This is a genomic window from Streptomyces sp. NPDC048434 (assembly GCF_043200375.1).
Taxonomy (GTDB): domain Bacteria; phylum Actinomycetota; class Actinomycetes; order Streptomycetales; family Streptomycetaceae; genus Streptomyces.
In genome coordinates, this window is record NZ_JBICXQ010000014.1 from 169,440 (window position 1) to 218,532 (window position 49,093).

Below are 49,093 nucleotides of genomic sequence, written 5' to 3' on the forward strand. Positions count from 1 at the left end.
CGCATCCCAGGCCTCCCCCAGTGCCAGCAGTTCGTCGCGGTACTCGATACGGGCGGCCCACTCCTCGGGCCAGGCGCCGGCCCCGAGGTGGGCGCCGGCGAACGCACCGGTGAGGCAGGCGATCGAGTCGGAGTCGCCGGAGGTGCAGGCGGCCCGGCGCAGCGCGGTGAGCGGCTCGTCGGGGAAGAGCAGGAAGCACAGCAGGCCGGTGGCCAGCGCCTCTTCGGCGATCCAGCCGGCGCCGGTGGCCAGGCAGGGGTCGGACTCCGGGTCCCGGGCGCCGAGCGCCGCGTCCAGCCGGTCCAGGACGCCGAGGCAGTCGTCCCAGCCGCGCGCGCTGAAGGCCGTCTTCGAGGGGTCCTGGCTCCGCCGCCACAGGTCGCCGAGCCAGTCCTCCCGGTAGACGGTGCGGTGGTCCTGGGCGTATGCGCGCAGCAGGCCGGGCAGTTCGGCGGGCGGTGCGCCGTCGGCGAGGGCGCGTACGGCGAAGGCGGTCAGGTCACTGGCGGCCAGCGCGGTGGGGTGCCCATGGGTCAGCGCGGACTGCAGCTGCGCGGCGCCGGAGCGTTGGTGCGGGCTCAAGCCCGGCGCGAGCCCGATCGGCGCGACCCGCATATTGGCGCCGCAGCCCTTCGACCCCATCTGGGCGGCTCCGGCCCAGGGCCGGTCCCGGTCGCTGAGCAGCTCACAGGCCCGCAGACAGGTGGCGCCCGGTGCCCGGTTGTTGTCGGGCGAGCGCCACCAGGCGACGTACTCCTCGCGTACGGGAGCCAGGAGGCCGTGCGGGGTGAGCGCACCGCGCCCCATGGCGGTGTGCAGCCCGCGGCCCAGCGCCAGCGTCATCTGGGTGTCGTCGGTGACAAAGGCGGGGTCGGGCAGCGCCATCTGCCGCCACGGGCCGCACTTGGCCAGGATCGAGGGCACATCGTTGAACTCGGTGGGAAAGCCGAGCGCGTCACCGAGCGCCAGCCCGATCAGCGAGCCGGTAGCGGCGGACCCCTTGGACACCATGAAAAAACCACCCCTTAATGTCAGCGTGACATTAAGGGGTGGTGGGGCGGCGCCGCAAGCCATTTCCCTGCCGTGCGGCCCCGCGGAGACCCTTGGGCTCCTAGAGCTCGACCTCACGCATCAGCATGCCGACCTCGGTGTTGGTCATCCGGCGCAGCCAGCCCGACTTCTGGTCGCCCAGCGCGATCGGGCCGAAGCTCGTACGGACGAGCTTGTCGACCGGGAAGCCGGCCTCGGACAGCATCCGGCGCACGATGTGCTTACGGCCCTCGTGGAGCGTGACCTCGACGAGGTAGTTCTTGCCGGTGTTCTCCACGACCCGGAAGTGGTCGGCGCGGGCGTAGCCGTCCTCCAGCTGGATGCCGTCCTTGAGCTGCTTGCCCAGGTCACGCGGGAGGGGGCCCTGGATCGCGGCCAGATAGGTCTTCTTGACGCCGTAGCGCGGGTGCGTCAGACGGTGTGCCAGCTCGCCGTGGTTGGTGAGCAGGATGATGCCCTCGGTCTCGGTGTCCAGCCGGCCGACGTGGAACAGCCGCGTCTCACGGTTGGTGACGTAGTCGCCCAGGCACTGGCGGCCGTCCGGGTCCTCCATCGTGGAGACCACACCGGCCGGCTTGTTCAGCGCGAAGAAGAGATACGACTGGGTGGCGACCGTCAGGCCGTCGACCTTGATCTCGTCCTTCTCCGGGTCGACGCGGACGCCCTGCTCCAGGACGATCTGGCCGTTGACCTCGACCCGCGACTGGTCGATCAGCTCCTCGCAGGCCCGCCGCGAGCCCATACCGGCCCTGGCCAGCACCTTCTGCAGCCGCTCGCCCTCCTGGTCGCCGAACGTCTTGGGCGTCTTGATCTGCGGCTTGTTGTGGCGGGCGCGGTTGCGCTCCTCCACCTGGGCGTCGTACTCACGGGGCCGTGCGGGCGCCTGGCCGCGGCCGCGCTGCGGGCCGCCCTTGGCACCGGGGCGGGCGCCCTTGGACGCGGCACCGGTACGCGGGCCGCCCTTGGCACCGCCACGGGCCGCCGCGCCCCGGCTACCGCCGCTCTTGGCACCGCCGCCCTTGGCACCGCCACTCTTGGCATCGCCGCCGCTCTTGGCACCGCCGCCGCGCTCGTCCTTGCGGTCCGAGGAGCCCCCGGGACCACCGGATCCGCCCACGTCGTAGCGGCGCTCCTCGGGACGGGGACGGCCCGCGCGCTGCGAGTCGTCCCTCTTCCCCCCGGCCTTCGGCCGCGGGGTGCCCCCGCCGGCGCCGCGGTGGTCGCCCCGGCCGCTGTCCCTGTTGTTCCTGCCGCTGCTTCGCATCAATGATCCGTCTGAGAGTCGCCGCTGTCGTCTACGTCGAACGACGGGATACCTTCCGGGGAGTCGCCCTCGACCGCCTCCGCCTCCGGGAGGAATGGTGCGAGCTCCGGGAGCTCGTCCAGGCCGCGCAGGCCCATTCGCTCCAGAAAGTAATTCGTCGTCCTGTACAGGATCGCACCTGTTTCAGGTTCCGTCCCCGCCTCCTCCACCAGTCCGCGCTGGAGGAGCGTGCGCATCACACCGTCACAGTTCACTCCGCGTACGGCCGAGACCCGGGAACGGCTGACCGGCTGACGGTACGCGACCACGGCCAGAGTCTCCAATGCGGCCTGGGTCAGCCGGGCCTGCTGCCCGTCCAGGACGAAGCTCTCCACCGCATCCGCGTACTCGGCACGGGAGTAGAACCGCCAGCCCCCGGCGACCAGGCGCAGATCGAAACCGCGCCCCTGGCGGGCGTAGTCGTCGGACAGCTCGCGCAGCGCCAGCGCGACCACGCGGCGGGGCCGCTGCAACACCCTGGCCAGGTGTTCCTCGGTCGCCGGCTCGTCGACGACCATGAGGACCGCCTCCAGCGCGGGCTTGAGCGCCAGCTCGGCGACGCCCAGCGCCCCGGCCGGTGCCTCCGGCCGCTCCCCCGGGGCGCCGTCCGCGCCGGTCTCCGTGATGTCGTACGCCCCGTCACCGGCCACGCCGCTCATTCCCGCTCCTCCGCTGTGTGCACTCCCTGCTCCGCCTCGGCGGCGCGCTGCCCCGGCTCCTGGTCGAACTCGTCCGTGACCACCGGCTCGGCGCCCTCCGCGCCCGTCCAGCGGACGCTCAGCGCCCCCAAGGCCTCCTCCTGCTCCAGGACCACCACCCGCTCCCGGTAGAGCTCCAGCAGCGCCAGGAAGCGCGCCACGACGGTGAGGGTGTCCGGTGCGTCCGCGCACAGCTCCTGGAAGTCGGCCTCGCCCGCCTCCCGCAGCCGCGCCATCAAGACCTCGGCCTGCTCCCGCACGCTCACCAGCGGCGCATGGATGTGGTCGACATAGACCTGCGGCCGGGCCTTGGGCTGCATCGCCTTCACCGCGAGCTTGGCGAAGCCCTCCGCCCCGGTGCTGATGACCACCTCGGGCAGCAGCTCGGCAAGGTACGGCTCCAGCCCGACCGTACGGGGATAGCGCCGGGCCTCGTCCGCCAGCCGGCCGCTGAAGATGTCCGCGATCCGCTTGTAGGCGCGGTACTGCAGCAGCCGGGCGAAGAGCAGATCACGGGCCTCCAGGAGCGCGAGATCCGCCTCGTCCTCCACTTCGGCCGCGGGCAGCAGCCGGGCCGCCTTGAGATCCAGCAGCGTCGCCGCGACGACCAGGAACTCCGTGGTCTGGTCCAGATCCCAGTCCGGCCCCATGGCCCGGATGTGCGCCATGAACTCGTCGGTCACCTTCGACAGCGCGACCTCGGTCACGTCCAGCTTGTGCTTGGAGATCAATTGCAGGAGGAGATCGAAGGGTCCCTCGAAGTTCTCCAGCCGGAGGGTGAACCTGCCGGCGCCGGTCCCCGGTGGCGTCCCGGCGGGATCGGGATCGGGATCGGGGCCGGCAGCGGGATCGGGGCCGGCAGCGGAGGCCTCCCCGGGGGCAGCTGCCCGTGACGCGTCGGAAACCTCCGGCGCCTCGTCAGCCGCGTCCGCCGCGGGCACCTCGGGATCTTCCGGCGCGGCGGGCTCTTCCGGCGCCACGGACCCGTCCAACACCTCGGGCTCGTCCAACACCCGAGGCCCATCGGACACCTCGGGCCCGGACACCTCGGGCGTCCCCGGCACACCCGCCGCCTCCGGCACCACGGACTCGTCCGGGGCCGCAGGCGCCTCCGGTCCCACCGGACCCGCGGCCGCCCCGCGCCCGAGCGCTCTACGGGCGCGGGGCGCAGGGGCATCGTCGTTGGTCGTCGGCATCGCGGTCCATGGTGCTGCGGTCCCGTGCCGGGGGCGACGGGCTGGTCACGGGCGGGACACCCCGCCGAGTGGGCAGGCTATCTCGCGGCGCCCGTGCCATGGCCGACCCGACGCGGCCGGTCCCGCGCGGCGTGACGTTTCAGCACCAGGGCGACCGTCACAGGAATCTCCGCCACAACGGCGAGCGGCCACGACGGAGGCACCCTGCGGTGCCGGACCGGCCGCGCCCCACGCGTGTGCGGGGGCCGGGCGTCAGCGCCCCCGCAGCCGCCGCACCAGGATGCTGGCGTCGCCGCGCGACTCCAGGTCGGCGAGGACGACGGCGACCGCCTCGCGGACGATCCGCCCGCGGTCGACGGCGAGGCCGTGTTCGCCGCGCAGCACCAGCCGCGCATGTTCGAGGTCCATGAGCTCCTCGGCGGAGACATAGACGGTGATCTTCTCGTCGTGCCGTTCCCGGCCGCTGGGGCGGCGGTTGGCGCCGCGGGAGCCGCCGCGCCGGCGGGCCTGGCCACCGGCCTGGGCGGCCGCGTCGGAACCTGCCTGGCCGCCCTGCCCCGCCTGAGCCCGGTGGCTCTTGGCGGGGTCGCCGTCGCTCTCGCGACCGCTGTGCTCGGCCGGGGGCCCGACGGAGGGCACCCGGGGCGGCGTGGCCGGTCCACCGTCACCGGCCGTCGCCGCCGGGGTGTCCCAGCCGCCCCCGGACCGCCGCTGCCGTACCGCGGTGGCCGTCTCCGGCCCGTCCTCCGCCGTATCGGGCTCGCCGGCCGGTGCGGGCACCCGGGGCGCCTCACCGTTGGCCGTGGAGCCGTTCGCCTGCCGGCGGGGGCTGGAGGGCTGCAGCCCCATTCCCCCGGTGGTACGGAACAGTTCGTCGGCTCCCGGCAGACTCACTCGGCGTGACACCGGGCGAGCACCTCCCTGGCGAGCTGACGATAGGCGGCGGCGCCGACGGAGTTGGAAGCGTAGGTGGTGATCGGCTCGCCCGCGACGGTGGTCTCGGGGAAGCGGACCGTACGGCCGATGACGGTGTGGTAGACGTGTTCGTCGAAGGCTTCGACGACACGTGCCAGAACCTCACGGCTGTGCACCGTGCGGGAGTCGTACATCGTCGCCAGGATGCCGTCCAGCTCCAGCTCGGGGTTGAGCCGTTCCTGGACCTTCTCGATCGTCTCGGTGAGCAGCGCGACACCACGCAGCGCGAAGAACTCGCACTCCAGCGGCACGATGACCTTGTGAGCCGCCGTCAGGGCGTTGACGGTGAGCAGACCGAGGGAGGGCTGGCAGTCGATGACGATGTAGTCGTAGTCGGCCAGCAGCGGCTTCAGCGCCCGCTGCAGGGTCGACTCGCGCGCGACCTCGCTGACCAACTGCACCTCTGCCGCTGACAAATCGATATTGCTGGGCAGCAGGTCCATGTTGGGAACCGCGGTCTTCAGGAGCACCTCGTCGGCCGACATCCCCCGCTCCATGAGCAGGTTGTAGACCGTCAGATCGAGCTCCATCGGGTTGACGCCGAGTCCGACCGACAGGGCGCCCTGCGGGTCGAAGTCGACGAGCAGCACCCGTCGTCCGTATTCGGCAAGTGCGGCGCCCAGGTTGATGGTCGAGGTGGTCTTGCCGACCCCGCCCTTCTGGTTGCACATGGCGATGATTTTGGCGGGGCCGTGGTCGGACAGCGGTCCCGGGATGGGGAAGTAAGGGAGCGGGCGTCCGGTCGGGCCGACGCGTTCGCGGCGCTGGCGCGCGGCGTCCGGCGCGAGCGTCGCGGCGTACTCGGGGTCCGGCTCGTACTCCGCGTCCGGATCGTAGAAGTGCCCCTGGGGCAGGTCGTCGTAGTCGGCGAGACGGGCGGGTTCTCCACTGCCCCGGTCGCCGGCCATGGCGTTCACGTGATGGCCGTCCATGCTCTGGTGGGCTGTCGTGGAAATGCTCTGGTGGGCTGCGAAGGTGTGGACCGCAACGGAGCCGACAGCCTCGAGCCCCGAGGGACCCTGGCCCCGTGCAACCACTCCTGGTTGACCACCTCCGGGAGAAAATGTCGACTCATTCACAAGTCGTCTTACCTCCTTGGATGTCACCAGGAAACTTTATCGATAGGTCAGCGTGGCACCATGCCGACGGTTGGCGACTCTATGGCGTGTCGGGCGTCCGCAGCAACACAATCCGCCGGACCCGGCACGATGTGTCGGTAACCGGACCCCCGATGTCAAGGGCGCAAGTGGCGTCGGACTGAAGTTTCAGGGGTGCGCGAAACGGCTAAAGGGTCACGTTCGCGGCGAGTTGGGGGCCGGCGTTCCGGAATAAGACGTTCCGCACTGCCCGCACGCAACCGGCCGGGCCTTGTCGACAAGGCCCGGCCGGATATGCAGCGTTGACGCGCTTCGTTGACGCCTCAGCCGAGGAGGGTGCGCAGTTCGACGTGTTCGAGGCCGAGGGCCTCGGCGACGGACTGGTAGACCACCTTGCCGTCGTGCGTGTTCAGGCCCTTGGCCAGCGCCGGGTCACGGCGCAGCGCCTCGACCCAGCCGCGGTTCGCCAGCTCCACGATGTAGGGCAGCGTGGCGTTGGTGAGCGCGTGGGTGGAGGTGTTCGGCACGGCGCCGGGCATGTTGGCGACGCAGTAGAAGACCGAGTTGTGGACCATGAAGGTCGGCTCGGCGTGCGTGGTGGGACGGGAGTCCTCGAAGCAGCCGCCCTGGTCGATCGCGATGTCGACAAGAACACTTCCGGGCTTCATCTTGGCGACGAGCTCGTTGGTGACCAGCTTGGGGGCCTTGGCGCCGGGGATCAGGACCGCACCGACGACGAGGTCGGCCTCGACGACGGCGTTCTCCAGCTCGTAGGCGTTGGAGACGATCGTCTGCACCTTGGTGCCGAAGATCTTGTCGGCCTCGCGGAGCTTGTTGATGTCCTTGTCGAGCAGGGTGACGTGGAAGCCGAGGCCCACGGCGATCTGCACGGCGTTCCAGCCGGAGACGCCACCGCCGATGACGACGGCCTTGCCCGCGTGGACACCGGGGACACCACCGGGCAGCACACCGCGGCCGCCGGCCTGGCGCATCAGGTGGTAGGCGCCGACCTGCGGGGCGATCCGGCCCGCGACCTCGGACATCGGGGCGAGCAGCGGCAGCTGGCGGCCGGCCGTCTCGACGGTCTCGTAGGCGATCGCGGTGGTGCCGGACTCCAGCAGCGCGTCCGTGCACTCCCGGGAGGCGGCCAGGTGCAGGTAGGTGAAGAGCGTCTGGTCCTTGCGGAGGCGGTGGTACTCCTCCGCAATCGGCTCCTTGACCTTCAGCAGCAGGTCAGCAGTGCCCCAGACCTCATCGGCGGTGTCCAGGATGGTGGCACCGGCGGAGACGTACTCCTCGTTCGTGATGGACGAGCCGACGCCGGCGTCCTTCTCGATGAAGACCTGGTGGCCGTGGCGGACGAGTTCGTTGACTCCGGCGGGCGTGATTGCCACGCGGAACTCGTTGTTCTTGACCTCGCGGGGGATGCCGACCTTCACGTCGATCACGGTCCTTGAAAGAGAGGGTGCAGGAGGAATTATCCCCTCATGCGATGCATGACGGAACTGACCGCGCCGAACGCGGCCCGGCCAGTCTATTGAAGGAGCTCTCGTTGTCTAGCCTTGCAAAGCATTAAATCTTGCGAGAAGCACTACCGATTTCGCAGGTCACTTGGAGTGATCTTCGAGGAGCCGCTCTCCCACGGCCCGATGGAGCCGTGCCGCTGCTGGGTCTCCGAGCCGGTCGAGGGTGTCCGCAATCCGTAGTTGCAGTGCCGCCTCCAGTCGTCCGTCGCCCGCTTTCCGGGCGATGTCGAGGGCTTCGAGACACGTCCGCAGCGCCTCCTCGGGCCGTCCCGCGTACTCCTGCACCCGGGCCAGCTCACCGGTCGCCCGCGCCTGGCCGGCCACATCGCCGGTCCTGCGATACGTCCCGACGGCCGCCCGCCACGCCTTGAGGGCCTCGCCCCACCGGCCCGCGTAGGTGTGCGCCCCGCCGATCCGGCCGTGCAGCCGCGCCGCGTCCCCGCCCTCGCCCCGGGCCAGCCGCAGCTCCAGCGCCCTCCCGTACCAGTCGGCGGCCCGCTGCCAGTCCCCCAGCGCGGTGTACGTGCCGCCCAGCGACTCCAGCGCCCGGCCGGTCGCCACCGGATCCTGCACCGAGCGGGCCGCCTCCAGCGCACCCCGGTAGCGGGCGAGCGCCTGATCGGTACGTCCCGCCTGCCCGTCCAGGTCCGCGAGGTTGAGCAGGGCGGCGGCCCTCTCCCGCGGCAGCTCGCGCCGCTCGGCGACCTGGAGGACCAGCCCGTGCAGCGCATAGAGGTCCGGCGCGGCGGCCTCGGGGCCCTCGTGCGCGAGCAGCGTCCGGGTCAGCGCGGCCATCAACCGCCGGTCCAGGGTGTCGAGTTCACCGTCCGCGACGGCGATCCGGGCGGCGTCGAGCAGCGCACCGCGGCGACTGCGCAGCCAGTGCGCGGCGGCGCCCTTCGAGGAGAAACGCAGCGAGCGCGGCAGCCCGGCGACCTTCTGCCGCGCGGGGGAATCGGCCGGTTCGCCCATCGCCCGGCAGGACTGCAGCAGCCGTACGGTCCGCTCCAGCATCCGGGCGCGGGCCAGCTGGACGTCTGCCGGGCGCTCGTGTTCCCGCAGCAGTTCACCCGCCGGCGGGCCGAGGCAGCCGGGCAGGCGGTACTGGGGGCGCAGGGCGAGGTCGGGCGTACCGCCGTCGGCGGCCCCGTCGTCCTCGGCGGCGACCGGCCGCAGCAGGCCGAGCGTGGCGAAGTCGCCCAGCGTCGTGGCGGCCGCCGCCACCGAGCAGCCGGCCAGCGCGGAGGCGATATGTGCGTCCACGAGGCCGGCCGGCGCCAGGGTGATCAGCCGCAGTATGCGGGCGGCGGGCGACGGCAGCGCGTCGTAGACGAGCCGGAAGGCGCGGAACAGCGGGCGGGCGCCGGTGGGCAGGTCCGGGGGCAGCGGGACGGCGTGCAGCGCCTGGCGCAGATCGGCGACCGAGGACTTGGGGCGGGCGGCGAGCCAGGCACCGGCCAGCACCAGCGCGGCGGGCTGGCCGCCGCAGTCCTCGGCGACGCTGTCGGCGGTTCGCGGATCGACGGTGATCCGGGTCGGCCCGGCGTACCGGCTGAGCATCTCGACACCGGCCGCGCTGTCCAGGCCGCCCAGGGCGCACGGCCGGACGTCCGGAATGCCGGTCAGCGGCCCCTGCGCGACCACCACGACCAGGCAGTCGGGGGCGTCCGGGAGCAGCGGTTCGACCTGTTCCGCGCCCGGTGCGTCGTCCAGGAAGAGCAGCGCACGACGCCCGGCGAGGGCCTGGCGCAGCTGCTCGGTCAGGTCGTCCTCGGCGGCGCCGGGCGGGGCGTCGACGCCGAGCGCGGCCAGCAGGTCACGCGCGGTGCGGGCGGTGTCGGCCGGTTCGCCGCCCGGCCCGGTCAGCGTGGCCCGCAGCACCCCGTCGGGATGTCCGTCGGCCAGCTCGCGCAGCAGCTCCTCGGCCAGGGCCGTACGGCCGGATCCTGGACGGCCGGCGATCAGCAGTACCCGGCTGCGGGCGCCCTTGTGGCCGGAGAGCGTGTCCAGGCCGGCCCGGGCGATATCGGCGTGCAGTGCCTTGAGTTCGCGGCGGCGGCCGGCGAACCCGGGGGCGGTGACGGCCGCGGGGGCGGCGGGGCGGCCGGCGGCACCGTCCCTGCGGGGCCCCGATGCCCACTGTCCGGGTGCCGCTGTGGCGGCCCCGTCCACCATCTCCGGCGGGAGGTACCCCCCGCCCACCGCCTGATCCGTCACCGGTCACGCTCCCGTCCACCTGCGCGTACGCGTCCGTCGCTGGGACGGAACGCTGCCGAGCGTAGTTCACGGGCCGTCACCTCCCCTGCAGAGCAGGGCGGTTGAGTCACCCGATCGGATCGGGGGATCATCCGACCGGCTCGCGGCGGGCCCGGCGGCTCAGGCCTCGAAGGGGCGGGCCGGCCACGAGGCATCGGCCGGCCGCAGCGCGTCCAGGCCCTCGCCGCCCTGGGCCGCGGTCAGCGCGAGCACCCCCACGACGAGGCAGTTGTTGTGCAGATCACCGGCGAGCACCCCACGGACCAGTTCGTCGTGCGGCACCCGCGCCAGCTCCATGTCGGCCTCCTCCTCGGAGACCTCGAACCGCTCCCCCTCGGCCTCGGACAGACCACGGGCGAGGAAGATCCGTACGGCCTCGTCGCAGCCGCCGGGCGTGGTGTAGACATCGGTCAGCACCCGCCAGTCCTCGGCCTTGACGTGCGCCTCCTCGTAGAGCTCGCGCTGCGCCGCGTGGAGCGGGTTCTCACCGGGGACGTCGAGCAGCCCGGCGGGGATCTCCCACAGCCGCTGGCGTACGGGGTGGCGGTACTGGCGCAGCACCAGCACCCGGCCCGTGTCGTCGAGGGCCAGGACGGCCACGGACCCGGGGTGGACCTGGTAGTCGCGCGTGACGGAGCTGCCGTCCGGCATGACGACCTCGTCGGTGCGCACGCTGGTCTTGTTTCCGGTGAACGGCGTCCTGGACGCGATGACCGTCCACTCCTCCGGGGCGTCCTTGATCGTCATGGCGCGTCCTCCTGTGTGTTGCCTGTACCAACGCAGAAACCGGGGCACGACCTCGGAAGAGGCCGTACCCCGGCAACCGTATCCGCCGTGGTGTGCCTTACTTCGCGGTGCCCGTCTTGCGCGCGACCGCGGCCTTCACCAGCCCGGCGAAGAGCGGGTGCGGGCGGGTCGGGCGGGAGCGCAGCTCCGGGTGGGCCTGGGTGGCGACGAGGTAGGGGTGCGTCTCGCGCGGGTACTCGACGTACTCGACGAGCTTGTTGTCCGGGGAGGTACCGGAGAACTGCAGCCCGGCCTTCTTCTCCAGCTCGGCGCGGTAGGCGTTGTTGACCTCGTAGCGGTGGCGGTGGCGCTCCTCGACGTACGGCTGGTCGTCGTAGACCTCGCGGACGATGGAGCCCTCGGCGAGCTTGGCCGGGTACATACCCAGCCGCATCGTGCCGCCCATGTCGCCCTCACCTGCGACGATGTCCATCTGCTCGGCCATCGTGGAGATCACCGGGTCGGCGGCGGCCGGGTCGAACTCGGTGGAGTTCGCGCCCGCGATGCCGGCCAGGTTGCGGGCCGCCTCGATGACCACGCACTGCAGGCCCAGGCACAGGCCGAGCAGCGGGAGCTTGTTCTCCCGGGCGTAGGTGATCGCGCCGACCTTGCCGTCCACACCGCGGTCGCCGAAGCCGCCGGGGATGCAGACGGCGTCGCAGTCGGCGAGCTGCTCGGCGGCGCCGTCCGGGGTCTTGCAGTCGTCGGAAGTGACCCACTTCAGCTTCACGCGGGTCTTGTTCGCGAAGCCGCCGGCCCGCAGTGCCTCGGTGACCGAGAGGTAGGCGTCCGGCAGATCGATGTACTTGCCGACCAGCGCGACCTTGACCTCGTGGTCGGGGTTGTGGACGCGCTGCAGCAGATCGGCCCACTCGGTCCAGTCCACGTCGCGGAACGGCAGGTCCAGCTTGCGCACGACATAGGCGTCCAGGCCCTCGGCGTGCACGACCTTCGGGATGTCGTAGATCGACGGCGCGTCCGGGCAGGCGATGACCGCGGCCTCGTCGACGTCGCACATCAGCGAGATCTTGCGCTTGATCGCGGTCGGGACCTCGCGGTCGGCGCGCAGCACGATCGCGTCGGGCTGGATACCGATGTTGCGCAGCGCCGCGACCGAGTGCTGGGTCGGCTTGGTCTTCAGCTCACCGGAGGGGCCGATGTAGGGGAGCAGCGAGATGTGCACGACGAAGACGTTGTCCCGGCCGACCTCGTGGCGGACCTGGCGGACCGTCTCCAGGAACGGCAGCGACTCGATGTCACCGACGGTGCCGCCGACCTCGGTGATGACGACATCGACGTCCTCGGTCGCCATCCGCCGGATGCGGTGCTTGATCTCGTTGGTGATGTGCGGGATGACCTGCACGGTGTCACCGAGGTACTCGCCGCGCCGCTCCTTGGCGATCACGGTGTTGTAGACCTGGCCGGTGGTCACGTTCGCGGAGCCGTCGAGATCGACGTCCAGGAACCGCTCGTAGTGGCCGATGTCCAGGTCGGTCTCGGCACCGTCGTTGGTGACGAAGACCTCGCCGTGCTGGAACGGGTTCATCGTTCCCGGGTCGACGTTCAGGTACGGGTCGAGCTTCTGCATCGTGACCCGCAGACCGCGCGCCTTGAGGAGAGCACCCAGGCTGGAGGCGGTGAGCCCCTTTCCCAGCGAGGAGGCGACGCCCCCGGTGACGAAGAGGTGCTTGGTCGTCGTGGATTTGGGCGGCATGGCCAAGAGGGAGCTCCCGTGGTCGCGAGGTGGAGAGGTGCGAAGCGGCGTGGGGCCTGGGATTCAGGGTGCCGTCGCTGCGGTTCGGGGGTGCCGTGACTTCTGCCGTGACATCTATCTGCGTCCCACCGGTCCACGGGGTACCAGGCTATCAGCGACCGGGCATGGTCGTGTCCGGCCACACATGGGAACCTGGCGGTGGCGGCCCGGATGACACTGTCACGTGACGGAGGCCACCCATTTGGACCGCTTCACTCGTCGCGAGGGTCGCGCGGATCACCCACGTGCGTCGTATCCTGCTCGGACACTCGCAACGAGCCGTCCGGAATGGCACCACCCCCGCCCGATTTCCGGTCCCGCTGCTCGGCGACGTTTCATGGGCAGGACGGACAGATCACAACGTCCCATGGGGGGCGTGACTCCAGTTCGACGGGAGATGCACGTGGCCGGGCGCATCGAGGACTATGCACTTATCGGCGATATGCAAACCGCCGCTCTAGTGTGCAGGGACGGCACGGTCGACTGGCTGTGCCTCCCCCGCTTCGACTCCCCGGCGGTCTTTGCAGGGCTGCTGGGCACGGAGGAGCACGGATTCTGGCGGATGGGGCCGGTCAACGGCCCCGGGGGACGGCCCGCACCGGCCGACCGCCGCCGCTATCGGGGCGATTCGCTCGTACTGGAATCGGAGTGGGACACCCCGCGCGGCACCGTCCGGGTGATCGACTTCATGCCGCCGCGTGATGGCGCGCCGCAGCTGATCCGCATCGTGGAGGGCGTCAGCGGCCGTGTGCCGATGCGCTCGCAGCTGCGGATGCGGTTCTCCTACGGCTGGGTCGTGCCGTGGGTGCACAAGATCGACGACCGTACGGTCGCGGTCGCGGGCCCCGATTCGGTGTGGCTGGACACGGCGGCGGAGACGTACGGCAAGGATCTGACGACGTTCTCCGACTTCACCGTCTCTCCGGGCGAGCGGATCGCGTTCACGATCAGCTGGGAGCCGTCGCACAAGCCGCCGCCGGCCGTCGCGGACCCCGAGGGCTCGCTGGAGGCCACCGAGGAGTTCTGGCGCGAGTGGGTCGAGCACTGCACGTACCACGGCCCCTACCGCGATGCGGTGGTGCGCTCGCTGATCACGCTGAAGGCGCTGACGTACGCGCCGACCGGCGGGATCGTGGCGGCACCGACGACCTCGCTGCCGGAGTGCATCGGCGGCGTACGCAACTGGGACTACCGCTTCACCTGGCTGCGGGACGCGGCGATCACCCTGTCCTCCCTGCTGCGCACCGGCTACCGCGAAGAGGCGCGGGCCTGGCGGGAGTGGCTGCTGCGGGCGGTGGCCGGCGATCCGGAGAACCTGCAGATCATGTACGGCATCGCGGGCGAGCGTGAATTGGGCGAGAACGACCTCAGCTGGCTTCCCGGATACGAGAATTCACGTCCGGTGCGGGTCGGCAACGGCGCCGCCGGGCAGCTCCAGCTCGATGTGTACGGCGAGGTCACCGAGGCGCTGCACCTGGCGCACATGACGGGTCTGGCGCGTAACGACTACGCCTCGCTGCTCCAGCTCAAGCTGATTCAGTGGGTGGAGAAGCACTGGGACGAGCCGGACGAGGGCATCTGGGAGGTCCGCGGCCCGCGCCGGCACTTCGTGCACTCCAAGGTCATGACCTGGGTCGCGGTCGACCGCACGGTCAAGCTGATCGAGTCCGGGGACGTCGACGGGCCGCTGGAGCGCTGGAAGGACCTGCGCGAGACGATCCACCGGGACGTCTGCGAGAACGGTTACGACAAGGAGCGCAACACCTTCACCCAGTCCTACGGCTCGCAGGAGCTGGACGCCTCGCTGCTGCTGATCCCGCAGATGGGGTTCCTGCCGCCGGACGACAAGCGCGTCATCGGCACGATCGAGGCGATCCAGCGGGAGCTGTCCACCGCGGACGGCTTCGTGCTGCGCTACCCGACGTCCGGTGCGGACGATCTCGGGGTGGACGGTCTGGAGGGTGAGGAGGGCGCCTTCCTGGCGTGCTCGTTCTGGCTCGCCGACGACCTCGCGATGATCGGCCGGGTGGACGAGGCCCGCAAGCTCTTCGAGAAGCTGCTCTCGCTCCGCAACGACCTGGGACTGCTCGCGGAGGAGTGGGACCCCAGGGCCCAGCGGCAGGTGGGGAACTTCCCGCAGGCGTTCAGCCATGTTCCGCTGATCGACACGGCGCTGCGGCTGACGGCCAGCGGGGCCTACGGAGGCTGACCCCCGGCGCGGACGGTGCCGCCCCGGTGGACCGGGGCGGCACCGTTTTTGCGTCAGAAGGGGGTCAGGGTGAGGGTGATCTCCTTCGGAGCGCCGTCCTCGATGTACGAGGCGAAGCCGGCCACGTCGTCGAAGGCGAAGCCGTACGCCTTGCCGTCCCGCGTCGCGGCGTGCATGGCCTGGGCGTAGTGGTTGGTCAGCCGCTGCTGGTAGAAGGCGGCCGGGTCGGTGGTGGGCTGGTGTGCCTGCGAGGTGAGGGTGGAGCGGTTGAGGGCGGCGCCCAGGATGGCGGCGACCGGGCCGAGGGTGCCGTCGTTGGGGGCCGCCAGGGTGCCGTCACAGAAGAGGACATCGCGGGTGGACGGCTTGTCGAAGGAGACCGTCTTGGGGCCGGTGAAGGTGAGCTTTCCGCCGCTGACCCGGCCGGTGAAGGTGCCCGCGTCGGTGGTGACCGACAGGTCCTTGCCCGCGTAGGCGGACCAGGCCTCGTCGACGGCCGGGGCGAAGTAGTCCTTGGCGAACAGTCCGCTGTCCAGGCCGTGGCCGGGGGCGATCACGCGCTTGTCGCCGATGACCAGGCGGTCGAAGCCCTCGGCGGCCTTGACGTCGGAGAAGACCTTGGCGCGGGCGCCGTCCTTGAGCGTGCCGGTGGTCTGCTCCTTGGCCCCGGTGAGCTTGATCGCGAGCGGGACGCTGAACATGTCGACCATCGTGGTGTTGCAGAACATCCCGCCGGAGTTGTACGTGAACTCGGCGCAGTCGTGGAGGACGTCGTAGTTGGGGTCGGCGGAGACCCAGCCGGCCGGGTAGGCGAGCGCGGCCTTGCCGTTGCCGTCCTCGACCGCCTTGAACTTGAGCTTGCCGCCCAGCGCGGTGTAGATCCGGCCGGACATCTGCGGCAGCTGCAGGGTCGTGGTGCCGCTCGCGGCGAGCGGTATGGCGTAGTCGGTGAAACCGTCCGAGCCGTTGTCGGCCATCGCGACGGGCTTGAGTTCGCCGTCCGGGGTGACATGCACCTGCTGGGTGCCGTCGTTGCCGACGATGTAGACCCATACCGACGCATTGGCGTACTCGCCGGAGTTGTTGACGAGGTGCAGCGGCATTCCGGCCGCGGCGCGGGCGGACGCGTGGGCCGGGGCACCGGCCGGGGCGGTGGCGCCGATCGCACGGCCGGCCACCGCGATACCGGAGGCGGTGGCGGCACCGGCGGCGAGGCCGCCGAGCAGGCTGCGGCGAGTGATCATGAGGTGGCTCCTTGCGGGGCGGGACGCCGGGACGGCCGGGCGGTACGGGCCTGTGCGGGCTGCTGGACGGAGACCGCGACATGGTCGACGAGGAGGGAACCGCCGGGCCGGGTGGCGTCGGTGGGGGTGGCGAAACCCGCGACACCGTCCGGGAACGCGCCGCCCATGGCGAGGTTGAGCAGCAGGAAGTGGCCGTGGTGGGTGGCCTTCGCCCAGGTGTCGGCATCCATCTCGGACGCGTGCACGGTGTGGAACTTCTGTCCGTCGACGTACCAGTTCAGCGATTCCGCGGCGCCGTTGGTGCGGTCGAGTTCCAGCGCGTAGGTGTGGAATCCGGCCTGGCAGGCGCTGCCCGGGCACTCGCGGGAATTGCTCTTGCCCTGGGTCTCGTTGCACGGCCCGCCGGGGTTGACGCCGCAGTGCAGCGTGCCCCAGACCTTGTTGAGGCCGTTGACGTTCTCCATGATGTCGAACTCGCCGATGCCCGGCCAGTTCTGGTAGTTGCCGCGGTAGTCGGCGCCCAGCGTCCAGAACGCCGGCCAGTAGCCGAGCGCGCCGTCACCGGCGACGTCGGGCATCCGGATGCTCGCCTCGATGCGGAGCGTGCCGCCGGCCGGGGCGGCAAAGTCGGTGCGCCGGGACTCGATGCGGCCCGAGGTCCAGGTGGCGCCGTCCTTGAGGGCCGTGATCTTGAGGTGGCCCGCGCCGTCGAGCTGGAGGTTCTCGGGGCGGTCGGTGTAGGTCTCGCGCTCGCCGGTGCCCCAGTTGGCGGGGCCGCCGGGGTAGCCGGTGCCGGTGTCGGTGATCCAGTCGTCGGCGGAGGGGCGTGATCCGGCGGCACCGTCGAAGTCCGTACGCCAGACTTCCTGGAAGGCGGTGGGGCCGGCTTTCGCGCCAGGGGCGGCGTGCGGAGCGGGGGCCGCCTCCTCGGCGGACGCCGTCGGGAGGGTGAGGGCACAGGTGGTGACGAGTGCGGTGCTCGCGGCGAAGAGCAGGGCTCCTGCCCGCTTTTGCCGCCGCTTCTGCACCCGGCTTCCGGGCCGATATCTCATGCTCATGACATTCTTTCGGGCGGTGGGGGGTGTGGAGTTCCGTGGGGCAATCCAGTGTGAGAGCGCTCTCATATCGTGCGCAGTGAACCCTGCCGACTCGACGGCATACCGTCAAGTCACCGTGTGGAAAAAGGAGTTGAATGGTGTCTGAGCCGAACGGTCCGCGCCCGACGCTGGAGGCGGTCGCGGCGCTCGCCGGGGTCTCCCGCGCCACGGTGTCCCGCGTGGTCAACGGCGGTGCGGGCGTACGGGCCGCGGTCCAGGAACGGGTCCGCGAGGCGGTGACCGAGCTGGGCTACGTACCGAACAGCGCGGCCCGCTCCCTGGTCACCCGCCGCACGGGAGCGGTCGCCGTGGTCATCGCGGAGCCGGAGACCCGGGTCTTCAGCGATCCGTTCTTCGGACGCCAGCTGCGCGGCATCAGCCGCGAACTGGCCGCAGCGGACACCCAGCTCCTGCTGATGTTCGTCGAGCACCGCGCCGACTACGACCGCATCGGCCGCTATCTGTCGGCCGGGCATGTCGACGGTGCGCTGATGTTCTCGCTGCACCGCGACGACCCCCTGCCCGCCATGGCCGAGCGCGCCGGACTGCCCACCGTCTACGGCGGCCGGCCCGACTGGGCGGGCGCCGACCGCGCGCCGCGGGCGCTGTACGTCGACACCGACAACCGCGACGGCGCCCGCCAGGCCGTACGCCATCTCCTCGGCCGCGGCCGCCGCCGGATCGCCGTGATCACCGGACCGCTCGACCAGACCTCCGCGGTGGACCGTCTCGACGGCTACCGCGATGCGCTCGGCACATCGGAGCCGGACCCACGGCTGATCGCGGACGGAGGCTTTACGGCGCAGGGCGGCGAGCGGGCCATGGCCGCGCTCCTCGATGCCTCACCGGACCTGGACGCCGTCTTCGCCTGCTCGGACCTGATGGCCAACGGCGCGCTGCGCACGCTCCGAGCCCGCGGGCGACGGGTGCCGGACGACGTGGCGGTGGTCGGCTACGACGATCTGGAGCCGGCGGCCTGGGCGGATCCGCCGCTGACCACGGTGCGGCAGGACGTGGAGGAGATGGGGCGGCTGATGGCCCGGTTGCTGCTGCGACTGCTGGATCCGCGGAAGGCCGAGGGGACGGAGGGAGCGCCGGGAGCGGAGCGTGCGCGGGGGACCGATCCGGCGGCGCTCGCGCCCGTGATCACGGGGGCACGGCTGGTGGTGCGGGAGTCGGCATGAGGGGGCGGCGGGGGCGGGCCGGGGTACCGCCGTACCCCCGCACCGCCCCGCCCCCGGGCGACGCGGGACCGCGATCCGGGCCACACAGCTCCGGATAGCGGACTACGGGTACCGTTCCACGCCATGGGGCCGGAAGCGAAGATCGAAGCCGAGATCACGGTACGCAGGGCGCTGGAGCTGCCCGCGCTGCGACGCGGTCTGCCGGAAGTCCTGGCCGGCGGGGACCGGCTGGACCGCCCGGTGCGCTGGGTGCACGCGGGCGAGGTCCCGCATATCGCCTCGCTGCTCAAGGGCGGCGAGCTGCTGCTGACCACCGGGCTCGGACTGGGTGCCCGGCCGTCCGAACAGCGCGCCTTCATCCGCAAGCTCGCGGACCGCGAGATCGCCGCGCTCGTCGTGGAGCTGGGCTCCCGTTTCGAATCCCTGCCGGCCGCGCTGGTCGACGCCGCACGGGACTGCGGACTGCCGCTGATCCAGCTGCACCGCGAGGTTCCGTACGTCACCGTCACCGAAGCGATCCACACCGAGATCATCAACAGCCACTACGCGCTGCTGCGGCGCGCCGACGAGATCCTGCGGCGCTGTACGGACGTGCTGCTGCGCGGCGGCGGCGCTCCCGAGGTGCTCCGGCTGCTGGCCGTCTTCACCGGCAACCCGCTCTGTCTGGAGGCCCCCGACGGCAGCCCGCTGTACGCGGCGGGCCCGGACGCCGACGACGGTCCGGCGGACGCCGATCCGCTGCTGGCCTGGGAGGGCCTGCGCGACACCGGCGTCCGCATCGACGTCCCGGGCGGCGGCCATGGCCCCGACGCGGTCCGCGCCCGCCTCGTCCTGCTGCCCGTGAACGCCCCCTTGGCGCCGGTGCACCGGATCGCCGCCGAGCGCGCGGCCGATCTCCTCGCCGTCGTCATGCTGCAGTCCCGCCAGGAGGAGGTGCTCGCCGCCCGGGGCCGCGGCGACTTCCTCGCCGACCTGGCGGAGGACCGGATCTCCGCGTCCGAGGCGCCCGGCCAGGCCCGTCTGCTGGGCTTCCGCCCCGGCACGGAACCCGTGCTCCCGGTGGTGATGCGACTGCCGGCCGGCCTTCCTTCCCCCGGCAGCTGGGCGCTCCTGGCCCAGGCCCTGCGCGAGGAACTCGCCGCCCCCGGGGTGCCCGTGCTCCTCGGCGTACGCCCCGTGGAGGGCCGGGTCCCGATGCTCATCGCACTGCGCGCCGGCCAGGACCGCGAGGCGCTCGCCGACCGGATCGCCGAGGCACTGCGCGCCGGAGTCGTCCGCGCGGGCCTGGACCGGCCGGCCGCGCACCGCCCGGTGGTCGTGGTCGGTACCCCGGGCGACTGGGCGGCGGCGGGCCCCGGCCTGCGGCATGCCGCGGAGGCGGCGGCCGCGGCCCAGGGACTGCCGGAACAGCCCTGGTACGACGCGCGCCGCCTGGACATCGAGCTGTTGCTGTGGCGGATGCGCGAACACGGCGAGCAGGGAGTACTCACCGACTTCGTGGAGCGCGCCATCGGGCCGCTGCTCGCCCATGACCGTGGTGCCCGTCAGCCGCTGCTGCCGACGCTGGAGGCCTATCTGGCCAGCGCGGGCCGCAAGGCCGAGACCGCCCGCGACCTGAATGTGAACCGGCAGACGCTGTACGACCGGCTGGCCCGCATCGCCCAGCTGCTGGGCACGGACCTGGACGATCCGCAGACGGTCCTGGGCCTGCGGCTGGCCCTGCGCGCCAGGCGCCATACGGACAAGCCGTGACGGGCGGCGGGTCGGGGGCGGCTGCCGCGGGAGGTGGCGACCCCTAGGGGTGGTCACGGGAGCGGGTCGCCGGCCGGATTCAGCGGGGCGGCATTCCACGGGACGGCTTGCTGCCCCGCGACCGGCGCGGCCGCCGTCCCCCTCGGCTGAACCGGTGGGACCAGGTCGGACCGGTTGGCCCGGCGGCATCGGCCGACTCGGCTACACCGGCTGAATCGGCTGGGTCAGCTCGTCGTAGACGCTGAGGACCTGGGTGACGGTGTCGTTCTCGCTGGGCCAGCCGGCCGATTGGGCGCGGCCCGCCGCGACGAGCGCATCCCGCCGTGCGGGGTCGGCGAGGAGCGCGAGAACCGTACGGGCCAGGGCGGCGGCGTCGCCGTAACGCACCAGTTCCGCGGCCCGGCCGACCAGTTCGCGGGTGCCCCCGGTGTCGGTGGCGACCAGCGGCACCCCGGCCCGCAACGCCTCCTGGGCGATCAGCGAGCGGGCCTCCCACCTGCTGGGCAGCACCACCAGGTCGGCGGCGGCGAGGAGTTCGGGCACATCGTCGCGGCGGCCGAGCAGCTGGACGGGCAACTGCTCGGTGTCGATCCGCCGCTGCAGCGCGGCCCGCTGCTCGCCCTCCCCCGCGATGGCGACCAGCGGCTGCGGGTCGAGCGCGCACCAGGCATGCGCCGCGTCCAGCAGCAGGTCATGCCCCTGGCTCAGGTCGAGACGACCGACCGCGAGCAGCAACGGGCGGTCCACCGCGCCCAGTTCGGCCCGCTCCTTGTGGCGCATCCGGTCGTGGCACTCGGGCTCGGCCGGTACGCCGCCCGGCCGGGGGCGCGGAATCGCGACCGGCGCGAGCCGTGCGTCGCGCGCGCCCCGATCGCGCGCCCGGTCCACGAGGTCGGAGCAGGCTCCCAGGACGACGGCGGCCGCCCGCGCCACCCGCCGCTCCATCAGATGCACCAGCCCGGCCCGTGCGCCGTCGATGTGCGCCTTGGTGTGCCAGGTGATGACCAGGGGAACCCGCCGCCCGCCCCGGGGGCCGCGCAGTCCGCGCAACGCCATCGAGGCACGCAGACCGGCCCGCAGACCGTGCGCATGCACGAGGTCGGCATCCCAGCAGGCGCTGCGCAACGAGGCCACGCTCGCCGGATCCGCCCGTGGAGGGACATACACGAACCGTGCGCCCGCGCCGGTGAAGTCGTAGGCCTCTTCGGTCTCCGGCGTGGCACAGACGGTCACCCGCACCCCGCGCGCGACGAGCCCTTCGGCCAGCGAGCGGACATGCGCGGCGCTGCCGGCGCTGCCGTGCCCCAGCACCTGGACCGTGCGCAGCGGCGACAGCCCGTGCGCCGAGGTCGGGGTGCTGATCACGTGGTCGGGGCTCCTGGGTCGGGGCGGACGGGCCGTACCGTCGAGTCGGTCCGTTTTCTGCGGGGTGCTGCGACGCGCGCAGGGCGACCACCCTCCTGCCCGGCGGACGGACAGGACGAGGCGAACACACCCGAGACTGCGTACCGCGCCCAGGATGCCAGCCCGGCGACGTCAATTCGGCACCGTCCGCCCGCCGTTCCGGTGGGAAGTCTCACCCCAGCACCCACCAGATCACCCACATGGGCGACAAACCGCCCGCGCGGGTTAACGGCTCGTTCGAGTGAGTCCACTTCCTGGAGTGCGCCTGCGCCATGGCAGGGGGCGCGTACGCCGTCGTCCGGAGCGCATTGTTGTTCGTCCGGTTGTTCGTCCGGTTCGGCGGGCTGCGGGACGGCGTACGAAGGGCCCGGGGAGGGCGGGGCGCCTCCCCGGCCAAGGCAGTGGTCAGTTCCTGACCGGCTTCGGGCGGACGGCCTTCGGACGGACGGCCCCGACGGACGACCCCGGACCGACGACCTTGGGATGGACGGCCCCGTAGCGACGGCCCCGGGCGGACGGCCATCGGACGGTCGGCCTCACCCCTCCGCGGCCTCAGATCGCCGCGGCCGCCCGGCTGACGCGGTCCCCCGCGGCCGCGGCGGCGACCAGACCCGCGGCGTGTGCGGCCAGTCCCCGGCGACAGTTGCCCGTGACGATGGCAAGGCCGAGCGCCGCGCCGAGGGCGTGCGCCCCGGCGTCCCCGAGCATCGTGCGTTCCCCCAGGTCATCGCCGACGACGGCTGCCGCTGCCCCCATTGGCGCCGCGGACAGCGGGCCCGCCGGACCGCGGCGCAGCAGTCCGGGCGCGCCGAGGGCCAGTACGGCGCCGACCGCCCGGCCCGGCCGGACGTCCAGGAGGTTCACCAGATGGGCCGAGCCCGCGATTACGACACCGGCCAGGAGCTTGTCGGCCGGGCGCTCCTTGAGGAGAGCCCCCGCCGCGAGCCCCGCGGCGCCGATCCCGAACAGCTTCACGGTTCCGCTGGTGACTTCTTTGTCCCGGAGTGCCGAGAGGTGCGCCCGGAATCCACGGCGGGGGTCACTGGCGCCGAACACGTCGTCGTACGCCCCGCAGCCCCCGGCGGCCAGTACTGCCACCGCCGCGGCGGTCCGGGTCCGGGCGGGCAGTCCCGGTGAGGCGGCGGCGAGCGCGGTACCGGTGGCCGTGGCGAGCCCTGCGTGCAGGTTCACGATCCGGCCGGCGTAGTTCTTCCGCTCCCACAGGACGGCACCACCCGGCGGCCGCTTCCTCAACGCCGTGTACGTGACCCTGGTCGCCCCTGCCGCCCCCAGGAGCGCCGAGATCCGCCCCCGCACGCCGTTGCCTGCCACCGCCGCCATGTCACTCCCCTCGCCCGGCACCCTGCCGGGCTCAACTCCCGTCACCCTAGGGCGCATCACCCGTCACCCCCTGCCGGGACGACGCGCTCCAGGCGCGAACTAGCCCTGCGCCCCGGCCGTCACCGGCTGGTCGTGGTGCAGTTCCGCGAAGAGCTTCTTCGCCCGTGCCGTGTCCCACTTCACGGCGCTGCCCTGGGGGGTCTTGAAGCCGAGGCTGGAGACGGGGACATGGATGCGGGTGCCGTGGCCCGCCGAGACGCTCTTCATCGCTTCGAAGAGCGAGGTGAGGTTCCACAGGCTCATGTCCTTGTCGACGATGAGCGTGCCGAGGCCCGCGTTCATCGTGGGGTAGACCTTGGACGGGTTGAGCAGGGTGCCGGGTGTGGCCGTTTTGTGCGAGAGCGCGGCCAGGAATTTCTGCTGGTTCCGGCTGCGGCCGAGGTCGCCCTGGGCCTCTTGGTGGCGCTGGCGGACGAACGCGAGCGCGGCACGGCCGTCGAGCGTATGGCAGCCCTTGGTGAGGTTTTCGCCGGACTTTTCATCCTTGACGGGCTTGTCCAGACACATCGGCACTCCGCCGACCGCGTCCACGATGCCGACAAAACCCGCGAAGCCGATCTCCGTGTAATGCCCGATCTGCAGGCCCGTGTTGTGCTCGATGGTCCGTACGAGCAGCTCGGGACCGCCGCGCGAGAACGCCGCGTTGAGCTTGCCCTTCGACGCGGCGTAATGCTTGCCGGTCTCGGGGCGGATGTACGACGGGATGGTCACCCAGGAGTCGCGCGGCAGGCTCATCATCGTGGTGCCGTGGGCGCCGGTGTGCAGCAGGATCATCGAGTCGGTGCGGCGGCCCGCGTCCGCCGAGCCGCCGGTGTGCAGGTCCTTCAGCTGCTTCCCGGACAGGCCCTGGCGGCTGTCGGAGCCCACGATCAGATAGTTGGCGCCCTTGCCCGGTGACGGCCGGCCGGCGAGCTTGCCGAGGTCGACGTCGCGCTCAAGCTTGATGTCGGCCCATGTGTAGGTGCCGACGGAGGTGAGCAGGGTCACGGCGATCAGGAGCACCACGAGCCGTAGGATCCGGCGGCCCCAGGTGGGGCGGGTGGCCGGCGGCCGGGTGCTTCTGCGCACCGGCCCACTGCGTCCGCCGTACGGGCCGGGCCCGCCGGGCGGGAACGCTAGGCCGGCCGGAGGAGCGTCGGTCCGGGCCGGGACGGCCGCGGCATACGGGTCCTCGCCGCCCGGATGGCCGGGCAGCGGTCGGGCGGTGGCCGGCTGCGGCGGGTACGGGGCGTGCTGCCATATCTGCCCCGTGACGGCACGCGGGGGCTTCGCTGTGCCGCCGTAACGGTTGGCGTCAGCAGACCCGTCCAGCCAGTCATTCATCAGCGCACAGTCTGCATGCTTACGAGCCCTTCACCAAATGGCCCGTGGTTCTGCACCAGAGGAAGGGCGCCCAGGGGGTGCAATGAGGGATTTGTGCCTGATAAGGCATTCGGGCGGGCGGAGTCTGCGTACGGGAGCTGGGGTGGGGCCAGGCGGGCGGGCGGTGGGGGCCACCCGGAGGCGGGGCGGGCGTCCTGTGACGGGGTCCGCCCCAGCAGGCTCGTTCACCTCGACGACAGGCGCTTATGTGCCACCGGCTGCCCGATCTGCTGCGCGGCGGTCCCGGAGCGGTGCATCCGGTGCCACTTCAGGCGGGTGCCGAGCAGGAAGGCCACGACGGACTGGATGACGACGAGATACATCAGCTGCCGGTAGACCAGGAGCTGGAACGGCATCGCCCACAGCGCCCGCACCTTCTCCCCGTCCAGTCGCAGCGCATATCCGGCGCAGAGCAGCTGCACGAACAGGAAGCCGCACCAGACGCCGGCCGACTGCCAGGGGCCGAGGAAGAGCACCCCGAACAGCGCGAAGATGTCGACGATCGGCGCGAACAGTGGCAGGGCGACCTGGAAGAGGGCCAAGTAGCTCAGCCCACGGCGGCCGAAGCGTCCGGCCGGGCCCATTCCGATGACGGCCCGGCGGTGCTTCCACATGGCCTGCAGGGTGCCGTAGCACCAGCGGTAGCGCTGCCGCCACAGCTGGCTCAGCGAGGTGGGCACCTCCGTCCAGGCGACGGCGGACTCCTCGAAGACCACCCGCCAGCCCGCCTGCCACAGGGCCATCGTCAGGTCGGTGTCCTCGGCGAGCGTGTCCTGGCTGACCCCGCCGACGCCCATCAGCGCGTCCCGGCGGAAGGCTCCGATGGCACCGGGGACCGTCGGCATACACTCCAGCACCTCGAACATCCGCCGGTCGAGATTGAACCCGAAGACGTACTCCAGGTGCTGCCATCTGCCCAGCAGACGGCGCCGGTTACCGACCTTGGTATTGCCGCTGACCGCGCCGACGACCGGGTGGGCGAGCGGCTGGATGAGCCGGTAGACGGCATCCGGCTCGAAGACGGTGTCGGCATCGACCATGACCACGATGTCGTACCGGGCATGGGCCAGACCGGTATTGAGGGCGGCCGCCTTGCCCGCGTTGGACTGCCGGATCACCCCCACCCGGGGATCGTCGATCCGGGCGGCGAGGTCCGCCGTCCGGTCCGTCGACCCGTCGTCTATCACGATGACCTGCAGCTGCCGGTGGGTGGAGGCGAGCAGCGAACGGACGGTGGACTCGATGCCCGCCTCTTCGTTGTAGGCGGGCACGAGCACCGTCACCGGTTCCATGACCTCCCGCAGCCGGGGCGAGCCGGGGCGGAAACGGGTCAGCCGCCGGACGTGGGCACGGGCGAAGAACACCAGCATCGCCAGTCGCAGCAGCCCCAGCCCGCCCGCAATGGCGAGCACCCAGGCCATCCCGCTGACGAAGGCGCGCCCGAGGGCCTTGGCCCAGATCAGGGCCGTACCGGTCCAGCGCTCGACGGCGGAGACCGGCTCGTCGGGCGAGGGCTGCCGGACTCCCGCCGTCACGGTGGTGAACTTGGCGACCTTCGGGTTGTCGAGCAGCTCCTTCGTTCCCAGGTACGCGAGATCGTTCTGGCTGAACTGCCGGATCACGCCCTGCGAAGGGTTGCGGAACCACCGGTCGGCGGCGACCAGGGTGTACCCCTCCGCGCCGGCCTTCTCGGCGGCCTTCCACTCGGCGCCGCACATGGTGTCCACCGCAGTGGTCTGCGGCAGCCGCAGCAGCTTGGTGTGGATGCCCGCGCTGCCCGCCAGCGCCTTCTGCGTGAGCGACAGCTCCAGCGAGGCGCGCAGCGGCGAGGACGCACCCATGGCGGCGCCGGTGTAGGTGTTCGAGCCGACCTCATGGCCCTCGGCCCGGATCCGCCGCACCAGGTCCGGGTGCTGGGCCGCCTGGGCGCCGCGGAGGAAGAACGTGGCATGAGCGTGGTGCTTGCGCAGCAGGTCGAGCAGCCGGGGTGTCCATACGGGGTCGGGTCCGCCGTCGTAGGTGAGCGCCACCGTACGGGGCGGCACCGCGGACGAGGCCACCTTGCCGTCGTGGAACCGCAGCACCGGGCCGCCCTTGTCGACGGACCTGGGCACGGGGCTGGTGCAGTCCTTGCGTGTCTTCGCGGCATCGACCTCGTGGGTGGTCCAGCCCTCGAAGAGCAGGGCGCCGAACATCACCGGGAGGACCAGGATCAGCAGCAGCCAGTGGCCGCGCGGGTCACGGGACTGCCGGTGCCGGGCGCGGTTCGCGCGGCGCCTCACACTGCCCCCGGGGTGCCGGGGACCGGCGCCGATGTGGTGCAGCTGCGGACAACGGAGGTCCGGTACGGCTCATTCATGACGGCATCGAGCGGCATCCGCGCAACCCCCGTGCGCCTGGCGGAAGCATCGGCGCATGGTCGGTCATCGCATATTTTGTGCTGCTTTATATGCCGTCTGAGCTCGCACATGGTGGGCGAGTGTACTCATGACCGATCCGGGGTACGCGGCGCTGATCATGAGCGCCCCGTGCCCGGCGCAGGGGGTCACACCAGCGCAAACAGCGGCACAGAGCGAGGGCGGGCGGTCGACGTCGCGGCGGGCACGCCGTGACCAACGCCACTGGCGCGGGCCGGCTCACCGGCCGCCGTCGGCCTGCAGTCGTGGATGCGCGGTCCCCGCCCGGTTGTGCCGCGGGTGCTCCCGCCGGCGGCCGACGGCACAGGCGGGAAGGGGACGCTGCTCACACCCCGGGGCCGAGGGGGCGCAACGGCTCGGTCCACGCTCCGTACGCGCCGGTCAACGGCACTCCCGGAGCGACGCCGCATGCCCGGACCGCACGTCTAGCTCCCCGTGCGCGCCGTCTCCAGCAGCTCCTCGGCGTGCGCGCGGGCCGTTTCGGAGTCCTCCTGGCCGGCCAGCATCCGGGAGAGTTCGCGGACCCGCTCCTCGCCCTCCAGGACCGTGACGCCGCTCCTGGTGACCGACCCGTCGTTCGTCTTCGCCACGAGCAGCTGGCGGTCCGCGAACGCCGCGACCTGCGGGAGGTGCGTGACGACGACGACCTGTGCCGACTTCGCGAGCCTGGCCAGCCGCCTGCCGACCTCGACGGCCGCCTTGCCGCCGACCCCCGCGTCGACTTCGTCGAAGAGGTATGTCGGTACGGGGTCGGAGCCGGCGAAGACCACCTCGACGGCGAGCATCACCCGGGAGAGCTCACCGCCGGACGCCCCCTTGGCGATCGGCCGGGGCGGTGCGCCCGGGTGCGGGGCCAGCAGGAGTTCGACCTCGTCGGCGCCGGCCGGTCCGTAGGCCACGGTGCGGCCGCCGACCTCGATGCCGTCGGCGTCCTCGGCGACCTCGGTCTGGCGGATCTCGACGGTCACGCGGGCGTGCGGCATGGCGAGTTCGGCGAGTTCGGCGGTGACCGCGTCGGCGAAACGCTGTGCCGACGCCGTGCGGACATCGGTCAACGTTTGTGCCAGTTCGCCCAGTTCGGCGCGCAGCGCGTCCCGTTCGGCGGCCAGCTCGCCGATCCGGTCGTCGTCGCCGTCCAGTTCGGCGAGCCGGGCGGCACTCTCCTCGGACCAGGCGAGCACCGCCGCGATGTCCTGGCCGTACTTGCGGGTCAGATGGTTCAGGGCGGCGCGGCGCTCCTCGACCGCGGCGAGCCGCAGCGGGTCGGCGTCCAGCCCGTCCGCATAACTGGCCAGTTCGCCCGCCACGTCCGCCATCAGGATGCCGATCTCGCCGAGCCGCTCGGCGAGCGCGGAGAGTTCCTGGTCGTGGCTGCGGACGGCCTCCAGCGCACGGTGTGCGCCGGAGGCCAGAGTCGTGGCGTCGACGCCCTCGGGGTCCTCGGGATTGCCGGCCAGCGCGGCGTGCGCGGCGGTCGCCGCGGTGGCCAGTGCCTCGGCGTGGCCGAGCCGCTCGGCCTCGGCGGCGAGGTCGGTGTCCTCGCCGGGCTGCGGCTCGGCCTCCGCGATCTCGTCGAGGCCGTAACGGAGCAGATCGGCTTCCTGCGACCGCTCGCGGGCCCGCGTCGTCAGCTCGTCCAGCTCGGTGGCGACGGCGCGCAGCCGGCGGTGGGCGGCGGTGTACTTGGCGAGCGGAACCGCGACCGTGTCCCCGGCGTAGCGGTCCAGCGCCTGGCGTTGACGGGCCGGCCGCAGCAGGCCCTGCTGGTCGGTCTGGCCGTGTACGGCGACCAGGTCGTCGGCCAACTCCGCCAGCAGGCCGACCGGTACGGAGCGGCCGCCCACGTGGGCGCGCGAACGGCCCTCCGCGGAGAGCGTGCGGCTGATCAGCAGCGCGCCGTCGTCCAGCTCCGCGCCGGCCTCCTCGGCCCGGACGGCAGCGGGGGCCCCGGGGCCGACGCTGATCCTGCCCTCCACGACCGCCGACTTGGCGCCGATCCGCACCAGGGCGGGGTCGGCGCGCCCGCCGAGCAGCAGGCCGAGGCTGGTGACGACCATGGTCTTGCCCGCGCCGGTCTCGCCGGTCACCGCCGTGAAGCCCGGGGACAGCTCGACAACGGCGTCGTCAATGACACCCAGGGACCGGATCCGCATCTCCTCCAACACGGATACGACCTTACGAGGTCCAAGGGCCGCCCCGCGACGGCCTCCCCTCACTCCTGCCGCCGACCCTGCGGAAAACCCCACCGGAAAACGGAGGAATTCCGCATGGTGTGCGATCACGCTCTGCCGTCAGGCTGATCACAGTCAGGAACGAAGGGTGTGCTCATGGCGAGTGGAACGGCGTATGTGGCGCTGCGTGGCCGGCGTCCCCCATTCACCGGGACGGTGCCCGCCTTTGCCGAGGCAGGGGTGGCGATCCCGCTCACCGCGACCGTGGTCGGTGCAGGGAAGACGCTGCTCCTTGCGGCCGGTGCGGACGGCGTCCCGCCCGTCGTGCGGCGGGCGCGGCCGGACCGCTGCGCCGGGAGTACGGCCGTCGCCTTGCTGCTCGATCTGATCTCTATGTCGATATCTGGATTGGCCTCGATGAAGGAACGGCGGTCCCCCGGCAACGTCGCGGAGGCAAGGGCGCTCGGTCCCCCGGCTCCGCCCGGGGCCGGTATCGCACCGCAACGAAATCGAGATGCGCGCAGGAGCGAAGTCGAGTGGGTGACCGCGACGCTCAAGATCGACAGGGTCTGGCTCCTGCGGCTGCTCGCCGGCATGCCCGCAGGTGTCGTGTGTCGGCTACGGCCGGTCCGTGCGGCGCAACAGCGCTGTCCACAGGAAAGGTTCGCCGAAGTGCGGGGACTCCGGCCCCTCGTCGTGCATACGGCGCAGTTCCGCCTCCGACAGACCGGAGAAGATCCAGCGCAGGGACTCCGAGGTGTAGGCGAGGCCGCCGTGGAGGCCGGACTGGCGGTAGAAGTCGGCATCGCCGAGTTCGGAGCCCATCTCGCCGGCCGCGAAACAGGTGAGGGCGAGATGGCCGCCGGGTGCCAGGGACCGGTCGAGGAGGGCGAGATAGCTGATGCGGCGGTGGGGCGGCAGATGATGGAAGCAGCCGGAGTCGTAGATCAGGTCGTACGGGCCGTTGAGTTCAGTGTCCGCGAGGGTGAACGCGTCGCCGCAGCGGAACCTGATGTCGGCTCCCGCTTCGCGGGCGCGCTCCGCCGCCCAGGCGATGGCCGCCGGGGAGAGGTCGACAGCGTCCACCGCGAAGCCCGCGGAGGCCAGGTGGAGTGCGTTGCGGCCCGGGCCGCACCCGAGGTCGAGGGCGCGTCCTGGAGTGACCAGCCCGCGGTCGAGGTACGAGACCAGGTTCTCGTCGGGCTTCGCCACGAAGAACGGCACCGGCTTGGAGCGGTCCGCGTAGAAGCCGTCCCACCAAGAGGCTCCCTCCGCTGTCCAGCGGTCGGCCTCCGGCGCGAACAGGCCGTCCAGGAGCGTGAGTACGTCCTCCACGGTGCGGATGTTCCGGTCCATCCGGCCCCCCTTCCCCTGTCCCCGGAGCGTAGCGCCGGATGTCGCAAGAGCCCAGATCAGGTGGTGCGGCCGGATGCTGTGACGGACCGTGTGAGGGGATTGGACAAGGACGGGAAGGGTGCCACTCACGGCTGGGGGCGGCGCACCGCCCATGCCCCCGGCGCGGGGCGGTACGGGGGCGATCCCCGCCGCGCCGGTCCCTGTTTCCCGGTGAGGTGCCGGACCGCCCCTGAAAGGCCCACCCGGGGCACGCACAGGGGCTGTCCGGCGCTGATCAGCCGGTGGTCCGCCGGACGGTTTCTACTGCGGCGCTCCCCGCCAACCCGCCACCGGGAGGGCGAACTTGGCGACCAGACGATCCGTGAAGGAGGCGTGATGCAGACGGGCCAGGCGTACGGGTACGGCGCCGCGGCGGACCTCGACGCGGGCGCCGGCGGGCAGTTCGATGCTGCGACGGCCGTCGCACCACAGGACGCCGTGCGGCGTCTTGGGCTGGACCTCGACCGCCAGGACGGAACGCGGCGAGGTGACGAGCGGCTTGGCGAACAGCGCATGGGCGCTGATCGGGACCATCAGCAGGGCCTCGACCTCGGGCCAGACCACCGGGCCGCCGGCCGAGAAGGCGTACGCGGTGGAGCCGGTCGGCGTCGCACAGACCACGCCGTCACCGCCGAAGCGCGAGACGGGCCGGCCGTCGACCTCGGTCACGACCTCCAGCATCCGCTCCCGGGCGGCCTTCTCCACCGACGCCTCGTTCAGGGCCCAGTCGGTGTAGACGACATTGCCGTTGTTGCGTACGAGGACATCGAGCGTCATCCGCTCCTCGACCTCGTAGGCGCGGGTGACGACCCGGTCGACGACCTTGTCGAGGTCGTCGCGTTCGGCCTCCGCGAGGAAGCCGACCCGGCCGAGGTTGACGCCGAGCATCGGGACACCGGACGTCCTGGCGAAGTCCGCGCCACGCAGCAGCGTGCCGTCCCCGCCCAGGACCACCAGCAGTTCGCAGCCCTCGGCCGCGCACGGCTCCGTCGCGACGCGCTCGACCGACGGCGGCAGCGGCAGATCCGCGGCCTCCTCCGCCAGCACCCGCACTCCGATGCCGCAGCGCAGCAGCCCCTGGACAACGAGTTCGGCGCTGCGGATGGCCGCGGGGCGGCCGGTGTGTGCGAGCAGGAACACCGTCCGCGCGGCTTCGGTGTTCCCGTGTGCTGCGTTGCCTTCAACTGCCTGGGTAGTGGTCAACGAGGCCCCTCCGCCACTGCACGGTCGACGTCCGCCGGGTCGAGTGCAGGCGCCCCGGCGCGCAGCCACAGAAAGTACTCGACATTTCCCGAAGGTCCAGGCAGCGGGCTCGCAGTTACGCCAAGTACGCCAAATCCCAGCTCGGCCGCCCGCCTCGCGACGGCGCCTACCGCCTCGGCCCGCAACTCCGCGCTGCGCACCACCCCGCCGCTGCCCAGCCGCTCCTTGCCGACCTCGAACTGCGGCTTGACCATCAGCACCAGGTCGGCGTCGGGTGCCGCACACGCCGCCAGCGCGGGCAGTACGAGCCGCAGCGGGATGAACGAGAGATCGCCGACGATGAGATCGACGGGCTGCGAGTCGATCTGTTCGAGGGTCAGCTCGCGTACGTTGGTGCGGTCCTTGACAGTGACCCGGTCATCGCTCTGCAGCGACCAGGCGAGCTGTCCGTATCCGACGTCGACGGCGACGACATGACCGGCACCGGCCCGCAGCAGGACATCGGTGAAACCACCGGTCGAGGCGCCCGCGTCCAGCGCACGCCGGCCCTCGACCTTCAGGCCGAGCGGTGCGAAGGCGGCGAGGGCTCCGGCGAGCTTGTGCCCGCCGCGCGAGACATAGTCGGGATCGCTCTCGTCCTCGCGTACGACCACGGCCGCGCTGGTCTCCACCTGAGTGGCCGGCTTGGTCGCGGTCGCACCGCCGACGGTCACCCGGCCCGCGGCGATCAGCTGGCTCGCGTGCTCGCGCGAACGGGCCAGCTTGCGGCGCACCAGCTCCGCATCGAGTCGGCGTCGTGCCACTCCTGCCACCTGTGGTTCAGCTCCTGTTGTCGTGCGGCGTCGGGAAAGTCGAGGAAGGTGTGGGCGGCCCGGGGTGCTGGTCGAGAGCGGCCAGCACCTCGCGCAGCCCACGATGCACATCCTCGTACACCTGCAGGTGCCCGCTCGCCGGGAGGTGGTCGGCATCGGCGAGACGACGCAGCGTGGTATCGACCGCGGCCTCTCCGGTCGGTGTCGTCCCTACCCCGATCGGCTGCGGCTCGGCTGCGCCGCCGCCCGGCTCGGCCACGGCGTCCGGCCGGACCCGCCGGCCGTCCCGCTCGGCCGCGCCGCTGCCCGGTTCGGCATGGCCTGCCTCCACGGCTCCGGCAGCTTTCACGTCTCCCGCGGCTTCCACTTCTCCCGCAGCTCGCACGACCCCGCTGCCCTCACCTTCCCCGGACGGCACGGGCTCCCTCGGCACGGGCTCCCTCGGCACGGGCTCCCTCGGCACAGGCTCCCCGGGCCGCGCGGGCTCCCCTGGCGCGGCTCCCGCGGGTGCCTCCGGCTCCGGGCCGGACGTCGGCTCTTCCATGCCCCCGACGCTACCTTGGCAAAGGCTGACAAGGACGAACGAGCCGTCCCCGACCTGGCGTATCGTCGATCACGATGGCAACCCTCGACCAGTGCCGCGCCGCTCTCGACCGGCTGGCCCAGAATCTGTCCTCGGCGGACGGCAACGTCCGCAGCGCGGCCGCGTTCGACCGTTCTCTCAGCTGCCGCATCACGGATCTCGATGTGAGCTTCCTCGGGAGGCTGTCCGACGGCTCCATCCAGGAGGTGACCAGCATCCCCGGCCCGCCTCCGCACAAGGCGCAGATCCGCCTGTCCATGGCCGGCGACGATCTGGTCGCCCTGGTGGACGGAAGGCTGAACTTCGCCAAGGCCTGGGGCAGCGGTCGCGTCAAGCTGGAGGCCGGCCTGCGCGACCTGCTGCGCCTCAGGACGCTGCTGTAGTCGCAGCCTCTTCCTTGGTGCTCCCGACGGCCCCGTTCCCGTCGGCTTCCTTCCCCTCGACCGCGCCGCCGTCGACCGGATCCCCGTCAGTCGGCCCCCCGTCGGCCGACTCCTCGGCCGGGGCTCCGTCGGCCGAAACCCCACCCGTTGCGGCCCCGTCGACCGTTTCCCCGCTTCGCCCCGCCCGCTGCTGCTGCGCCGACGCCGGGCCCCCTCCCGCGCCCCCGTTACGGGGCTTGCGCGCGGCCGGGATGACCAGCGGGGTGCCGGACTCCGGGTCCTCGATGATCTGGCAGCTGAGCCCGAAGACCCGTTCCACCAGCTCCGCCGTGACGATGTCGGCCGGCGCCCCCTCGGCGAGGACCGCGCCGTCCTTCATGGCGATCAGATGGGTCGCGTAGCGGGCCGCGTGGTTGAGGTCGTGCAGCACCGCGACCAGCGTCCGCCCCTGCTCCTCGTGCAGCTCGGCGCACAGGTCGAGCACCTCGATCTGGTGCTGGATGTCCAGATACGTCGTCGGCTCGTCGAGCAGGAACAACGGCGTCTGCTGGGCCAGCGCCATCGCGATCCACACCCGCTGCCGCTGCCCGCCGGACAGCTCGTCGACATAGCGTTCGGCCAGCTCACCGACCCCGGTGGCCGCCATCGACTCCTGGACGATCCGCTCGTCGTCGGCCGACCACTGGCGCAGCAGACCCTGGTGCGGATAGCGGCCGCGCGCCACCAGGTCCGCCACGGTGATCCCGTCCGGGGCGATCGAGGACTGCGGCAGCAGCCCGAGCGTCCTGGCGACCTTCTTGGCCGGCAGTGCGGAGATCGCGGAGCCGTCGAGCAGCACCGATCCCGTGGCCGGCTTGAGCATCCGCGAGAGCGCGCGCAGCAGCGTGGACTTACCGCAGGCATTCGGGCCGACGATGACCGTGAAGGAGTGGTCGGGGATGGCCACCGAGAGGTTCTCGGCGATGACCCGCTGGTCGTAGGCGAGGGTGACATTCTCAGCCGTAAGACGGCTCACTTCGGAACTCCTGGGGTTGTCGTGTTTCTGCTGTTGCCCGGCGCGCACCGCACCGTCGTCGCCCGGCGTACGCGCCGCCGCCCGGCGCAGACCGCGGCGCTCTTCCGCGCCGGGCCGTCCGCTCACCACCGCCCGGCCCGCCGGCTCTCCGCCCCCGGCCCGTCCACCCGTCGCACCCGGCTGCTCATATCCGTCCCGCCTTGCGCTCCGTGGCCAGCAGCCACAACAGATAGCCGCCGCCGAGGACGCCGGTCAGCACACCCACCGGCAACTGGTCGGCGCCGAAGAGCCGCTGTGCGGTCCAGTCCGCGGCGACCAGCAGCACGGCGCCCATGAGGGCGGACAGCAGCAGGTTGGGGCCGGGCAGGGGAGCGCCCCTCCCCGCGCCCTTGAGGAAGCGTGGCAGGGACAGCCGACGGGCCAGCTGGGGTGCGGTGAGCGCCACGAAGGAAATCGGCCCGGCCGCCGCGGTGGCGGCGGCGACGAGCACGACCGCCGCCAGCAGAACGACGATGCGGACCCGCTCGACCCGTACGCCCAGCGCGCTCGCGGCGTCATCGCCCATCTCCAGCATGCGCAGCGGACGCCCGTGGAACAGCAGCAGCGGGACGAGGACGACGCAGACCGCGGCGAGCGGCCAGAGCTGGTCCCAGTCACGGCCGTTGAGGGAACCGGTCATCCAGGTGGTGGCCCGGGTCGCCTCGACGATGTTCGCCTTGGTGAGGAGGTAGAGCACCATCGCGTAAAGCATCGCGCCGGCGCCGATACCGACGAGCACGAAGCGGTAGCCGTGGATGCCGCGCTTCCAGGCGAGCAGGAAGATGGCGATGCCGGTGATCACGCCGCCGACGACGGCTCCGGCGGCGACCGCAAAGGTCCCGGCCTGGAAGTAGACGATGACGACCAGCGCGCCGACGGACGACCCCTGCGCGAACCCGAGGACGTCCGGGCTGCCCAGCGGGTTGCGCGAGACGGTCTGGAAGACCGCCCCGGCGATTCCGAACGCGGCGCCGACCAGCAGCCCCACCAGCACCCGCGGCAGCCGCAGGTCCTGCACGATGAACTCCTGGCCGGGGTCGCCGCCGCCGGTCAGTGTGCCGATCACCTCGGCCGGGGTCATCGGGTAGTCGCCGGAGCCGATCAGTGCGATACCGGCGGCCAGCGCGACGGCCAGCAGCACCAGTCCGACCACCACGGCGGGCACGTCCAGGCGCACCGAGAGCCCGCCCCTGGTCCGCACCACCGTGACCCGCCGGGCCGCCCCCGCCCGCCGGCCGCGCGCGGCCCCGGACTTCGCCGCCGCCTCGGTGCTCTCCTCGGTGCCCTTCCCGGGCTTCGCAGTCGCGCTCACAGCTGGGCCATCCTCCGACGCCGTACGAGATAGATGAAGACCGGGCCGCCGACGACGGCCGTGACGATGCCGACCTGCAGCTCACCGGGCCGGGCCACCACCCGGCCGAGGACATCTGCGCCGAGCAGCAGGACCGGCGAGAGCACCGCGGAGTACGGCAGGATCCAGCGCAGGTCGGGCCCGGTGATGGCCCGTACGGCATGCGGAACCATCAGGCCCACATACACGATCGGGCCGCAGGCCGCGGTCGCCCCGCCGCACAGCAGGGTGACCGCGAGCATCGCCACCACCCGGGTGCGGGTCAGCCGGGCGCCCAGCGCCCGCGCCTGGTCGTCGCCGAGCGCGAGGGCATTCAGCGGCCGGGCGATCAGCAGCGCGAGCACACCGCCCACCGCGAGAAAGGGAGCGATCCGGCTGACCGTCGGCATGCCGGCCGAGGCCAGTGAACCCACCGTCCAGAAGCGCATCTTGTCCAGGGCCGCGGTGTCCATCAGATTGACGGCGTTGATGTAGCCGACGAGGACGGCGGTCAGCGCGGTGCCGGCGAGGGCGAGCCGTACGGGTGTGGCGCTGCGGGTACCGCCGAGGACGTACACCGCGACGGAGACCACCGCGGCGCCGGCGAACGCGAACCACACATAGCCGGTCAGCGAGGTGACGCCGAAGAAGCTGATTGCGGAGACGACCGCGGCCGAGGCGCCGGCGTTGATGCCGAGAACTCCGGGGTCCGCCAGCGGATTTCGGGTGAGCGCCTGCATGACCGTGCCGGCCAGGCCGAGCGCGGCCCCGATGATCAGGCCGAGCAGGGTGCGGGGGAAGCGGACATCGCGGATGACCACGTCGGTGTCGGAACCGGAGTAGTGGAACACCCCGTGCCACACCTGGTCGAGGGGGATCTGTTTCGCGCCGACGGCGATACCGAGGACGGCGATCACGGCCAGTACGGCCACGGAAGCCACCAGCCCGGCGGAGCGCAGCAGATGCCGCCGCCGGGGGGTCACGGGAGCCGGGGCCGTTGTTGCTTCGGGGGGACTGTCAACCAACACGATGGTTAGGTTAGCCTACCCTCACATTTGACTCGCAGGCCCTCCCAGAGAGAAGCACAGCCATCATGAGCACCTCCCGTAGCGTCACCCCGTCCCGTCGCGGCATCCTGGCCGCGGGCGGTGCCCTCGGCATCGGTGCCCTGCTCGCCGCATGCGGCGGCGACAAGGGCTCGGGGGGCACCAACAGCGGCGCCAAGACGGGCCCGTGGTCGTTCACCGACGACCGTAAGCAGAAGGTCGCCCTGAAGAACACCCCGCAGCGCATCGTTGCCTTCACCGGCACCGCGGCCGCACTGCACGACTTCGGGATCGACGACCAGATCGTCGGCGTCTTCGGCCCCACCAAGCTCAAGAACGGCAAGCCCGACCCGCAGGCCGGTGACCTGGACATCGACAAGGTCACCATCATCGGCAACGCCTACAACCAGTTCAACGTCGAGAAGTACGCGGCGCTGCGCCCCGATCTGCTGGTCACCAACATGTACGAGCCGGGCGCGCTGTGGTTCGTGCCGGACGACAGCAAGGACAAGATCACCCCGCTCGCCAAGACCGTCGCCCTCACCTCCTCCCGCGTCCCGCTCATCAAGATCATCGAGCGCTACGCCGACCTGGCCAAGTCGCTCGGCGCCGACCTGAAGGCCAAGAAGGTTACCGACGCCAAGGCCCGCTTCGAGAAGGCCTCCGCAGCGCTGCGCAAGGCCGCCGAGTCCCACCCGGTCAAGGTGCTCGCCTGCTCCGGCAGCCCCGACCTCTTCTACGCCTCCAACCCCGGCATCAACGCCGACCTCAGGTACTACAAGTCCCTCGGCGTCGATCTGATCGTCCCCGACCACCTGGACAAGGGCGGCTACTTCGAGAGCCTGAGCTGGGAGAACGCCGACAAGTACAAGGCCGATGTCCTCCTGCTGGACAACCGGACCGCCACCCTCCAGCCCAAGGACCTGGCGGCCAAGCCCTCCTGGGCCAGGCTGCCCGCCGTCAAGGCCGGCCAGATCACCCCCTGGTCGAGCGAGCCGCGCTTCTCCTACGCGGGTGCCGCACCGCTCATCGAGTCGCTCGCCAAGGCGATAGAGAGCGCCAAGAAGGCCAACTGACGTACGGCCGCGGCGATCCGGCGCCCGCGGGTCCCAGCGGTCCGCCGCGGCCTCACCCACCCCCACCACCGCCCCCGGGAGGTTCCCGCATGACCACGACCGTCGCCCCGTCCACCGCACCGTTCCGCTTCTTCGATGTGCACGTCGTCCGGTCCCAACGGCTGAGCCCCTCCATGGTGCGGATCACCTTCGGCGGCGAGCGGCTCGCGGAACTGGCCTCCGGCGGTCGCGACCAGCGCTTCAAACTCTTCCTCCCGCAGCCCCACCAGGACCGGCCGGTCTTCGACGACACCGGCGACGGCTGGTACACCGCCTGGCGGGCACAGGATCCGGCCGAACGCGCGGTGATGCGCTCGTACACGATCCGCGAACAGCGCCATGAACCGTGGGAGTTCGATGTCGACTTCGCCCTGCACGGCGCCGAGCCCGACACCGCCGCCACGGCGGGCGGACCCGCCTCCCGGTGGGCCGCCCATGCCCGGCCCGGCGACCGGCTGACCGTCCTCGCCCCGGCCGTCGAGAACAACGGCGGCGTCGACTTCCGGCCGCCGGCCGGCACCGACTGGATTCTGGTCACCGGCGACGAGACGGCGCTGCCCGCGATCGCCGGCATCCTGTCCTGGCTCGCCCCCGGCACCCGGGCCGAGGTCTGGATCGAGATCGCGCACGAGGACGACCGGCAGCGGCTGCCGACCTTCGCCGATGCCGACGTCCGCTGGCTCGTCCGGGACGAGGCGGCCGGCGCGGACAGCGAGCCGGTGCTCGACGCGCTGCGCGCCGCCGAGCTGCCCGAGGGCACGCCGTACGCCTGGATCGCCGGCGAGTCCGGGACCGTCAAGGCGGTGCGCAGGCACCTCGTCCGCGAGCGCGGCATCGACCGCAGGGCCGTGAAATTCACCGGCTACTGGCGCCGCGGTGCCACCGAGGAAGACCTGATCGCGGAGCTGACCGCCGCCGCGACGGCGGCCGACGCGGACTGAACCACGCGCCGGGGCCCGGCTCCACAAACCGGGCCCCACCTCTCACTTTCCGATCCGCGCCAACGCCTTCCCCGCATCCGCCGCGCAACTGCCGTCCCCGGCAGCCGTCCAGGCCGCCGCGCACAGCGCCCGCAGCCCGTCCAGCGGGGTCCCCTCACCCGTCACGACCAGCGCGTCGCCGGCCACCTCGGCCCGCCAGCCGCCGCACCGGAACCCGCCGTCGTCCGCGGTCACCTCCGGCTGCGGCGTCAGCAGCCCGCGCAGATCCTCGTCCACATACGCGGGACGGTGCTGCGGCGGGGCGGCCAGCAGTTCGGCGGGGGTGGTGACGCCGGTGAGCACCAGCAGCGAGTCGACCTCGCCGTTGTAGGCGCCCTCGATGTCGGTGTCGAGCCGGTCGCCGATCACCAGCGGCCGCCGCGCGCCGGTCCGCAGCACCGTCTCCCGGTGCATCGGCGGCTGCGGCTTGCCCGCCACCTGCGGCGATCCGCCCGCGGCGATCCGGACCACCTCCACCAACGCACCGTTGCCGGGGGCGATCCCCCGCTCCTTGGGAATCGTCAGATCGGTGTTGGACGCGAACCACGGCACCCCGCGCTGCACCGCATACGCGGCCTCCGCCAGCCGCTCCCAGTCCAGCATGGGGTCGAAGCCCTGCACCACGGCCGCCGGGTCGTCCTCCGCCGAGCGGACGGGATCGAGGCCGCGCTCGCGCAGCGCCACCCACAGCCCCTCACCACCGACGGCCAGCACCCGCGCGCCCGCCGGCACCTGCTCGGAGATCAGCCGCGCCACCGCCTGCGCCGAGGTGATCACATCGTCCGGACCGGTCGGCAGTCCGAAACCGGACAGTTGGTCGGCAACGGCCTGCGGCGTCCGGGCGGCGTTATTGGTCACATAGGCGAGGTGCATACCGCCGTCGTGCGCGCGCGTCAGCGACTCCACGGCATGGGCGATGGCCTGTCCGCCGGCGTAGACGACCCCGTCCAGATCCAGCAGCGCCGTGTCGTACGCCTCGCTCAGCGGGCGCCGGCACCCGTCGGGCTGCCTGCGAACCTGCTCGTTCATGCCGTTTCGCTCCTCGCTCCCACACGTCGTACGAAGAGAGCCGCCGCGTACCGGACGCGCGCTCACGGCGCCGCCGGATACACCCGTTCTCCCCGTCGCGCATCCCGATATTTCCAGCCACGCACGGGCTGTGCCCCGATCTTCCCTCATCGGCCGGGCGGCATAGCATTCTTCAATGACGAGTACCGACGGCCTCCGCCTCCTCCCGTTCCGCGGGCTGCGTTACGACCGGGAACGGGTCAGCAGCCTGACCGCTGTGACGTCCCCGCCGTACGACGTCGTGGTCCGGCCGGACGGCGTGCGCCACTTGGAGACCGCCGACCCGTACAACATCGTCCGGCTGATCCTCCCCCACGCCGCGGACCCCACCACCCGCCACCGCCAGGCCGCCGACACCCTGCGCCGCTGGCGCGCCGAGGGCGTGCTGCGGCAGGACGCCGAGCCCGCGCTGTACGTCTATGAGCAGCGCTCCGGCGAGGTGCTGCAGCGCGGGCTGATCGGGGCGCTGAGCCTGGACGGACCGGTGCTGCCGCACGAGGGCGTCATCCCGGAGGTGGTCGAGGACCGGGCCGCCCTGATGCGCGCGGCGGCCGCCAATTTCGAGCCGTTGCTGCTCTCCTACCGCAGCCAGGGCACCGCGACCGGCGCCGCCGCGGTCATCGAGCGCACGGTGGAGCGCGACCCGCTGCTGGCCACCACCACCGAGGACGGCTTCGCGCACCGCCTGTGGGCGGTCACCGACCCCGCCGATCTCGCCGCCATCGACGACGATCTCACCCGCCGGCAGGCGCTGATCGCCGACGGCCACCACCGCTGGGCGACCTATCAGCGGCTGTACGAGCGGCTGCCCGGTGCCACCGCCGCCTCGCCCTGGGCGTTCGGCCTGGTGCTGCTGGTGGACACCGCCCGCTACCCGCTCCAGGTCCGCGCGATCCACCGCGTACTGCCGCATCTGCCGCCCGCCAAGGCGCTGGCGGATCTGGCCGGCGCCTTCCGGGCCCGTACCCTGCCGGGCGAGCTGTCCGCCGCCCTGGAGGCCCTGGAGGAGACGCCCGGCACCGCCTTCGTCCTGGCCGGCGGGCCGGACTCCTTCCACCTCCTGGACCGTCCCGATCCCGGCCTGCTGGACCGTACGATCCGCCGGGACCGGCCCGAGGCCTGGCGGCAGCTGGACGCCACGGTGCTGCACTCCGTCCTGCTGGACGAGGTCTGGCACATCCCTGACCACCCGTCGGACATCAGCTATCTGCATCACACCGGTGCCGCCGTCGAGCAGGCCGCCCGGCACGGCGGCACCGCGGTCCTGATGCGCGCCACCTCCGAGGAGACGGTCCGTCAACTCGCGGAGCACGGCGTGACAATGCCACGGAAGTCCACCTCCTTCGGGCCCAAGCCCGCGACGGGTCTGGTCCTGCGCACCCTGGACGACCACGAGAACTGAACCTCCCGGGCCGCCCCCTCCACGGCACCCCGCACCCCACCCGAGGCGTGGTTAGGTTAGCCTTACCTAACCACGTCGCACGGGTGGGTCTCCCTGCCCCTGCGCGCACCCCAGCCTGCGCAGGACGTGGTCAAGTCCGCACCAGGGAGGACACCTTCATGAGTCTCCTCGCGCACCCCGCCGAGGATCCGGCCGACAGCCGGACATATCTGCTCAACGCGAAGACCGCCCAGCGCTACCACAGCGCGGTCACCGAGAGCGTCACACGGATCAGTGCCAAAATCGCCGGCACCGCCCGCCCGTTCACCGGCATCACCGTCGACGGCCTCACCCCCACGGTCTCCGGCGTCGACCTCGACGCACCGCTGTACGACGCGGCCGCCGCTCTCGACGAACTCGAAGAGGTCTACCTCCGCGACGCCGTCTACTTCCACCACCCGCGCTATCTGGCGCACCTCAACTGCCCCGTGGTGATCCCCGCCCTCGTCGGCGAGGCCGTGCTCTCCGCCGTCAACTCCTCCCTGGACACCTGGGACCAGAGCGCCGGCGGCACCCTCATCGAACGCCGGCTCATCGACTGGACGGCCGACCGGATCGGCCTGGGCGAACAGGCCGACGGGATCTTCACCAGCGGCGGCAGCCAGTCCAACCTCCAGGCCATGCTGCTCGCCCGCGACGAGGCGTGCCGCCGCGAACTGACCCGTGTCGGCGCACCGGCCGACGCCCGCCTCACCGACGTCCTGCCCCGGCTGCGGCTCCTCACCTCCGAGTGCAGCCACTTCAGCATCCGCAAGTCGGCCACCCTGCTCGGCATGGGCGCGGAGGCCGTCATCTCCGTTCCCAGCGACGAGAACAAGCGGATGCGCACCGACAGCCTGGCCGAGGAACTGGCGCGCTGCCGCCGCGACGGCCTGATACCCATGGCCGTCGTCGCCACCGCAGGTACCACCGACTTCGGCTCCATCGACCCGCTCCCCGAGATCGCCGGTCTGTGCGCCGGCTACGGCGCCTGGATGCATGTCGACGCCGCCTACGGCTGCGGCCTGCTGGTCTCCCGCCGCCGGGAGCTGCTCACCGGCATCGAACGCGCCGACTCGGTGACCGTCGACTACCACAAGTCCTTCTTCCAGCCGGTCAGTTCGAGCGCCGTCCTGGTCCGCGACCGCGCCATGCTGCAGCACGTCACCTACCACGCGGACTACCTCAATCCGCGCCGTATGGCGGAGCAGCGCATCCCCAACCAGGTCGACAAGTCGATCCAGACCACCCGCCGCTTCGACGCCCTCAAGCTCTGGCTCACCCTGCGCATCATGGGTGCCGGGGCCGTCGGAGAGCTCTTCGACGACGTCATCGACCGCGCCGCGGAGGCCTGGAAACTCCTCCACGACGACCCCCGCTTCGCCGTCGTCGTCGAGCCCCAGCTGAGCACCCTGGTCTTCCGCTACGTCCCCAGCACCGACCAGGACCCCGAACTCAGCGACCGGGTCAATCTGCACGCCCGGGAGGCCCTGTTCGCCTCCGGTGACGCGATCGTGGCGGGCACGGTCGTCGACGGCCGCCACCACCTCAAGTTCACCCTGCTCAACCCGGAGACCACGCTGGAGGACATCGCCACCGTCCTCGACCTGATCGCCGAGCACGCCGGCAGCTTCCTCGCCGAGCAGCCGCGGCCGGCGCTCAGCGCGCGCTGACCCTCCCCCACGACCGATCCCCCTCGGAGACCCTGTGTCCGCCCCTTACGACTTCATCGCCATCGGCCTCGGCCCGTTCAACCTCGGCCTGGCCTGCCTCACCGAGCCGATCGACGGACTCGACGGTCTGTTCCTGGACAACAAAGCGTCCTTCGACTGGCACCCCGGCATGATGCTCGACAGCAGCCACCTCCAGGTCCCGTTCCTGGCCGACCTGGTCACCCTCGCCGACCCCACCTCGCCCTTCTCGTTCCTGAACTACCTCAAGGAATCGGGGCGGCTCTACCCGTTCTACATCCGCGAGAACTTCTATCCGCTGCGCGCCGAGTTCAACGACTACTGCCGCTGGGCGGTCGGCAAACTGGGCAACGTCCGCTTCGCCCACCAGGTCACCACCGTCGAGTACGACGAGAGCGAAGAGCTCTACGCCGTCCACGCCGAGCACCTCCCCACCGGCGAGCGCACCACCTACCGCGCCCGGAAACTCGTCCTGGGCACCGGCACGCCGCCGTACGTCCCCGACGCCTGCCGGGACCTGGGTGGCGACCTGCTGCACAACTCCGACTACCTGGACGCCAAGGCCGCCCTCCAGGCCAAGGACAGCATCACCCTCGTCGGCAGCGGCCAGAGCGCGGCCGAGATCTACTACGACCTCCTCCAGGACATCGACAGCCACGGCTACCAGCTGACCTGGGCCACCCGCTCCCCGCGCTTCTTCCCCCTCGAATACACCAAGCTCACGCTGGAGATGACCTCACCGGAGTACGTGGACTACTTCCACGCCCTCCCCGCGGCCACCCGCGACCGTCTCAACGCCACCCAGAAACACCTGTACAAGGGCATCGACTCCGAGCTGATCAACGACATCTTCGATCTGCTCTACCAGAAGAACCTGGCCGGCCCCGTCCGTACCCGTCTCCTCACCAACACCGCGCTGAACCAGGCGCGTTACGACGAGACCTCCGGCACCTACACCCTCGGCCTGCGCCAGGAGGAACAGGGCAGCGACTTCACCCTCGACACCCAGGGCCTGATCCTCGCCACCGGCTACCGCTACCGCGTACCCGGCTTCCTCGCCCCCGTCCACGACCGCATCGCCTGGGACGACGCCGGCCGCTACGACGTGGCGCGCAACTACAGCATCGACACCACCGGCCACGGCATCTACGTGCAGAACGCCGAACTGCACACCCACGGCTTCGTCACCCCCGACCTCGGCATGGCCGCCTACCGCAACGCGTGCATCATCCGCGAACTGCTCGGCCGCGAGTACTACCCGGTCGAAAAAGCCGTCGCCTTCCAGGAATTCGCCGCCCCGGCCGGCCCGCACCACCTCATGGAGACCCCGGCATGAGCACCCCGCTCTTCACCCGTCCCGACCCCGCGCTGGGAGAATTCTCCGTGCGCCCGGTCGACCCGTCCGGCGACGCCGAGCTGCTGCACGGCTGGGTCACCCACCCCAAGGCCGTCTTCTGGCTGATGCAGGAATGCGACCTCGCCGCGGTCGAGAAGGAGTTCACGCGGATAGCCGCCGACCCCTTCCACGACGCCTTCCTCGGCCTGCACAACGGCACCCCGGCCTTCCTCATGGAGCGCTACGACCCCGCCCACCGGGAGCTGGTCGGCATCCATGCCGCCGCACCCGGCGACGTCGGCATGCACTTCCTGTCGGCCCCCACCGACACCCCCGTGCACGGCTTCACCCGGGCCGTCATCACCACCGTCATGGAGATGCTCTTCGCCGACCCGGCCACCCGCCGCGTGGTCGTCGAACCCGACGCCGGCAACACCGCCGTCCACGCCCTCAACAAGGCCGTCGGCTTCGAGATCCAGCGCACCGTCTCGCTCCCCTCCAAAGACGCCTACCTCAGCACCTGCACCCGCGAACAGTTCCTGGCCACCCGAGGAGACCACCGATGACCGCCGGCAACGGGCCGACCGCCCAGGACTCCGTCGCCCACCTCACCCCCGCGCTGTGGGCCCGCGCCAACCGCCTGCTGATCCGCAAGGGCCTCGCCGAGTTCGCCCATGAGCGGCTGCTGACCCCCAAGCGCCTGCCGCAGGACGGCCACTACGGCGTACGCGGCGACGACGGCACCACCGAGTACCGCTTCGCCGCCCGCCGGCAGGCCCTGGACCACTGGCAGGTCGACGCCGACAGCATCACCCGCCACCGCGGTGACACCGAACTCCCGCTGGACGCGCTGGAGTTCTTCATCGAACTGCGCGACGCCCTGGGCCTCGGCGAGGAGATCCTGCCGGTCTACCTGGAGGAGATCAGCTCGACCCTGTCCGGCACCGCCTACAAGCTCGCCGCCGACCTGCCCAGCGCCGCCGAGCTCGCGAAATCACCGTTCCAGGCCATCGAGACCGGCATGACCGAGGGCCACCCCTGCTTCGTCGCCAACAACGGCCGCCTCGGCTTCGGCATCCACGAGTACCACGCCTACGCCCCGGAGGCCGCGAGCCCGCTCCGGCTGATCTGGCTCGCCGCCCACCGCGACCACGCCACCTTCACCGCCGGCGCCGACCTCGACTACGACACCCTCGTCCGCGACGAACTCGACGACACCACCCGCACCCGCTTCGCCGCCATCCTCACCGGCCTCGGCCTCGCCCCCGACAACTACTACTTCCTCCCCACCCACCCCTGGCAGTGGTGGAACAAGCTCTCCGTCACGTTCGCCGCCGAGGTCGCCCAGCAGCGCCTGGTGTGCCTGGGGCCGGGTGACGACGACTACCTCGCCCAGCAGTCCATCCGCACCTTCTTCAACACCACCAGCCCCACCAAGCACTACGTCAAAACGGCCCTCTCCGTCCTCAACATGGGCTTCATGCGCGGCCTGTCCGCCTCCTACATGGAAGCCACCCCGGCCATCAACGACTGGCTGGCCCGCCTGATCGCCGCCGATGACACCTTCCGGGCCGCCCGGTTCTCGATCATCCGCGAGCGCGCCGCCATCGGCTACCACCACCGCCAGTACGAGGCCGCCACCGCCAAGGGCTCCGCGTATCTGAAGATGCTCGCCGCCCTGTGGCGAGAGAGCCCGGTACCCACCGTCGAGTCGGGCCAGCGGCTGGCCACCATGGCCTCGCTGCTGCACCTCGACGACGAGGGCGGCTCGTTCGCCGCCGCCCTGATCGAGGAGTCCGGCCTGGAGCCCGCCGTCTGGCTGCGCCGCTACCTCGACGCCTACCTGACCCCGGTCCTGCACGCCTTCTACGCCTACGACCTGGTCTTCATGCCGCACGGCGAGAACGCCATCCTGGTCATCGAGGACGGCGCCGTGGCCCGCGTGATCTTCAAGGACATCGCCGAAGAGATCGCCGTCATGGACCCGCACGCGGTCCTGCCCCCCGCCGTCGAACGCATCCGCGCCGACGTCCCCGAGGACAAGAAGCTCCTCTCGATCTTCACCGACGTCTTCGACTGCTTCTTCCGCTTCCTGAGCGGCACCCTCGCCGACCGCGGCATCCTCGACGAGGACACCTTCTGGCGCACGGTCGCCGCCTGCGTCACCGACTACCAGGCGTCCGCGCCCCACCTCGCCGACAAGTTCCGCCAATACGACCTGTTCACCGACGAGTTCGCCCTCTCCTGCCTCAACCGCCTCCAGCTGCGCAACAACCAGCAGATGGTCGACCTCCAGGACCCCGCGGGCGCCCTCCAGCTCATCGGCACCCTCCGCAACCCCCTCGCGCCTTACGCGCCGGCCCCCTGACCCGCACCGCAAAACGAAGAAGGGCGGGACCCACCACGGGGTCCCGCCCTTCTTTCCTCACCTCAGCTCAGCTCAGCTCACGACGAGCAGCCGGCTCAGTCCTTCGCGGGACCCTCATCGTCCCGCGCACCTTCGCCCTCTGCCGCCTCATCCGACTCGTCGGTGTCCTCCAGCGCATCGGTGAACTCCACCCCGTCCAGCTCCGCGAGCCGGTCCGAGGCATCCGTCGTGCCACCCTGGTCGGCCTCCAGCGCCCTGGCGAACCAGTCCCGCGCCTCGCCCTCGCGCCCGACCTCCAGCAGCGCATCCGCGTACGCATACCGCAGCCGCGCCGTCCACGGGTGCACCGCGCTCGACGCGAGCTCCGGGCTCTGCAGCGTCACCACCGCGGCGTCCGCCTGCCCCATGTCCCGCCGGGCACCCGCGGCCACCAGCCGCATCTCGACCTGGCCGGCCCGGTCCAGCTTCTGCGTCTCGGGCTCGCCGGCCATGGCCAGCGCCTTCTCCGGCCGCCCGAGACCGCGCTCGCAGTCCGCCATGACGGGCCACAACTCCACGCCACCGGTCATCCGCCGCGCCGCCCGGAACTCCGCCAGCGCCTCGCTGTACTTGCCGACCGCGTACGCCGCAAAGCCCGCGGCCTCACGCACCGCCGCAACCCTGGACGCCAGCCGCAGCGCCACCCGCGAGTACCCGTAAGCGCTCTCCGGGTCCTCGTCCAGCAGCTTCGCCACCATCACCAGGTTCTTGGCCACATCGTCGGCAAGCGTCTTCGGCAGGCTCAGCAGCTCCTGACGCACATCCTTGTCGATCTCGTCACCGGTGACATCCTCCGGAATCGGCAGCCGCTTGATCGGCTCCCGGTCCCGGTCCCGCCGGTCATCGCGCCGATCGTCCCGACGGTCATCCCGCCCGCGCCCCGCGCCATACGGCCGACGCCCACGCTCATCGTCCCTACGGAACCCACCCCGGTCATCCCGCCGCGGCCCCCGGTCATCCCTACGGAACCCACCGCGATCGCCCCCACGGTCATCCCGCCGGTCGCCACCACGGAACCCACCGCGGTCACCACCCGACGAACGGTCATCACGACGGAAACCACCACGGTCGCCCCCACGGTCATCCCGCCGGTCACCACCCGACGGACGCTCGTCACGGCGGAAACCACCGCGGTCACCACCGGACGGACGGTCATCCCTACGGAACCCACCACGGTCGCCACCACGGTCGCCACCACGGTCGCCCCCACGGTCATCCCGCCGGTCATCACGACGGAACCCGCCGCGATCGCCGCCGCGGTCGTCCCGCCGGTCGCCACCGCGATACCCACCACGGTCACCACGGGACGGACGATCGTCACGACGGAAACCACCACGGTCACCACCGGACGGACGGTCATCACGACGGAACCCGCCGCGGTCACCGCCACGGTCGTCCCGACGGTCACCACCACGGTCACCACCCGACGGACGATCATCACGACGGAACCCGCCGCGGTCACCGCCGCGGTCGTCCCGCCGGTCGCCACCGCGATACCCACCACGGTCACCACCGGACGGACGATCGTCGCGCCGGAAACCGGGGCGGTCACCACCGGACGGACGGTCATCCCTACGGAACCCACCACGGTCACCACCGGACGGACGCTCGTCCCTACGGAACCCACCCCGGTCGCTGCCACGGTCATCCCGCCGGTCGCCACCACGGAACCCACCGCGGTCGCCACCGGACGAACGGTCATCACGACGGAAACCACCACGGTCACCGCCCCGGTCGACAGCGCCCCGATCGTCACGACGGTCATCCCTGCGGAACCCACCGCGATCGCCGCCACGGTCATCCCGACGGTCACCACCCGACGGACGATCGTCACGACGGAAACCGGGGCGGTCTCCACCCCGCTCGTCGCGCCGGAATCCGCCGCCCCGCTCATCATCGCGGCGCGGCCCGCGCGGCCGGTCGTCACGACGGTCACTGCCGCGGAAGCCACCGCGGTCGCCGCCCGAAGGACGGTCGTCACGACGGAATCCACCACGGTCACCGCCCCGGTTGTCCCGCCCCGCATAACCGCCACCGCCGCCGGCCGGACGACCACCGCGGTCGTTGTCCCGACGCGGCCCCCGGTCGTCACGCCGGAAACCACCGCGGTCACCGTCGTCGCGCCGCTGCGGCCGGCGCTCCGAACGATCGTCGGAAGAGTTGGTGGACATCGACGTGACTCCTGTCATCGGTACTGCATTCATTCTCACGCACCGATGAGTTCGGCGCGCTTCGGCAAAAACAAAAAAGGACCCTTGGTCCCAGCATGAACGCTGGGACCAAGGGTCCTCAAAGATTGTTCGGCGGCGTCCTACTCTCCCACAGGGTCCCCCCTGCAGTACCATCGGCGCTGAAAGGCTTAGCTTCCGGGTTCGAAATGTAACCGGGC

37 protein-coding genes, 1 rRNA gene and 2 pseudogenes (2 of these 40 only partly in view) are annotated in these 49,093 nt (G+C 71.7%); 11 read left to right on the forward strand and 29 right to left on the reverse strand.

Annotation, left to right across the window (positions count from 1 at the left end; genetic code table 11):
- A protein-coding gene (locus tag ACGFWI_RS18695) for a DNA polymerase beta superfamily protein (RefSeq protein ID WP_393907062.1) crosses the window boundary here: on the reverse strand, positions 1-5 show its start. The gene continues 811 nt to the left of window position 1, outside the view; 5 of the gene's 816 nt are visible here — the first part of the coding sequence; the start codon lies at positions 3-5; its stop codon lies off the left edge, out of view.
- Positions 1-1,011: the 5' portion of an ADP-ribosylglycohydrolase family protein gene (locus ACGFWI_RS18700; protein WP_393907063.1), read on the reverse strand. It extends 3 nt beyond the left edge of the window; 1,011 of the gene's 1,014 nt are visible here — the first part of the coding sequence; its start codon is at positions 1,009-1,011; the stop codon falls past the left edge of the window. The genes ACGFWI_RS18695 and ACGFWI_RS18700 overlap by 8 nt, the downstream gene beginning before the upstream one ends.
- A 100-nt stretch (positions 1,012-1,111) precedes the next feature.
- A complete protein-coding gene (locus ACGFWI_RS18705) occupies positions 1,112-2,314 on the reverse strand; it encodes a pseudouridine synthase (RefSeq protein ID WP_393907064.1) in 1,203 nt (400 codons plus the stop codon).
- Positions 2,314-3,012: an SMC-Scp complex subunit ScpB gene (gene scpB / locus ACGFWI_RS18710; RefSeq protein ID WP_393907065.1), complete on the reverse strand. Its 699-nt coding sequence runs from the start codon at positions 3,010-3,012 to the stop codon at positions 2,314-2,316. The genes ACGFWI_RS18705 and scpB overlap by 1 nt, the downstream gene beginning before the upstream one ends.
- A complete protein-coding gene (locus tag ACGFWI_RS18715) occupies positions 3,009-4,247 on the reverse strand; it encodes a segregation/condensation protein A (protein WP_393907066.1) in 1,239 nt (412 codons plus the stop codon). The genes scpB and ACGFWI_RS18715 overlap by 4 nt, the downstream gene beginning before the upstream one ends.
- 252 nt (positions 4,248-4,499) lie before the next feature.
- Positions 4,500-5,153: a hypothetical protein gene (locus tag ACGFWI_RS18720; RefSeq protein ID WP_393907067.1), complete on the reverse strand. Its 654-nt coding sequence runs from the start codon at positions 5,151-5,153 to the stop codon at positions 4,500-4,502.
- On the reverse strand, positions 5,138-6,154 hold the full coding sequence (locus ACGFWI_RS18725) for a ParA family protein (RefSeq protein WP_393907068.1): 1,017 nt from the start codon (positions 6,152-6,154) through the stop codon (positions 5,138-5,140). The genes ACGFWI_RS18720 and ACGFWI_RS18725 overlap by 16 nt, the downstream gene beginning before the upstream one ends.
- A gap of 488 nt (positions 6,155-6,642) precedes the next feature.
- On the reverse strand, positions 6,643-7,758 hold the full coding sequence (ald, locus tag ACGFWI_RS18730; RefSeq protein ID WP_393907098.1) for an alanine dehydrogenase: 1,116 nt from the start codon (positions 7,756-7,758) through the stop codon (positions 6,643-6,645).
- Between the two features lie 168 nt (positions 7,759-7,926).
- On the reverse strand, positions 7,927-10,062 hold the full coding sequence (locus ACGFWI_RS18735; protein WP_393907069.1) for a tetratricopeptide repeat protein: 2,136 nt from the start codon (positions 10,060-10,062) through the stop codon (positions 7,927-7,929).
- A 159-nt stretch (positions 10,063-10,221) separates the two neighbouring features.
- Positions 10,222-10,848: an NUDIX domain-containing protein gene (locus tag ACGFWI_RS18740; protein ID WP_393907070.1), complete on the reverse strand. Its 627-nt coding sequence runs from the start codon at positions 10,846-10,848 to the stop codon at positions 10,222-10,224.
- A 97-nt stretch (positions 10,849-10,945) separates the two neighbouring features.
- Positions 10,946-12,601, reverse strand: a complete 1,656-nt coding sequence (locus tag ACGFWI_RS18745; protein ID WP_393907071.1) for a CTP synthase — start codon at positions 12,599-12,601, stop codon at positions 10,946-10,948.
- 436 nt (positions 12,602-13,037) lie between these two features.
- Here ACGFWI_RS18745 and ACGFWI_RS18750 point away from each other — a divergent pair, with 436 nt between their 5' ends.
- Positions 13,038-14,849 carry a glycoside hydrolase family 15 protein gene (locus tag ACGFWI_RS18750; RefSeq protein ID WP_393907099.1) on the forward strand — a complete coding sequence of 604 codons (1,812 nt, stop codon included), beginning with the start codon at positions 13,038-13,040 and terminating at the stop codon, positions 14,847-14,849.
- Positions 14,850-14,902: 53 nt separating this feature from the next.
- On the opposite strand, the gene ACGFWI_RS18755 is transcribed toward ACGFWI_RS18750, so the two are convergent.
- Both ACGFWI_RS18755 and ACGFWI_RS18760 read right to left on the reverse strand, forming a co-directional pair.
- The gene (locus ACGFWI_RS18755; RefSeq protein WP_393907072.1) at positions 14,903-16,093 is read right to left on the reverse strand and encodes a beta-1,3-glucanase family protein; all 1,191 of its coding nucleotides are present in this window, start codon (positions 16,091-16,093) and stop codon (positions 14,903-14,905) included.
- The gene (locus tag ACGFWI_RS18760) at positions 16,090-17,151 is read right to left on the reverse strand and encodes a glycoside hydrolase family 16 protein (protein WP_393907073.1); all 1,062 of its coding nucleotides are present in this window, start codon (positions 17,149-17,151) and stop codon (positions 16,090-16,092) included. The genes ACGFWI_RS18755 and ACGFWI_RS18760 overlap by 4 nt, the downstream gene beginning before the upstream one ends.
- Positions 17,152-17,285: 134 nt before the next feature.
- Between ACGFWI_RS18760 and ACGFWI_RS18765 the strand changes: the two genes are divergently transcribed.
- Both ACGFWI_RS18765 and ACGFWI_RS18770 read left to right on the forward strand, forming a co-directional pair.
- On the forward strand, positions 17,286-18,374 hold the full coding sequence (locus tag ACGFWI_RS18765; RefSeq protein WP_393907074.1) for a LacI family DNA-binding transcriptional regulator: 1,089 nt from the start codon (positions 17,286-17,288) through the stop codon (positions 18,372-18,374).
- A gap of 123 nt (positions 18,375-18,497) precedes the next feature.
- A complete protein-coding gene (locus ACGFWI_RS18770; RefSeq protein ID WP_393907075.1) occupies positions 18,498-20,126 on the forward strand; it encodes a PucR family transcriptional regulator in 1,629 nt (542 codons plus the stop codon).
- 201 nt (positions 20,127-20,327) lie between these two features.
- Here ACGFWI_RS18770 and ACGFWI_RS18775 read toward each other — a convergent pair whose 3' ends face one another.
- From ACGFWI_RS18775 to ACGFWI_RS18815, 9 genes are all read right to left on the reverse strand, one after another.
- A complete protein-coding gene (locus ACGFWI_RS18775; RefSeq protein ID WP_393907076.1) occupies positions 20,328-21,491 on the reverse strand; it encodes a glycosyltransferase family 4 protein in 1,164 nt (387 codons plus the stop codon).
- Positions 21,492-22,082: 591 nt separating this feature from the next.
- Complete coding sequence (locus ACGFWI_RS18780) at positions 22,083-22,871, reverse strand: hypothetical protein (protein ID WP_393907077.1); 789 nt, start codon at positions 22,869-22,871, stop codon at positions 22,083-22,085.
- 99 nt (positions 22,872-22,970) lie between these two features.
- Positions 22,971-24,254 (reverse strand): LCP family protein, encoded by a 1,284-nt coding sequence (locus tag ACGFWI_RS18785; protein ID WP_393907078.1) that lies wholly within the window; start codon positions 24,252-24,254, stop codon positions 22,971-22,973.
- A 224-nt stretch (positions 24,255-24,478) separates the two neighbouring features.
- Positions 24,479-26,575 carry a bifunctional polysaccharide deacetylase/glycosyltransferase family 2 protein gene (locus ACGFWI_RS18790; protein WP_393907079.1) on the reverse strand — a complete coding sequence of 699 codons (2,097 nt, stop codon included), beginning with the start codon at positions 26,573-26,575 and terminating at the stop codon, positions 24,479-24,481.
- 560 nt (positions 26,576-27,135) lie between these two features.
- Positions 27,136-28,863, reverse strand: a complete 1,728-nt coding sequence (recN, locus tag ACGFWI_RS18795; protein ID WP_393907100.1) for a DNA repair protein RecN — start codon at positions 28,861-28,863, stop codon at positions 27,136-27,138.
- A 636-nt stretch (positions 28,864-29,499) separates the two neighbouring features.
- Positions 29,500-30,237 carry a class I SAM-dependent methyltransferase gene (locus tag ACGFWI_RS18800; protein ID WP_393907080.1) on the reverse strand — a complete coding sequence of 246 codons (738 nt, stop codon included), beginning with the start codon at positions 30,235-30,237 and terminating at the stop codon, positions 29,500-29,502.
- 300 nt (positions 30,238-30,537) lie between these two features.
- Positions 30,538-31,479 (reverse strand): NAD kinase, encoded by a 942-nt coding sequence (locus ACGFWI_RS18805; RefSeq protein ID WP_393907081.1) that lies wholly within the window; start codon positions 31,477-31,479, stop codon positions 30,538-30,540.
- Complete coding sequence (locus ACGFWI_RS18810) at positions 31,476-32,291, reverse strand: TlyA family RNA methyltransferase (RefSeq protein ID WP_393907082.1); 816 nt, start codon at positions 32,289-32,291, stop codon at positions 31,476-31,478. Before ACGFWI_RS18810 ends, ACGFWI_RS18805 begins: the two co-directional genes overlap by 4 nt.
- A gap of 7 nt (positions 32,292-32,298) precedes the next feature.
- Positions 32,299-32,640: a hypothetical protein gene (locus ACGFWI_RS18815; protein ID WP_393907083.1), complete on the reverse strand. Its 342-nt coding sequence runs from the start codon at positions 32,638-32,640 to the stop codon at positions 32,299-32,301.
- A gap of 269 nt (positions 32,641-32,909) precedes the next feature.
- Here ACGFWI_RS18815 and ACGFWI_RS18820 point away from each other — a divergent pair, with 269 nt between their 5' ends.
- Positions 32,910-33,257: a sterol-binding protein gene (locus ACGFWI_RS18820; RefSeq protein WP_393907084.1), complete on the forward strand. Its 348-nt coding sequence runs from the start codon at positions 32,910-32,912 to the stop codon at positions 33,255-33,257.
- A gap of 211 nt (positions 33,258-33,468) precedes the next feature.
- Here ACGFWI_RS18820 and ACGFWI_RS18825 read toward each other — a convergent pair.
- The 3 genes and pseudogenes from ACGFWI_RS18825 to ACGFWI_RS18835 form a co-directional block, all read right to left on the reverse strand.
- Positions 33,469-34,272 (reverse strand): annotated as a pseudogene (locus ACGFWI_RS18825) (ABC transporter ATP-binding protein); the annotation flags it as partial.
- Positions 34,273-34,456: 184 nt separating this feature from the next.
- Positions 34,457-35,623, reverse strand: a complete 1,167-nt coding sequence (locus ACGFWI_RS18830) for a FecCD family ABC transporter permease (protein WP_393907085.1) — start codon at positions 35,621-35,623, stop codon at positions 34,457-34,459.
- Positions 35,620-36,624 carry a FecCD family ABC transporter permease gene (locus tag ACGFWI_RS18835; protein ID WP_393907086.1) on the reverse strand — a complete coding sequence of 335 codons (1,005 nt, stop codon included), beginning with the start codon at positions 36,622-36,624 and terminating at the stop codon, positions 35,620-35,622. Before ACGFWI_RS18835 ends, ACGFWI_RS18830 begins: the two co-directional genes overlap by 4 nt.
- Positions 36,625-36,734: 110 nt before the next feature.
- On the opposite strand from ACGFWI_RS18835, the gene ACGFWI_RS18840 reads away from it, so the two are divergent.
- A complete protein-coding gene (locus ACGFWI_RS18840; protein WP_393907087.1) occupies positions 36,735-37,763 on the forward strand; it encodes an ABC transporter substrate-binding protein in 1,029 nt (342 codons plus the stop codon).
- Positions 37,764-37,852: 89 nt separating this feature from the next.
- Positions 37,853-38,743: a siderophore-interacting protein gene (locus ACGFWI_RS18845; protein ID WP_393907088.1), complete on the forward strand. Its 891-nt coding sequence runs from the start codon at positions 37,853-37,855 to the stop codon at positions 38,741-38,743.
- A gap of 42 nt (positions 38,744-38,785) precedes the next feature.
- Here the strand turns inward: ACGFWI_RS18845 and ACGFWI_RS18850 are convergent, their stop codons facing one another.
- Positions 38,786-39,811, reverse strand: a complete 1,026-nt coding sequence (locus ACGFWI_RS18850) for an HAD-IIA family hydrolase (protein ID WP_393907089.1) — start codon at positions 39,809-39,811, stop codon at positions 38,786-38,788.
- 175 nt (positions 39,812-39,986) lie between these two features.
- Here ACGFWI_RS18850 and ACGFWI_RS18855 point away from each other — a divergent pair, with 175 nt between their 5' ends.
- From ACGFWI_RS18855 to ACGFWI_RS18875, 5 genes are all read left to right on the forward strand, one after another.
- Positions 39,987-41,252, forward strand: coding sequence for a DUF1015 family protein (locus ACGFWI_RS18855; RefSeq protein ID WP_393907090.1), 1,266 nt, complete (start codon positions 39,987-39,989; stop codon positions 41,250-41,252).
- A gap of 158 nt (positions 41,253-41,410) precedes the next feature.
- Positions 41,411-42,943 (forward strand): pyridoxal phosphate-dependent decarboxylase family protein, encoded by a 1,533-nt coding sequence (locus ACGFWI_RS18860; RefSeq protein WP_393907091.1) that lies wholly within the window; start codon positions 41,411-41,413, stop codon positions 42,941-42,943.
- 34 nt (positions 42,944-42,977) lie between these two features.
- Positions 42,978-44,297, forward strand: coding sequence for a lysine N(6)-hydroxylase/L-ornithine N(5)-oxygenase family protein (locus ACGFWI_RS18865; RefSeq protein ID WP_393907092.1), 1,320 nt, complete (start codon positions 42,978-42,980; stop codon positions 44,295-44,297).
- A complete protein-coding gene (locus tag ACGFWI_RS18870) occupies positions 44,294-44,863 on the forward strand; it encodes a GNAT family N-acetyltransferase (protein ID WP_393907093.1) in 570 nt (189 codons plus the stop codon). Before ACGFWI_RS18865 ends, ACGFWI_RS18870 begins: the two co-directional genes overlap by 4 nt.
- Positions 44,860-46,665 (forward strand): IucA/IucC family protein, encoded by a 1,806-nt coding sequence (locus ACGFWI_RS18875; protein WP_393907094.1) that lies wholly within the window; start codon positions 44,860-44,862, stop codon positions 46,663-46,665. Before ACGFWI_RS18870 ends, ACGFWI_RS18875 begins: the two co-directional genes overlap by 4 nt.
- A gap of 95 nt (positions 46,666-46,760) precedes the next feature.
- Here the strand turns inward: ACGFWI_RS18875 and ACGFWI_RS18880 are convergent, their stop codons facing one another.
- The 3 genes and pseudogenes from ACGFWI_RS18880 to rrf form a co-directional block, all read right to left on the reverse strand.
- Positions 46,761-47,510: a hypothetical protein gene (locus tag ACGFWI_RS18880; RefSeq protein ID WP_393907101.1), complete on the reverse strand. Its 750-nt coding sequence runs from the start codon at positions 47,508-47,510 to the stop codon at positions 46,761-46,763.
- A 180-nt stretch (positions 47,511-47,690) separates the two neighbouring features.
- A pseudogene (locus tag ACGFWI_RS18885) lies at positions 47,691-48,506 on the reverse strand (hypothetical protein); the annotation flags it as partial.
- Between the two features lie 496 nt (positions 48,507-49,002).
- Positions 49,003-49,093: ribosomal RNA gene (rrf, locus tag ACGFWI_RS18890) — 5S ribosomal RNA — on the reverse strand; the annotation flags it as partial.

Excerpts from the sequence above, each read along its gene's own strand:
- ACGFWI_RS18705 (WP_393907064.1), bottom strand. The coding sequence starts at position 2,314 with ATGCGAAGCAGCGGCAGGAACAACAGGGACAGCGGCCGGGGCGACCAC.
- scpB (WP_393907065.1), bottom strand. The coding sequence starts at position 3,012 with ATGAGCGGCGTGGCCGGTGACGGGGCGTACGACATCACGGAGACCGGC.
- ACGFWI_RS18715 (WP_393907066.1), bottom strand. The coding sequence starts at position 4,247 with ATGCCGACGACCAACGACGATGCCCCTGCGCCCCGCGCCCGTAGAGCG.
- ACGFWI_RS18725 (WP_393907068.1), bottom strand. The coding sequence starts at position 6,154 with ATGGACGGCCATCACGTGAACGCCATGGCCGGCGACCGGGGCAGTGGA.
- ACGFWI_RS18740 (WP_393907070.1), bottom strand. The coding sequence starts at position 10,848 with ATGACGATCAAGGACGCCCCGGAGGAGTGGACGGTCATCGCGTCCAGG.
- ACGFWI_RS18745 (WP_393907071.1), bottom strand. The coding sequence starts at position 12,601 with ATGCCGCCCAAATCCACGACGACCAAGCACCTCTTCGTCACCGGGGGC.
- ACGFWI_RS18750 (WP_393907099.1), top strand. The coding sequence starts at position 13,038 with ATGCACGTGGCCGGGCGCATCGAGGACTATGCACTTATCGGCGATATG.
- ACGFWI_RS18755 (WP_393907072.1), bottom strand. The coding sequence starts at position 16,093 with ATGATCACTCGCCGCAGCCTGCTCGGCGGCCTCGCCGCCGGTGCCGCC.
- ACGFWI_RS18760 (WP_393907073.1), bottom strand. The coding sequence starts at position 17,151 with ATGAGCATGAGATATCGGCCCGGAAGCCGGGTGCAGAAGCGGCGGCAA.
- ACGFWI_RS18765 (WP_393907074.1), top strand. The coding sequence starts at position 17,286 with ATGGTGTCTGAGCCGAACGGTCCGCGCCCGACGCTGGAGGCGGTCGCG.
- ACGFWI_RS18770 (WP_393907075.1), top strand. The coding sequence starts at position 18,498 with ATGGGGCCGGAAGCGAAGATCGAAGCCGAGATCACGGTACGCAGGGCG.
- ACGFWI_RS18780 (WP_393907077.1), bottom strand. The coding sequence starts at position 22,871 with ATGGCGGCGGTGGCAGGCAACGGCGTGCGGGGGCGGATCTCGGCGCTC.
- ACGFWI_RS18785 (WP_393907078.1), bottom strand. The coding sequence starts at position 24,254 with ATGAATGACTGGCTGGACGGGTCTGCTGACGCCAACCGTTACGGCGGC.
- recN (WP_393907100.1), bottom strand. The coding sequence starts at position 28,863 with ATGCGGATCCGGTCCCTGGGTGTCATTGACGACGCCGTTGTCGAGCTG.
- ACGFWI_RS18800 (WP_393907080.1), bottom strand. The coding sequence starts at position 30,237 with ATGGACCGGAACATCCGCACCGTGGAGGACGTACTCACGCTCCTGGAC.
- ACGFWI_RS18820 (WP_393907084.1), top strand. The coding sequence starts at position 32,910 with ATGGCAACCCTCGACCAGTGCCGCGCCGCTCTCGACCGGCTGGCCCAG.
- ACGFWI_RS18840 (WP_393907087.1), top strand. The coding sequence starts at position 36,735 with ATGAGCACCTCCCGTAGCGTCACCCCGTCCCGTCGCGGCATCCTGGCC.
- ACGFWI_RS18845 (WP_393907088.1), top strand. The coding sequence starts at position 37,853 with ATGACCACGACCGTCGCCCCGTCCACCGCACCGTTCCGCTTCTTCGAT.
- ACGFWI_RS18850 (WP_393907089.1), bottom strand. The coding sequence starts at position 39,811 with ATGAACGAGCAGGTTCGCAGGCAGCCCGACGGGTGCCGGCGCCCGCTG.
- ACGFWI_RS18855 (WP_393907090.1), top strand. The coding sequence starts at position 39,987 with ATGACGAGTACCGACGGCCTCCGCCTCCTCCCGTTCCGCGGGCTGCGT.
- ACGFWI_RS18860 (WP_393907091.1), top strand. The coding sequence starts at position 41,411 with ATGAGTCTCCTCGCGCACCCCGCCGAGGATCCGGCCGACAGCCGGACA.
- ACGFWI_RS18870 (WP_393907093.1), top strand. The coding sequence starts at position 44,294 with ATGAGCACCCCGCTCTTCACCCGTCCCGACCCCGCGCTGGGAGAATTC.
- ACGFWI_RS18875 (WP_393907094.1), top strand. The coding sequence starts at position 44,860 with ATGACCGCCGGCAACGGGCCGACCGCCCAGGACTCCGTCGCCCACCTC.